The sequence below is a fragment of the Candidatus Methylomicrobium oryzae genome, assembly GCF_016745425.1.
Classification (GTDB): domain Bacteria; phylum Pseudomonadota; class Gammaproteobacteria; order Methylococcales; family Methylomonadaceae; genus Methylomicrobium; species Methylomicrobium oryzae.
Genome location: NZ_JAERVK010000005.1, coordinates 57672 through 115342 on the forward strand (window position 1 = coordinate 57672; position 57671 = coordinate 115342).

Below are 57671 nucleotides of genomic sequence, written 5' to 3' on the forward strand. Positions count from 1 at the left end.
GTTAATAAAAACAGTGACATAACTGATGCTGCCGCCTGAATAATTATGCACAGGTACTTAGGTGAAAGACATGGGGCTAACCTACGCAAAACTCAAATTAACCAATTTGTTCAACCATAAACGGGTCGAGGTGGACGCGCGGGTCGATACCGGAGCGACGTTCATGTGCGTAACCGAAGAGATTGCGCTGCAACTGGGGTTCGATATTACCGAAGTCAATCAGCAAGTCGTGACGCTCGCCGACGGCCACCAGCGCAAAGTGCCGAAAATTGCGCCGATCGAAATAGCCTTCGAGAACCGTACCTATGTGACCGAAGCGGTGGTGCTGGGTAACGAACCGCTGATGGGCGTCATTCCGCTGGAAGCGATGGATTTGGTTGTCGACCCTCGCAAGCAGGAATTGGTCGTCAACCCGCAGCATCCGAATTATCCGGTCGCTTTGGCCAAATAGCAATGAAACAATTGAGTTAGGGCTAGGTCAATAATGATTTTCGCTTATGGCTCCCACGCTCTGCGTGGGAACGATAAAAAAGCCGAGTTAACGCGGCTTGGAAAGAAAATCGTCGATCGTGCAAGCGATGCCGGGAAAAGCGCCGATGACTTTTTTGTCGGCGGTAATCAACGGAATGCCAAGCATCTTGGCTAGGGCGACGAACTCGCAGTCGTAAGCCGAACAGGCGCTGGATTGAACCAATTGCATGACGGGAACCGAGGACACATCGTGTTCATTGCCGAGCATTAGGCTTTCGGCTTGTCTGAGAATCAGCAGCACGTCTTCGATCGAAAGGATGGCTTTGCGCAGATAGAGCGCTAGGACATTGCGAAATTCGCTTTTCCAAAGGCGTGGCGCGATCCATTTCGGTTCGAGCGTCAGCAGCCGTTCGGCTTGCGCAGACTTGTCGCTGCTTAAATAGAGATAGGCCAGGGTGTTCGTATCGACTACGATCATGGCCTGCCATCCCGCTTGGCTGTATCGATTTCTTCGTCGGTTAATTTATAATGAGCCGTTTTTTCCCGGATCAGCCTGGCTTCCTCCAGGCGTTCGGCAACATCAATAGGGCGGGGGCGGAGCGTGCGTTCGAGGCAATACAAAATCTCGCCATTGAGGCTTCGATGATGCAGGCGGGCGGACTCTTTCAGTTGATGGTACAAATCGTCCGGTATGTTTTTGAGAGTAAGGTTAGTCATTTCTGCCATCTCCAAGGTACAACCAAATCGGTTCCATTATGGTTTTGCCGGTTTTAAAAAGCAAGGGCCGATGCGAATATAGAATGAGAAATAATTTTTCCGATGCAAATCCAAAAAGCCCTGCAGAAACTGCTCGATAAACAGAGCCTGACGCACGATGAGATGCGCGCGGTGATGCTTCAGATCATGAGCGGCAATGCGACCGATGCGCAGATCGGCGGTTTCTTGATCGCGTTGCGCTGCAAAGGCGAAACGGTCGACGAAATCGCCGCGGCGGCCGAAGTGATGCGCGTGCTGGCGAGCAAGGTGCCGGTTACCGGTGAGCATCTGATCGATACCTGCGGCACCGGCGGCGACGGCGCGAACACGTTCAATATCTCGACTACCTGCGCGTTTGTGGTTGCGGCGGCGGGCGCGAAGGTGGCCAAGCATGGCAACCGTTCGGTGTCGAGCCGTTCCGGCAGTGCGGATGTGCTGGAGGCGGCCGGCGTAAATCTGGATTTAAGCCCCGAACAGGTCGCCGAGTGCGTGGATCAGGTCGGCGTCGGCTTTTTATTTGCGCAAAAACTGCACGGCGCGATGAAGCACACCAGCGGGCCGCGCCGCGAAATGGGAGTTCGGACCCTGTTCAACCTGCTCGGTCCGTTGTCCAATCCCGCCGGCGCGCCTAACCAGTTGATCGGCGTATTCGCGAAGGAGTGGGTCGAGCCCTTGGCCCAGGTCTTGAAGAAACTCGGCAGCCGGCACGTGCTGGTCGTGAACGCGGACGACGGACTCGATGAAATCAGCATCGCCGCAGCTACGAATGTGGCCGAGCTGAAAGACGGCGCCGTCGCGACCTATACGGTAACGCCCGAACAATTCGGCTTGCAGCGCGCAAGTTTGGCGGAACTGGCGATCGACGACGCCGAATCGAGCCTTGCGATGCTGAAGACCGTGCTCGATAACCGGCCCGGCCCCGCGCGCGATATTGTTGTTCTGAACGCCGGCGCTGCAATCTATGCGGCGAATCTTACCCCTTCGTTCGAAGCCGGCATCGCCAGAGCCGATACACTGATCGCCAGCGGCGCCGCGCGCGCGAAGCTGGACGCCCTGATTGCTTATTCAAACTCTATGAACACTCCATTGACGCTATGACCGATACGCCCGACATCCTGAAAAAAATCCTCGACACCAAAGCCGAAGAAGTCAGCCGCCGCAAGGCGCGCACGCCGATCGTCGACCTTGAAAGTTTCGCCGAAAGCGTCGAAAAACCGCGCGGATTCTATCAGGCGCTGCTGGGCCGGGTCATGATGAAAAAACCGGCGATCATCGCCGAAATCAAGAAGGCCTCGCCGAGCAAGGGCGTGATCCGGGAAGACTTCCAACCGGTCATGATCGGCCAGGATTACGCGATGAACGGCGCGACCTGCCTGTCGGTGCTGACCGACAAGGAGTATTTCCAGGGCTCCGAAGTGTACCTGCAACTGGTTCGCGAGCGCTGCCCGTTGCCGGTACTGCGCAAGGATTTCATGATCGATCCGTACCAAGTTTATGAAGCGCGCGCGCTCGGGGCGGACTGCATCCTGCTGATCGCCGCCGCGCTCGAAGACGGCCAGATGCGCGAGCTGGCCGAACTGGCCGCCAAACTGGGCATGGATGTGCTGGTCGAAGTGCACAACGAAGAAGAATTGCACCGTGCCTTGAAACTCGATGCCAAACTGATCGGGATCAACAACCGGAACCTGCGCACCTTCGAGACGACGCTGCAGACAACGCTGGATTTGAAGGCGCAAATTCCCGAAGACCGTCTGGTGATTACCGAAAGCGGCATCCATACGCCCGACGACGTGAAGCTGATGCTCGATAACGGCATCTATGCGTTCCTGGTCGGCGAAGCGTTCATGCGCGCGGACAGTCCGGGCCAGAAAATGCGCGAATTGTTCGGCTTATAGGATCTTGGCGGTTTTGCATTCGAATGCCGATCCGGTCGGCGTCTTCGATTCCGGCGTCGGCGGGCTGTCGGTGCTGAGTGAGATCCGGCGCCAATTACCCGCCGAAAACCTGATTTATGTTGCCGATTCCGGCCATGCGCCGTACGGCGACAAGCCCCGGGCGTTCATCGAAAAGCGGTCGCTCGCGATCACCCGGTTTTTGCTCGACCGCGGCGCGAAAGCGATCGTGGTCGCCTGCAATACCGCGACCGGGGCGGCGGCGGCCTCGCTGAGGACTCGTTTCACGCTGCCGATCGTGGCGATGGAACCGGCAATCAAGCCGGCCGCCGCGCAAACCCGAACCGGCGTGGTCGGCGTACTTGCGACCAGCCGGACACTGGCCAGCCACAATTTCGTCAAGCTGTTCGAGCGTTACGGTTCCGAAGCCGAAATCCTGCCGCAAGCCTGTCCGGGGCTCGTCGAGCAGGTCGAGGCGGGCGAACTGGCCGGTGAAAAGACGCGTAGCCTGCTCGAGCGCTATCTGGCGCCGCTTTTGATCAAAGGGGCTGACACCCTGGTGCTCGGCTGCACCCATTATCCTTTCCTTCGCGCTTTGATTCAGGAAATTGCCGGGCCGAATGTCGCAGTGATCGATTCGTCCGAAGCGGTCGCGCGCCAGCTTTGCCGGCGTCTCGAAGCGCATGGTTTGCTGAATGATGCGAATGAGTCCGGCTCCGAGCGATTTTGGACTAGCGCCGATCCGGCGACCACCGGGCCGGTGATTACGCAGTTATGGTGCCGGAATGCGAGCGTTGAACGTTTGCCTGAAGCCGAGGCTCATAAGGCTCCCGAGTTAACCAGCAGCCCGTGAATCTGCGTCGCGATCCGCTCGTAACCTTGGTCGTTCGGATGAATCATATCGGATTTGAGGTTGTTGTCTCCGAGCACCTCGGGGAGCGTTTCGAGATCGATCGGAACGTCCATCGCTTCGGCAAGCGACTGATAAAAACCGGCGCTGGACAGCCAGAAAATAGTCGGAGCCGGCACACCGAGCATCACCACGCCGATTTGGCGGTTTTTAGCCAGAGTAATCATTTGCTTCAGGTTCTCGGCGGTATGTTCCGGCGGAATCCGGCGCAGCATGTCGTTGCCGCCGTGAATCAGGATCAGGAGGTCAGGCCGGTGCCGGTCGAGCAGGTCGGGCAGGCGCCTGAGGCCCTCGCTGCTGATTTCCCCGGGACGGCCCGCATTGACCACTTGCCGCGTCGTCAGTCTGGCCAAGACGCTCGGATAATCGCGCTGGGGCGAAGCGCCGGTGCCGTAGGTCAGGCTGTCGCCGAAAGCGAGAATTACCCCCTGATCCGGTAATTTGCTTAGCGAGTCCGAGGACTTGCTGCAGGAGGCGAGAGTAATCAGCAAAGGGAGAAATAGCAGAAGGTTTGTCATGGCGGAGCAGAATCGATGCAAAAAAATGTACTTATAACCGGCGCGGCCAAACGGATCGGCGCGGCCTGCGCGCGGCGGCTGCACCGGGAAGGCTGTCATGTGATCGTGCATTATAAGTCGTCGGAACGGGAAGCGCTTGATCTGTGCGGTGAGTTGAACCGGCTGCGGCCGGCTTCGGCCAGCGCGCTGCAGGCCGATCTGCTGGACAAGGATCAGCTGGGAGGGCTCGCCAAAGCGGCGCTGGAAATCGGTGGAGGCATCGACGTCCTGATCAATAATGCCTCGGCATTTTACGCGACGCCTTTCGGCGAGGTTTCCGAAGCGCACTGGGAGGAACTGCTCGGCAGCAACCTGAAAGCGCCGTTTTTTTTAGCCCAGGCCTTGCGGGATACCCTGAAGGCCAAGCAGGGATGCGTTGTGAATATCGTCGACATCCATGCCGAACGCGGCTTGCCCGATTTTTCGGTGTACAGCCTCGCAAAGGCGGGGCTCGCGGCGATGACCCGGATACTGGCCAAGGAAATGGGGCCGGAGGTCCGCGTCAACGGCGTGGCGCCCGGCGCAATCATCTGGCCTGAGCACGATCTGTCAGACCAGCACAAACAGGAAATTCTCCAGCGTGTGGCCCTTAAACGAAGCGGCGAGCCGGACGATATCGCAAAAGCGGTTTCGTTTCTGGTCCGGGATGCCGATTACATGACCGGCCAGATACTGACCGTCGACGGCGGGCGCACCTTATTCTATTGACGACCAGCCCCGGTTGACCCGTTTTTGCGCGAGACCGTCCTTGTCGAAGCGTTCCCACAGATCGCGGTAGCTGATGCCGTTGACCGGATGCCGCAAATCGCCGGCGATTTCGGCGAGCGGTTCCAGAACGAACGCGTAGCGTTCGATTTCGTCGCGCGGAATCTGCAGGCCGTCGTCGTTGATGATCAGGTCGCCGAACAGGATCAGATCCAAATCGAGGGTTCGGGATGAAAATTTTTTACATCCGCGCGTGCGGCCGTGATCCAGCTCTATCTGCCGGAGCTGTTTCGCGATCGTTTTAACGTCCAGGTCGGAGTCGAAACCGACGACCAGGTTATGGAAAGTAGCTCCGTCGAAGCCGACGGGTTCGGTTTCGTATGTGCTCGAAACCACCAATCCGCCAAAAAGCAGGGACAGCTCGCGCAATGCGCTGTGGATGTTTTTTTCCTTCTCGATGTTGCTGCCAATGCTGATATAGCCTCTGGTCACTGTTTGCGATCCCCTCGTTCGATCATGATGCCGACATCGCTGGCGCCGCTGATCGCGCCTTTCTTGTTCAACGTCAGTTTGACCCAAGGTACCTGAAATTCGTTCTGGATGATTTTAACGATTTCCACCGCGAGTTTTTCGACCAGAAAAAACTGGCTCTCCTCGACAAAGCCGATGATCCGCTTGGAGACTTTTTTGTAGTCGAGCGCGTACTGGATGTCGTCGGTTTCGGCGGCTTTTCCGATGTCGAATCCCATTTCGATATCGAGCACCACGCTTTGTTTCGTTTCCCGTTCCCAGTCGTAAATGCCGATGATCGTTTTGATCTCCAGCCCGCCTAAAAAAATGATGTCCATGGTAGTTTTCCGGTTATGATGAGCGCTTTTTTAAAAGCGCTAAGTATCGGGGAATTGCCCTCGGCTTACAAGTTTTGATTGACGAAAGGTGTATATGATTGAGTGGTTGTTTGTTCCTGCGGCCTATCTGATAGGGTCGGTTTCCAGTGCGATTATCATCTGCCGACTGATGGGCCTGCCCGATCCGCGCGAGCAGGGCTCCGGCAATCCGGGAGCGACCAACGTGATGCGGATCGGCGGCAAGAAGGCGGCGGCCGCTACCTTGTCGGGCGATTTGCTGAAGGGGTTGATTCCGGTTTACGCCGCCCATCTGCTCGGTGTGCCGGCCGGATTGCTCGCCGCAACCGGCCTTGCGGCTTTCATCGGGCATCTTTACCCGATCTTTTTCGGCTTTAAAGGCGGCAAGGGCGTTGCGACGACAATCGGCGTGCTGCTCGGCTTTTCCTGGGTGCTGGGCATCGCTTTCGTCGCGACGTGGCTGCTGATGTACAAGGTCGGCAAAATTTCGTCCCTGTCCGCGCTGACGGCGGCGGTGCTGGCGCCGGCCTATGCCTGGTTCATCGTCGGCAATCCGGTGCTGGTCGTAGCGGTGGCGCTGATGACCGCAGTGCTGCTGTGGCGGCATAAAAGCAACATTCAGCGGCTCCTGGCCGGCGAGGAAAAGACGATCAAGTCTTGACGGCCTATCGATTTGACAGTTTCTGCAATTGTAGCCAGGCCTGCGCATCGAAGGGAATTCGTCCAACGAGCCGTGCCTGTGCGGGGCCGGGCAGGTCGGAAGCGTGGCCGACCAGCACTTTTTCGACCGAGACGCCGGCGATGCGGTAGCCGTGTTTGCCGAGTTCCGCTTGAACCGGCTTCAGCAGGTCCCGGTTATAAAGCAGGCGGCCGGTATAGGCGTTGATTTCCGCCTTAACCGGCCGGCCTGTTTTCCTGTTCCAACGCTTATCTCGAGAGGCGGCTTCGGCCAGATAATGCGATAGCCAGGGGTAATCGATCAGCCGGCCGAGCGATAAGGACGTGTATCCGCCCTGCAGTGCGGGCGGTTCGGTTTTGGCGAACGCCGCGTCGAGAAGCGCCAGGATCGTTTGCTGGCCGATATTGCAGGGCCGATAACGCGGATGGTGCGCACGCAGACGCAGGGCATGCCATTCCTCGTCCACTTCGAGGCTGAACGTGCATTCTCCGGTTGGCACGGACACGACCGTCGCCTCCCGGCATGATCCTCCGGCAGGAAGCCACGCCAACAGCCAGCAGGCGATAACAAGGAGGCATTTATGCATGGTTCTGCGACTCCTTTTCCTAAAAATTGATTGTATGTCCTTTTCCGATAGGGATAAAGCCGGTGAACGGCAATTATCTACCGAACAGCAGGGTGCGGGTGCGATCGCCGCAGTTTGCCCGAACCGCCTTGCTTCGAATGAAGATGCGCTTTTATCGGTAAACTGAAAAAGCCGGTGTTTTGCGGGGTAGCCGGTGGAAATTTGGCTGGGCGTCGGGGCTTTAAATCATATGGCACGCTTGGGTATGTCAGAAGGTTGCGGAGGCGATAAAGCGGCTTAGTTTAGGCGATAGTTCTTTATGAATCTCTGTTTATGCAAAAAAGATTATTTTATCTAAGTAGTGCTAATTAACTGATAAAGTTAGTATTAATCATCAGAAAACCGTAATATTCAGAAGACTTTAAAATTTTTTGATTAAAAAATCAAAGCATAGATAGAAAAAAAACTTCCGCTGCTCTTCATAAATATTGTAAGTATTTTATATGTTAAATTGTCCTGAAGAATTTGTTGAAGCGTGCCGGCAAACTTGACAAGACAGGTTGCCCATCTAGAGTGTCGAACCCTTGCTTCCGGCCTTACACAGCCGTTGGATGTTAACCTTATTCTTGCTGACGGGTTTTAGAGTCCAAGCCGGGGAGATTAGCGTCTATGGTCCCGAACAATTCACCCGCAGTACAGGCAATCCGGTCACGGTACAAAAAACCATTACCGTCACTAATCCTTCCGCCTCATATCGCCTGTTTATCGTCAATGGCGGTCTGCAAGACAGGCCCTGAATCGATAAATTGGTCGGCTCCGGCGCCATCTACTGGAACGGTAATCTGGTCGCAGGGCCTTCCCTCTTCAACCCGCAAACACCCACGCTGACGCTGCCGGTTACGGCACAAGCCGTCAATACCTTGATGGTAGAACTGCGCGGTAAACCCGGCGGCAGTATCACGGTGCAACTGTTGCGCAGCAATCAAGCTGCCATCGCCCATGCCGGTGCCGATCAGACATTGTACATGGGTGATCTGGCGGTGCTCGACGGCAGCGCATCGACAGACAGCGACGGTGACCCGTTAAGTTACCGCTGGCGGATTACCGGGGCACCCATCCACAGTTCCGCCCAACTCAGCGATAACACCGCTCTACGCCCTGCGTTTCCGGTTGATGTCCCTGGCCGTTATCAAGTTGAACTCATCGTGAACGATGGTTTTCTCGACAGCGCTCCCGATCAGGTTGTCATCGATACCCGTAATTCCGCACCCGTCGCCAATGCCGGCGCAGACCAGAGCGCCTTTGTCGGCGGCATGGTCTTCCTGGATGGCGGCGCTTCGCATGATGCCGATGGCCAGGTGTTGAGCTACCGCTGGAGCTTAACCGAGAAACCCGCCGCCAGCAGCGCCGTCCTCGTCGACGACCGCTTACAGCAATGCCGTATCGCCATTGATAAACCAGGCCATTACGTCGCCCGGTTGGTCGTGAATGACGGCGAACTGGACAGCGAACCGGATTTTGTCGCCATTGATACGCAAAATACCCGGCCCAGGGCCAATGCCGGCCCGGACCAGACCGATAAAACCGTGGGCGAAACAGTGGAGTTGGACGGTAGCTTATCTGTCGATGCCGAGGGCGATGCATTGACCTATGACTGGTCCCTGCTGCATCAGCCGGCGGGCAGCCAGGCTGTCGTCCTGCACGCCGACCGGGCAAAAGCCGCTTTCACTCCCGATCGGCCGGGCGATTACATCGGCCAGCTGATCGTCAATGACGGTCAGGCGAACAGCGATCCCGACACGGCACGGGTGACCGTATCCGTTGCCGATCCGGTCAATCAGGCCCCCCGGATCACGGCCCAACCTTTAACGACGGCAACGATAGGGGCTGACTACCGTTATGACGTTGACGCCAGCGATGCGGATGGCGATACGCTGACTTACAGCCTTGCCGTGTATCCCGCCAGCATGACCATCGATGCACAGAGCGGCCTGATAGCCTGGACGCCGGCGGCCGGTCAAGCCGGCGTCCAGTCGGTGAATGTGGCCGTGGCCGATGCGAAAGGCGGCAGCGACAGTCAAAGTTACATGCTAACGGTGGCGCCGACGGATTTCATCAGCGTTCCGAATCTGGTCAACTTGAGCCGCACTGCCGCAGAGGCCGCCATTGCCCAGGCCAGATTAAGCGTCGGTACGCTCGATTTTAGCCATAATCCGGCCAGCCCCGGCAGCGTGATAGCGCAAAATCCAGGCCCTGGGGCTTCGGCGGCGGAAGGGGCGGCCGTCTCGCTGACCCTATCGCTCGGTTCCGATCAGGCCTTGCCCCCTGATCCGGCCGTTGTCGCGCCTAAAACCGATGCGACCGTGGCGACGCCGGTTTCCGCCGCGGCCGAGTTTCTCTATTCGGGCAGTCATCCGATCCAGACCGGGGTGGCTTCCGAAGTTCTGGACGCCAAGCGTGTGGCTGTCATGCGGGGTAAAGTGCTCGACAAGCAAAATCATCCGCTGCCCGGCGTGACCGTCACCATCAACCAGCATCCGGAATTGGGCCAGACTTTGAGCCGGGCGGACGGCGCCTTCGATATGGCCGTAAACGGCGGCGGCTTGTTGACGGTGAATTATGCGAAAACCGGCTACCTCAACTCCCAGCGGCAGGTGAATCCGGGTTGGCAAGTCTACCAAGACGTGGAAGACGTGGTGCTGATCGCCAGGGATGCAATCGTCACCACGGTGGATTTGACCGCCGCAACGCCGATGCAAATCGCGCAAGGCAGCAGCCAGACTGACGCAGACGGCACGCGGCAGGCCACTGTGTTAATTCCGCAAGGTACCCAGGCGCAAATCTACCGGCCGGACGGCACAACCATGCCGGTATCCACCCTCAATCTGCGGCTTACCGAATATACCGTCGGCGACAACGGCCCGAAAGCCATGCCGGGGCCTTTGCCGCCCGCCGTCGGCTATACCTATGCGGTGGAAATCGGCGCCGACGAAGCCAACGTCAGCGTTGCCGGCAAAGAAGTACTGTTTAGCCGGCCGGTGTCCTTTTATGTGGACAACTTTCTCGGATTTCCCACCGGAATTCAAGTGCCGGTCGGTTACTACGATAAAGACAAAAGCGCCTGGATACCTGCCCCCGATGGCCGTATCGTCAAGATTGTCGGCATTGCCGGCGGCCTTGCCGACCTGGATACCGACGGCGACAGCGTGGCCGATAACAATCCGGCCCTGGGTGTCACCCAGGTGGAGCGCGCCCAACTCGCCGCCATTTATGCGGTAGGAAAAAGCTTGCAAAGGGTGCCGGTGGATCACTTTTCAACCTACGACCTCAATTATGGCACCAGCCCGGCGCCGGGCTCGCCGCCGCCCCAGCAGAAGCCGCCCAAACCCGATAAGCTGGACGCCCCTTGCCTGGCGGACGGCTCGATCATCGAATGCGAAAACCAGACGCTGGGCGAGACATTGGGCATCACCGGAACGCCTTTCAGCTTGAATTACCGCAGCGACCGGGTGTTGGGCAGAAAGGGAAGCAATACGATACAGATTCCGTTGAGCGGCGCGACAGTGTCCAGCACCCTGCAACGCATCGATCTTGAATTAAGCATCGCGGGCCGGATTATTAACCAGAGCTTCCCGGCTGCGCCCAACCAAAGCCATACCTTTACCTGGGACGGTCTGGACGTTTATGGCCGCACAGTTTCGGGAGAGCAGGCTTTACAGATTCGCATCGGCTATGTCTATCCGGCGTTTTACAATCTGCCGCCGAATCTGGCCGCAAGCTTTGGCACTGTCAGCGGGCAACGCATCCCGGGCGATATTGCCGCCCGTCAGCCAGTCATACTTTGGCAGACATATATAAGCCGTGTCAGTCAACATGATGCTCGTCAGTCTGCGCAAGCGGGATGGGAGATCAGTGTTCATCACCGCTATGATCATCCGCTCAGCCAAATACTTTATCAAGGTGATGGCAGTCAACGTAGCATCGGTACGAGTATCAAAAATGTCATCAACACTGTGGCTGGTGAAAAATACGGATTCAAGGGGGACGGAGGGCCTGCTACGCAAGCTTGGCTTAGAAATCCCTGGGGTATCGCCGTTGCAGCCGAGGGCAGTCTGTATATCAGTGAGTTTAGTAATCAAAGAATTCGCCGGGTGGACCCTAATGGCATTATTACCACGGTAGCGGGCAATGGCACAGGAGGATTTAGCGGCGATGGCGGGCCAGCGACACAGGCACAGCTTAAAAATCCCTGGGGTATCGCCGTTGCAGCCGATGGCAGTTTGTATATCAGCGATTCTGATAACAATAGAATTCGCCGGGTGGACCCTAATGGCATTATCACTACACTGGCGGGTAATGGAACATATGGATTCGGCGGCGATGGCGGGCCAGCTACGCAAGTTTCATTGGACTATGTTTCGGATATCGCAGTTGGAGCCGATGAGCGCTTGTATATCAGCGATGGTAATTATAGAATTCGCCGTGCTTCTCCCGCATTAGCCGGTTTTAACTTGAATGAAGTTCTAATCCCGTCCAAAGACGGCATAGACCTCTACCGCTTCGATCACCAAGGCCGCCACCTCGCCACCCTAAATGCCTTCACCGGCACCACTTTATTAACTTTTACCTACGTTCACAGAGCCGCCTCAGCCGTATTACCGACGCCGACGGTCTGACCACCCGCATTGAGCGGGACGCCCTGGGCAATCCCAGCGCCATCGTCGCGCCTTTCGGCCAGCGCACCACACTGGCAGTGGACAGCAATGGCTACCTCTCCAAGGTTACCAATCCCGCAGGAGAAAGCCATGAAATGGCTTACACCGCCGACGGCTTGCTGACTTCGTTCAAAGATCCGCGCGGCTATGCTTCCACCTTTACTTATGACGCCTCGGGACGGCTGTGGACCGATACCCATGCCGCCAACGGCAGTTCCACGCTAACCCGCACCGAACTGGCTGATGGTCATGCGGTTTCGCTTGCCAGCGCGCTCGATCGGGTCACCACCCATGCGACACGCCATCTCGGTGCCGGCGACCGGGAACGGACGCATACCCGGCCCGACAATACAAGCTCGACAACCTTGGAAAAAACCGACGGCACAGTGGTGACCACAGCGGCCGACGGCACGGTAATTACGTCGGTGCAGGGCCCCGATCCGCGTTTTTCCATGTTGTCGCCGATTACCCGAAGCCTGCAAATCAGCACCGGCGGCCTGACCGCTAACCGGACCGGCCAGCGCACAGCTGTTCTTTCCGGCAATACGTTGAGCCTTGTCACGCTGACGGAGACCGAGACCCTAAACGGCCGCACCCATACCACCGTATACGATGCCGCGAGCAAGACCTTTACCGCCACCAGTCCGGCCGCCCGGCAAACCCGGACCGTCATCGACAGCCAGGGCCGCATCACTGAGACTCAGATGGCCGGCCTCCTGCCCGTCAACCGCACTTACGATCCGCAGGGGCGTTTGGAAACCCTCGTCCAAGGCAGCGGCGCGGATGAGCGGCTCGTCCGCTTCACCTACAATCCGCAAGGCTATCTCGACAGCGTCACCGATCCGCTCGGGCGGCAAGTCAAGTATGAATACGACCTGGCCGGCCGGGTGACCCGGCAAATCCTGCCGGACCACCGCGAGATCCTGTTCGACTACGATGCCGGCGGCAACCGGGTTTCCCTCCTGCCGCCGGGCCGGCCCGAGCACCGCTTTACCTATACGCCGCTCAACCAGGCCGAATCCAGCGTACCGCCGGAGGTCGCCGCCGGGGCCAACAGTACCCTGTATCAGTACGATCCGGACAAACAGTTGACGCAAATCCAGCGCCCGGACGGCCTGACCCTGGACATGGCCTACGACAGCGCCGGCCGCCTCGATAGTCTCACCGTGCCCGAAGGCCGCTACACCTATGCTTACGATCCCGCGACCGGTAAGCTCGCCGGCATCACCACCCCGGACGGGCTGACGCTGAGTGAGACCTACAACGGTGCTTTGCCGTCCCTGGCCGCCTGGTCGGGCGCCGTGAGCGGCAACGTCGGCACAACCTACGACAACGACTTCCGCGTCAACCGCCTCAGCGTCAACGGCGCCGATGCCATCGCCTACGGCTACGATGCCGACAGCCTGTTGATCCAGGCCGGTACCCTCCGCCTCGACCGCGACGCCCAGAACGGCCGGCTCACCGGCACGGTACTGGGCAGCCTGACCGACAGTTACACCTACAACGGTTTCGGCGAAGTCATCGGGTATCGGGCCCGCGCGGCCGGATCGGACCTGTACCAGGCCGGTTTCACCCGCGACCCGCTGGGACGAATCACACAGAAAACCGAAACCTTAGGCGGTAGTACCAAAACCTTCGATTACGCTTACGATGCGGCCGGTCGGCTGGCCGAAGTCAAATTGAACGGTACCGTACAGGTTAGCTACGGCTACGACGATAACGGCAACCGTACCGAGATCAACGGCCAGACTGTCGCCCATTACGATGCCCAGGACCGGCTGCTCGACGATCCCCATGCCGTCTATGCCTACACCGATAACGGCGAGCTGAAAAGCAAGACCGCCGGCACGGCGGCGACCGCCTACCGCTATGACGTACTGGTACTGGGCAACCTGCGCCATGTTGAGTTGCCCGAGGGCACCGCCATCGATTACCTCATCGACGGCCGCAACCGGCGCATCGGCAAGCAAGTGAACGGCGTGTTGACCCAGCCCAGTAGGTCGGGCAACCGCTTTATCGTTGCCCGACGTCCATGGGCGATCCTGCTTCGGAGTATTGCGCGGGTCTGAAACCCTGTCACCTTTTAAGACCTTGTAAATGTCGGGCACAAAAAGCGCGTGCCCGACCTACACGACTCCGCGTAATCTACAGTATAATGAACGGTTTATTTCAGTTCATTGAATTCATTAACATTCCCAAAGGCACCCATGAAGCATTACAAAATCGCCGTCTTGGCCGGTGACGGTATCGGCCCCGAAATTACCCAGGAAGCTCTCAAAGTTCTCAAAGTCGTCGAAGAACGCAACGACGTCACCTTCGAACTGATGCCGGCACTGTTCGGCGCTTGTGCCTATTTCGCGACCGGCGATGCGTTCCCCCAGGCAACGATCGACATTTGCGACCAAGCCGACGCGATTTTGAAAGGCCCGATCGGACTGAGCCACGAGGAATCGAAAAAAATTCCGGTCGACAAGCAGCCCGAACGCGGCGCGCTCTTGCCGCTGCGCCGCCGTTACAATACCTATGCGAACTTCCGTCCGGTATCGCTGCCGAAGGCGCTGGCTCACTTTTCCCCGCTGAAGCCCGAAGTGATCGGCGAAGGGATTGATCTGATCATGGTGCGCGAATTGGTCGGCGGTCTGTATTTCGGCGAAAAAGAAATGGGTGTCAACGAGCAGGGCCTGCGTTATGTGCGCGAAACGCTCGAATACGACGAAGAGCAGATCCGCCGGATCATGCATCAGGCATTCAAGCTGGCGATGAAGCGCCGGAAGCTCTTGCACAACATCCACAAGAGCAACGTGCTGAAATCGAGCGTGCTCTGGAACGAAGTGATGGAAGAAGTCGCGAAGGAATATCCGGAAGTGAAAGTCGTCAATTATCTGGTCGATGCGGCCGCGACCGCGCTGTGCCTGAACCCGGCCCAGTTCGACGTGATGGTGATGGAAAACATGTTCGGCGACATCCTGAGCGACCAGGGCGGCGGCATCCTCGGCTCGTTGGGTCTGATGCCTTCGGCCTGCCTGGGCGACGACAAGGCCTATTATGAGCCCTCGCACGGTTCCGCTCCCGACATCGCCGGCAAGAACATCGCGAACCCGTACTCGATGATCGGCTCGGTCGCAATGATGTTGGAAAACAGCTTCGACATGGCCGACGAGGCGAAGAATGTCTGGGCGGCGATGCAGGGCGTGTTCGCGGACGGCTTCTCGACCGCCGACCTGTCCAAGCCGGGCAGCGGTGTCAAGATGATCAGTACCGTCGAATTCGGCGACAAGGTCGTCGAAAAGCTGCGTGCGATGCCGAAAGTATAAAGATTGCATTGCATGAACTGTGTGAGACGGGGTTCGTCACTCCGTCTCTACCGTTTCACTGATCTCATTCAATCGAAAACCTCTGGCGAGACTGTGCTTGTAGGGCCGTAGGGTACGTACCAATACCGTTAAGTTAAGCCGTCATTCCGGCATCGATTCATGCCAGGCTTTCCGGCCTGGCCCCCTTCGGGTCATGCAAATCTGTTCCAGACAGATGTGTGCCGAGATCCACGACTGCATGGATGCCGCCACGAAAGGGTGGTCTATGGACAGAGGTACGCGCCCAAGGAAGGGCGAGGTAGATCGCGTCGGGAACACGCGATCGACGACCCCACGGATGGGGGAGGTAGATCGCGTCGGGAACACGCGATCGAGGGCAATGCAGGAGCAATTGCCGACGACTGCACGGATGCAGGAGGTAGAGCAATGCAGGAGCAATTGCCGAGGTTACAGGGATGTATCCGAAGTTTGCCATCCCTGGCAGCTGGATTCCGACATTCCCTGCCGGAATGACGTAGTTTTTCTTAACTTAACGCATTGAGGTACGCACCGTGTACCTGGCTCCCGCCAAAAACAGTGGAACACTATGAAAAGGTACGCGGTGCGTACCCTACATCCAGCGATATTTTTCCGAATTTTAACCTTCGAAAGGCTAACCGACTTCTCTCCAATGAACTCGATCTTTGAATTCGCCGAAGCCTGCCTTTACCGGAACGACATCGACGAAAAACTGGCGCTGACGCACCGGGCGATGCAACTCTTGCGGGAAAACCGTTTGCAGTCGGCTTCATCCGGGCAGGTGTTGCCGATCGAGGGTGTCCGGTTTCCAGAGCGGCCGATGCTGTTGCCTCCGCGCGAAATGCCGAGCCGGAAGCTGAACACGCCCGAAGGCGTCGCAGCGTTTTTCCATGCGATCGCGCATGTCGAGTTCGTCGCGATTTACCTGGCCTGGGACTTGCTCTACCGCTTCCGGGGCCTGCCGGAGCAGTTTTATGCGGACTGGCTGCGTGTAGCTGACGAGGAAGCCCAGCATTTCTCATTGATTCGCGAGCATCTGAGGTCGATGGGTGTCGATTACGGCGATCTGCCCGCGCACGGCGGCCTCTGGGAGCATGCGACCGATACGGCGGGGCTCTTGCCGGCACGCCTGGCACTGGTGCCGCGCTGCATGGAGGCGCGGGGACTGGACGTGACCCCGGCGCTGATCGAGAAGTTCCGGCAGGCCGGCGATCAACAAAGCGTCGCGATCCTGACCCGAATCCTGACCGACGAGATCGGTCATGTCGAGCTCGGATCTTACTGGTTTAAGTTCGTTTGCCGGGAAGAGGGGCTGGAACCCGAAGCCGAATACCGCCGCCTCATCGGCGAGTATTACAAAGGCGGACGGCCAAAAGGGCCTTTCAACCGGACATTGCGGATTCAGGCGGGGTTCTCGGATGCCGAGCTGGACTGGCTGGAGGCAGACGGTTAATCCGGCGCGAGTCCGTTTTTAAACGAGGGGCGTAGGGCGGATAAGCGAAGCGCCATCCGCCACTGAAACTCAATCGGCTCTTTCGCCGGCATCAGGACCGGGCAAGGCGGGGTTTATAACCCCGCCTCTACCGTTTCAACATCATTCTCTCGAAATTTCCGTAAAACTCTGCGGGCGGGGCAACATGCCCCATCCAGCGGAGGGCTCTCAAAATCGTGAACCGGTCAGTGTCACATCGGCATCGCGCCATACCTCGGTGAACTGTTTTTTCACGGCTTCCGCTTCTTTCATTTTGCCCTGCTCGAACAGGCTCAACACCAGCCCGTACAGCGACCAGCCGTTCTGCGGATGGCAGCGCAAATCCTGCCGGTAGGCTCGTTCGGCTTCCCGTGCTTTTCCGGCTTCCAATAAAACCGCGCCAAGCACCTGCCGGGGCGGCAGATACCATTCTTTCGGCTCGATGTAGTTGAGTCCGTCTTCGATCTCGACCGCGCGTCGCAAGTGCGCAATTGCCTTCGCGTAATCTTTGCGCAGCGCCGTAATCTCTCCCTCCAGCATTTCGGCGGCAATCTGCAGGATTTTGGTTACCGGATTCTTGTCGGAAAGGGTCATCTTAAGGATAGCCGGGTTATCGAGGATTTGTTCGAGATGCGCGAGCTCCTGCTGCGCCGTTTTGACGTCATCCTTTCTCAGGAGAGCCATCCCGCGCGCATAGTGCCAGACAGCCGTCAGATACAACAGGTCGGGTGGCGGCGCAGGCTCATCGATGATCGCGTCCCACTCGCCGAACAGCGCTTTCGTATACAGCGGGATCGATAGAAAATGCTGTAGCGTGCCGGTGAGTGCGGGTTCGCGCAACAGGTCCTGGCTGACATGGGTGGCGGTGTCGGCGGCGGCCTGCTCGGCCAGCCGTTTCTGGCCGGTCTTGGTCGCGGCGGACCACAAAAAATGGTAATTGTGCGGCACATAGGCCAACTTGTAGATCCCTTCGACTTGATGCGCGTGACTCAGGTAATCCTTGTCGACCTTGACCGCCTGCTGATTGGCCAGGATCGCATCGCGGTAATGCCCGATCCGAATATAGATATGCGCGGGCATGTGTACCAAATGTCCCGAACCCGGCACCAGCGACGGCAGGCGCCGGGCGCTGGGCAGGGCTTTCGAGGTATTCGGCGAAGCCTCCAGCGCATGGATATAGAGATGGTTTGCGAGCGGATTATCCGAGTCGATCGCCAGCGCGTGCTCCAGTGCTGAGACGATTTCCGGCGTCCACGGACGGGCTTCGCCGCGCTTGGTCCAGAAATTCCACGGGTGAAGATCCATCAGGGATTCGGCGAACAAGGCCGCGATATCGGCATCGTCGGGAAAGCGCGCGGCGACTTCGCGCATCGCCTTCGCGTAGGCTTCGTCGAGCGGTTTGCGGTTTTCCGTGGCGCTTTGGCTGTAGCGCTTCGCCAAAGCCGAGATCAGTGCCTGTTCTTTTGGAGTGACGTTTTGGGCAAGCGCCTTTGCCTGCTCCAGCGAGCGGTAGGCGGCGGGTACATCGGCAGGCGACATCGGCGCGTTGATGTTGGGGCCGAGTACCAGCGACTCGCCCCAGTAGCACAGTGCGCAATCAGGGTCGAGGCGGTACGCTTCGCGAAATGAGCGGGCGGCTTCCTGATGGTTGAAGCCATAGGCCAGAATCAGCCCCTGGTCGAAGTAGCGCTGTGCTTCGGAAATGTGGGTCGTTACCGGATAACGGTGCGTGCCGAGGCCGGCAAACAGCGGCTGTCCGGGTTTCAAGGCAGCGGTTTGAACCGATGGGCCGGCACAGCCGGCGAGCGCCGAGATGCAAAAGGCGGCCAAAAATACCAAAGGATGTAATTTTAGCCGGGGATAAAAGGCTTCGGTTAGCATATCCCCCACCTCCTGTTAATGGGTTTTCCCGCGACGTTGTCCGGACGGAGCGGTGCGCGGCTGATGAGGTTGTCCGGCAAAGAGCGGGCATGCCGGGGTTCTATGGGATAGTATTGCGCGGCAGTCCCGCCGTCAACCCTTGCCGACAACCCGGTGCTCGATGATGTTCTGCACGACCGAAGGGTCGGCCAGTGTCGAGGTATCGCCGAGATTGTCCAGTTCGCCCGCCGCGACCTTGCGCAGAATCCGGCGCATGATCTTGCCCGAACGCGTTTTCGGCAGCGAGGGCGCCCATTGGATGATGTCCGGGTGCGCGATCGGGCCGATTTCCTTCCGGACCAGTTCGTCCAGCTCTTTTCTGAGCTGCTCGCTCGGTTCGACGCCCGCGTTCAGCGTCACATAGGCATAGATGCCCTGGCCCTTGATGTTGTGGGGATAGCCGACCACCGCCGCTTCCGCGACCGACTCGTGCAGCACCAGCGCGCTTTCGATCTCGGCCGTGCCTAATCGGTGGCCCGACACGTTCAATACGTCGTCGATCCGGCCGGTGATCCAGTAATAGCCGTCGGCATCGCGTTTGGCGCCGTCGCCGCTGTAATAAAAACCGGGGGCCTTGCTGAAATAGGTGTCGATGTAGAGCTTATGGTCGCCGTAGATCGTCCGCGCCTGTCCCGGCCAGGAGCGCGCGATCACCAGGCTGCCTTCAGCGGCGCCTTCGAGGATTCGGCCGTTCGTGTCGAGAATCTCCGGCTTAATCCCGAAAAACGGCAGCGTAGCCGAGCCGGGTTTCAGGCCGGTCGCGCCCGGCAGCGGGGTAATCATGATCCCGCCGGTTTCGGTCTGCCACCAGGTATCCATGATCGGGCGCGTACCGCCGCCGACCACGTGATAGTACCATTCCCAGGCTTCCGGATTGATCGGCTCGCCGACGCTGCCGAGGATTCGGAGGCTCTGTCGGGAGGTTTGATTGACGTAATGATCGCCTTGCGCCATCAATGCGCGGATCGCGGTCGGGGCGGTGTAAAAAATATTGACCTTGTGCTTGTCGACCACCTGCCAGAAGCGGTCCGGTCCCGGATAAGTCGGCACGCCCTCGAACATCAGCGTCGTCGCACCGTTGCAGAGCGGGCCGTAGATCACGTAGGAATGGCCGGTCACCCAGCCGATGTCGGCGGTGCACCAATAAATGTCGCCGTCGTGATAATCGAACACGTACTTGTGGGTTATTGCAGCATACAGGAGATAGCCGCCGGTCGTATGCAGCATCCCTTTCGGCTTGCCGGTCGAGCCGGAGGTATAAAGGATGAACAGCGGGTCTTCGGCATCCATCGGCTCCGGCGGGCACTCGGCGGAGGCGGTGACCATCGCTTCGTGATACCAGAGGTCGCGGCCTTCTAGCCAGTCGATTTTGCCGCCGGTATTCTTGATCACGATGATCTTTTCCAGCATCGGGCAATGGATGGCGGCTTCGTCCACGTTCGCCTTCAGCGGCACGATTTTACCGCCCCGGTAGCCTTCGTCCGCGCAGACTACGAATTTGCTGCCGCAATCCAGAATCCGGTCTTTCAAGGCCTCGGCCGAAAAGCCTCCGAACACGACCGAATGTACCGCGCCGATTCGCGCGCAGGCGAGCATCACCGCCGCCGCCTCGGCGATCATCGGCAGATAGATGCAGACCCGGTCGCCTTTTTTAACGCCCTGGGCTTTCAGTACGTTCGCAAAGCGGCAGACCTCTTCGAAGAGTTCTCGGTAAGTGATTTTCCGGTCGTGCGCCGGATTATCGCCTTCCCAGATGATCGCGACCTGATCGCCGCGCTTGTCCAGATGGCGGTCCAGGCAGTTCACGCTGACGTTCAGCTTGCCGCCGTCGAACCAGCGGATATGCGCCGATTTGAAATCATAATCCGAAACGGTACGCCAACGCTCGTCCCAGTCCAGAAACCGCTCCGCCTGCTCGGCCCAGAATGTCTCGGGTTCGGCGAGCGAGCGTTGATAGAGGGCATGGTAGGCCTCGCGATTGATATGCGCCTGGGCGGCGGTTTCGGGCTTTACCGGATAGACACGATCCTCAGACATGAAACGAATCCTTTTATATTTGAATGCGACGGATTAAGGGGGTATTGACACAAAAACGCATCTTATCAAACTGTCGGTTGTTTCCAGTAAAAAATTCCGTCGGAAAAGGCTGGAGGAGGATCGAGGAGCGTTATATATGAGGCCGGCGTGAGAGGAAAGGAAAGCGCTGAGTCCGGTTGTTCGAACGGATCATTCGCCGCAACGATGACGAGCCCAAAATGTTTTTATTTGTTGCCCATCCGATTTTAGTGGATACGCTTTTTACGGGATAAGTTAAGCTTAACAATAAGTTATTGTTTTTTTGTTTGTTTTTTCATTAATGTCAGGAAGACGATAAAGATTGACATCAATGCTTATTAAGCGCCTACTGGCCTTTTAGCGGTTTAGGAAAAATTCAAAAACTGGCTAATTCAAATGATTTCCTACTAACCGCGCCCCGGGGCTTTATCCTGGGAATGGAGAGATAATGATGACTATATCGCAAAGAATAAGGCAGGACATTGCCTCTCCTTTTCTGGACATAGACGTGTTGAATGTCGTCGTTCATCGTCGAGCTGTCATCTATGATGAAGCGCGCTTGCCCGGTTATCTTTTCAGGAGCGGCGATTACTTTGTGACCGATGGTTCCGGGAGTTGCGTTTATCGGGCAGTCAATGCTGACTTTGAAAGAGTGTGGGCGGGCGGCGAATGGGCTGGTGAGAAAAAGCCTAATAGTTAAGGTTGTACCGATGGAATAAAATAGGCAATGGCTGAATCGATCTTTGCAGAGCTTTGAGTGGTTAGGCCAGCCCAACCCGCATTTCCGTTCCCACGCCGGCGCATGGGAACGAGGAGAAGAAGGCTTGATTAAGACGCCGCCAGTCCGGCGATGTTGTAGCCGCAATCGACGTAAGTCACTTCGCCGGTGACGCCGGAGGCGAGGTCCGAGCACAGGAACGCAGCGACATTGCCGACCTCTTCGATCGTGACGTTGCGCTTCAGCGGAGCGGTATCGGCGGCCTTGCTCAGCATTGCCTTGAAGTTGTTGATCCCGGAAGCGGCCAGGGTCCGGATCGGGCCGGCCGAAATCGCGTTCACGCGCGTGCCTTCCGCGCCCAGCGCGACCGCCATGTAGCGCACGTTCGCTTCCAGGCTCGCTTTCGCGACGCCCATCACGTTGTAGTTCGGAATTGCGCGTTCGGCGCCGAGGTAGGTCAGGGTCAAGAGCGAGCCGTTGCGGCCCGCCATCATGTTCCGGCCGGCCTTCGCCAGCGCGGTAAAACTGTATGAACTGATGTCGTGCGCAATCCGGAAATTGTCGCGGGTCGTCGCGTTCACGTAATCGCCTTCCAGCGCATCGCGCGGCGCGAACGCGACCGAGTGCACGATCCCGTCGAGCCCGTCCCAATGCTGGCCCAGCACCTTGAAGACATTCTCGATGTGGTCGTCGTTGCTCACGTCGCATTCGACGGTGATGTTGGAACCGCATTCGGCAGCCATTTCCTCGACCCGGCTCTGCAGCTTGTCGTTTTGAAAGGTGAACGCCAATTCGGCGCCTTCCCGGTGCATCGCCTTCGCGATTCCCCAGGCAATCGAGCGATTGCTCGCCAGACCGACAATCAAGACACGTTTGCCCTGCATGAATCCCATTCTGATCTCCCCTTATTATTGTTGATATATTGTTTTCCGCCGTGCCTGCTTCGCGAGCGAAAAATCCGGCATCGTCCTGCAAACACGATAAAATAGACCGCAAAGTATCCACGACCACTCCTGCGATGTCCAGTCTTTTGTCATCCAAATTTCGGCCTGCCGGCGTTTTGCCTTTCGTGCTGTTTTGCCTGGCGGTTGCGCTGATTCCGGCCGGTTGTACCGGCGCGCTCTGGAACGATCCTTACCCGCCCGAGGACGACAAGCAGGCGGTCCTGTACCAATCATTCGCGGAACGGCCGAAGCACTTGGATCCGGCAGTCGCCTACAGCGAGAACGAATATGCGTTCATCGCGCAGATTTACGAGCCGCCGCTGCAATACCATTATCTGAAGCGGCCTTATCAACTGGTGCCGCTGACGGTCACGCGCCTGCCCGAGATTACCTACTACGATCGGCAGGGGCAAAAGCTGGCCCCGGATGCGAATCCGCAAGGCATCGCTTACAGCGACTACCTGCTCGAAATCAAGCCCGGCATCCGCTTCCAGCCGCACCCCGCTTTCGCGCAGGATCAGGGTGGGCAATACCGCTATCACCAACTCGATAGCGGCAAAATAGATTCACTCTCGACCCTGAGCGATTTTGCCGAAACCGGCACGCGCGAATTGACCGCCGACGATTATGTCTACCAGATCAAGCGGCTGGCCTATCCCAAAACGCAGTCGCCGATCGCGGAAATCATGAAGGGCTATATCGTCGGTTTCGACGAGTTCGCCAGACAAAGCGCGGACAAGCCCAGGACGGCGCTAAGGACGCTGCCGATGAGCGGTGTCGAAGTGTTGGGCCGCTACCGTTACAAGATCCGGATCAAGGGCAAATATCCGCAGTTCAGCTACTGGCTGGCCATGCCGTTTTTCGCGCCGATGCCGTGGGAGGCCGATGCGTTCTACGGCCAGCCGGGGCTCGATGACAAGAACGTCACGCTGGACTGGTATCCGGTCGGCAGCGGGCCTTATTATCTGGCCGAAAACAATCCGAACCGGCGGATGCTGCTGCTGAAAAACCCGAATTTTCATCCGGAAAGTTATCCGGTCGAAGGCGAGCCGGGCGATGCCGAGAAGGGGCTTTTAAAAGATGCGGGCAAGCCGTTGCCGTTCATCGACAAGGTAGTCTTCACGCTCGAGAAAGAAACGATTCCGAGCTGGAGCAAGTTTCTGCAGGGCTATTACGATGCCTCGGGCATCGCCTCCGACAGTTTCGACCAGGCGGTCCAGTTTACCGGCGGCGGGATCACGTTGACCGACAGCCTGAAAGAGAAGGGCATCCGCCTGCAGACTTCGGTCGAAACCTCGATCTTCTACATGGGCTTCAACATGCTCGATGCGACGGTCGGCGGCGACAGCGAGATGAGCCGGAAACTGCGTCAGGCGATCGCGATCGCGGTCGATTACGAGGAGTTCATCGCAATCTTCCGGAACGAGCGCGGGGTTCCCGCCCAGGGCGCGATTCCGCCCGGCATTTTCGGCAACGAATCGGGCGAGGCTGGCGTCAACCGCTACGTCTACGATTGGAACAACGGCAAACCGCAGCGTAAGTCGATCGAAGCGGCCCGCCGGCTGATCGCGGAAGCCGGCTATCCGAACGGCATCGATCCGAAGACCAAAGCCCCGCTGATTCTGTACTTCGACACCGTCGCGACCAATGCCGACGACAAGCCGCTGATGAACTGGTACCGCAAGCAGTTCCAGAAGCTCGGCATTCAGCTGGTGATCCGCGCGACCGATTACAACCGCTTTCAGCAGAAAATGAGTTCCGGCAATGCGCAGATTTTTACCTGGGGCTGGAACGCCGATTACCCGGACCCGGAAAATTTCTTTTCACTGCTGTACGGGCCGAACGGCAAGGTCAAGCAAAGCGGCGAGAATGCCGGCAACTACCGGAATCCCGAATTCGACCATTTGTTCGAACAGATGCGCAATATGGAGAACGGCCGGCTGCGCCTCGAAATCATCCGGCAGATGCAGGAGATCATCCGCCGCGATGCGCCGTGGGTATTCGGTTTTCACCCGAAGACCTTTTCGCTGTACCATGGCTGGACGAGTAACCTAAAGCCGAACCTGATGGCGAACAACCGGACCAAATATATCCGGATCGATCCGGTACAGCGCGCCGAGCTCCGCAAACAATGGAATCGGCCGGTGCTCTGGCCTCTTGCTATCGGCGGCGCGGTTTTGATCCTGCTGCTCATGCCCGCGGTCAGCGCCTACCGACGCCGCACCCACCGGCCCGTCTCCGACGCATTGAAGATTCAAACGGAAGCTACCCGATGATCTACTACATTATCCGCCGCCTGTTGTATGCGGTTCCAATCCTGCTCGGGATCAATGTTCTGACCTTCGTGCTGTTCTTCGTCGTGAACAGCCCCAACGACATGGCCCGGATGCAGCTCGGCCTGAAGCATGTAACCCCGCAGGCGATCCAGAACTGGAAACAGCAGCACGGCTACGACAAGCCGCTGCTCTGGAACGAAAAGGCCAAGGGCGGCGACAAGCTCACCGAGACGATTTTTTACCGGAAGACGGTCGGCCTGTTTCTGTTCCGTTTCGGCGTGTCCGACAGCGGCCGCAACATCGGCGCGGACATCCGGCAGCGCATGTGGCCGAGTCTAGCGCTTGCGCTGCCGACGCTGGCGGTGGGCCTGTTGGTCAACATCGGCTTCGCGCTGCTGATGGTGTTGTTCCGAGGCAGCTATCTCGAATTCGGCGGGCTGGTGCTGTGCGTGATCCTGATGTCGATCTCGTCCTTGTTTTACATCATCGGCGGCCAGTTCGCGATCGGCAAGCTGATGAAACTGGTCCCGATTTCCGGCTATGACGAAGGTTTCGGCGCGTTCAAGTTTCTGATCCTGCCGGTCGTGATCGGGGTGGTTTCGGGCATCGGCTCGGGCGTGCGCTGGTACCGGACCCTGTTCCTCGAAGAAGTCGGCAAGGACTACGTCCGCACCGCTCGCGCCAAAGGTCTGACCGAAACCCAGGCCCTGTTCCGGCACGTACTGCCGAACGCGATGATCCCGATCCTGACCGGCGTGGTGGTGGTATTGCCGCTCCTGTTCATGGGCAGCCTGATCATGGAGTCGTTCTTCGGTATCCCAGGGCTAGGCAGCTACACGATCGACGCGATCAACAGCCAGGATTTCGCGATGGTGCGGGCGATGGTGTTTCTGGGGTCGATTCTGTATGTGCTGGGGCTGTTGTTGACGGATGTTTCTTATACGCTGGTGGATCCGCGAGTGAGGTTGTCTTAGACGATGTGAGAAAGGACCGTAGGATGTGCTGAACGAAGTGAAGCGCATCGCTCGCATCGTTCGTGATTGATGCGCCTCCTGACGTCGGCACATCCTACGCCTTTTTAACGGCTTCATGGAGATAGGTTACTTGCTTCGATAACCGAACAAATGGAGACAAAATGACCGAATACCGCCGCGCCTACGTCCCCGGCGCGTCATGGTTTTTCACTGTGAATCTGGCCGAGGACCGTAGGATGTGCTGAACGAAGTGAAGCGCATCGCTCTCATCGTTCGCATTGCTCGCGATTGATGCGCCTCCTGCGTCGGCACATCCTACACCTATACTGTTTGACTGAAGGAAATAAAAATGACCGAATACCGCCGCGCCTACGTTCCCGGTGCATCGTGGTTTTTTACGGTGAATCTGGCCGAACGTAAAGGTAACCATTTATTGACGGATAAAATCGATTTGCTGCGAGAGGCATTTGAATACACCAAGTCGCGTCATCCTTTCCGTATGGATGCGGTGGTGGTTATGCCCGACCATTTGCACTGCATCTGGACATTGCCTCCCAATGATGCTGATTTCCCGTTGCGTTGGAGTATGTTGAAAGGCTATTTTTCGCGAAACATCGAAAACCGCGAACGAATTTCCGCCAGCCGAAAATCCCGTAGGGAAAGAGGAATATGGCAGCGCCGTTTCTGGGAGCATCTTTTGCGCGATCAAACGGACTTCAACCGCCATGCCGATTATATCCATTGGAACCCGGTCAAACACGGCTGGGTAGAGCGGGTTCGGGATTGGCCTTATTCGAGTTTCCATCGTTATGTGGAGCAAGGGATTTATCCGGAGAATTGGGGAAATGACGAACGTCTGGATATTATTGATGGGATCGAATATCTTGAATGAGGTTTTCAAGCGATGCGCCTCCTTATGTCGGCACATCCTACGATCCTGTTAGGACCGTAGGATGTGCTGAACGAAGTGAAGCGCATCGCTCGCGATTGATGCGCCTCCTGACGTCGGCACATCCTACGATCCTGTTTGGGAAAGATAACGCGGTATAATAGGCATTTTAACTCTCCGCACCGCTCATGAATCTGCAATGGAAAACCTTTCTGCTCTCTGAGCAGGCTGCGATCGACGGTGCTGATCGTGTCGTTTTTGCCGACTCCCAAACCGGTCAGCCTCGCATCTATCCTGTTTCTCACTTGGGCATTCTGTCCGCCTCCGGCAAGGACGCGGCCAAGCTGCTGCAAGGCCAGGCTACCTGCAACGTGTTCGAAGTAAGCGCAAACCAGGCCCGGATCGGCGCGTTCTGCAATCCGAAAGGCCGCGCGATCGCGACGTTTCTGCTTGCGAAACACGCGGACGATTACCTGCTCGTGCTGCCGCTGGAGCAGCTCGAAGCGATCAGGAAACACCTGCAGAAATACGTGCTGCGCGCGGACGTGAAATTGGCCGACCGTTCCGACGATTTCTGCCTACTGGGGTTGAGCCGGAACGAGGCAAGTGCCGGGCAGTTGTTTGCGGCTCGCGCTGACGACGGCGCGGTTTGGATTGAACTGGCTCCGGCCCGCACGCTGGTAATTGCCGAGCCGGAGCAGGCGATCAAGCTCTGGGCCGACTATCGGAATCAGCGAGGCTTTGCGCCCGGCAGTTCGGAAGACTGGCGCCTGCTCGACCTGCTCGGCGGCATTCCCTGGCTCTCCCCGGCGACTGCCGAGGAACACGTCCCGCAGATGCTGAACCTGGATAAACTGGACGGGATCAGCTTTACCAAAGGCTGTTACACCGGCCAGGAAATCGTCGCGCGGACCCATTACCTCGGCAAGTCCAAACGCGCGCTGTTTCTGGCCGAGTGCGCGCTCGAGCAAGCGCCCGAGCCGAATGCGGCGATCGTCGACCGGGACGGCGGCGAGCAGAGCCGCGGCCAAGTGCTGACAGCACTCAGCCGTGACGGCATCTGCCATCTGCTCGCGGTGCTGCTGGTCAACGAAAGCGGCGACTACGATCCGGTCTTGAAGGACCGCCCCGACATCTTCCTCCGTTTGTTACCTTTACCCAACGCATGAACGATCAAGCCATTCTGAACTTCCGCCGCCTGGGCCTTCTGACCATTTTGGCGGTATATCTGGTGATCCTGGCCGGCGGCATCGTCCGGGCCTCCGGCGCGGGCATGGGCTGCCCGGACTGGCCGACCTGCTTCGGCCAATGGGTGCCGCCGACCGACGAATCGCAGCTGCCGGCCAACTACCATGAAATCTACGCGCAGCGCGGTTACGAAAATACCCAGTTCAACCCGGTCAAGACCTGGACCGAATATTCGAACCGGCTGGTCGGCGCAACCACCGGCATTCTGGTGCTGTTGACCGCCTGGGCGTCGCGGATTTTTCTACGCCGCGACAAGACAATCTTCTATCTGTCGCTGACCAACCTGTTCCTGATCGGCTTTCAGGGCTGGCTCGGCTCGTCGGTCGTCGCGAGCAACCTGAAACCGTACATGATCACGCTGCACATGCTGATGGCGTTGTTGATCGTGGCGCTGGTGATCTACACGATCGCCCGCTCGCAGCGGGAGACGTTTGCGAATATCGACAGCAGCGCCTTGCCGCCGCGTTTCAAAACGGTGCTGGCGGCCGCGATGGGGATGACCCTGCTGCAGGTCGCGATGGGCACGCAGGTGCGCGAGACGGTCGATTTCCTTTCGCACTCGGCCAACTCCATCGACCGGCAGTTCTGGCGCGAGGGTTTTCCGATCATTTTCTACGTGCACCGGTCGTTCTCGTCGATCATCCTGCTCACCAACCTTTGGCTGTTCTGGAAGCTGCGCCGGACGCTGTCCCGGCAAAGCCTTTTGGTCCGAACCGGTTACGTGCTGCTCGGCCTGATCGTGACCGCCATTCTCGCCGGCGTTTCGCTGGACCGTCTCGGCATGCCGCCGGTTGCGCAGCCGATTCATCTCTTGATGGCGAACCTGATCTTCGGAGTGCAGTTTTTCCTGTTTATTGCGCTGCGTTATTCGTCGGGTACCGGTAAACAAGCAAGCGCCGGGGAGATATTGCAGAATAATTAAAACCGTTTCCACGCGTTGCGCTCATCGTTATACACATACGGAGTTTGATCCGATCAACGGACCGGCAGGCGTCCAAGGCTGGCTTTGGACCATTCCTAAATACGACGTTCAAAGCAAGCTTTTCAAAGCAAGCTTTGAACTCCACGGCGCCAGTGAGGCGTTATGCGATCGCGTTTAGCGGGCGGCGTTATTTCGGCGGTCCGTTCCTGTTGGACAACCTAATCGGTGCGGACCGGGTCTAAAAATAAAGCGATCCGGCCCTGCTTAGGATCTGGCCGATATTAACTTCCCGGTAGGGGTGGTAGACCCGCCAAGTTTTTAAAACCTGGCAGGTCTTGGGTCGGGAAATTATTTGGAGCCAAATCCTTAAGGGATGCCGATTGAAATGGGGAGCGATTCCGTTTACATTGGCCGAATGCTGCCGGCAGCCGGACAACAACTTTACCGACTTTAAAGGAGGATTCCATGTTTCCGATTCGCGATGAAAATCCCACCATCCGTACCCCTGTTGCCACGCTCGGACTGATCGGCTTGAATCTTCTGATCTGGATTTTTGTGCAGGGCGCCGGCAGCGAAGTGCCGCTGGTCAAATCGCTGTGCCTGTACAGCCTGATTCCGGGCGAGCTGTTGAATTCCGCGCCGGTCGGCACGCGCCTGCAGTTGACGGATGACCTGGTCTGCGTGCTCGACGGCAAGGAAAGCCTTTCTACCCTGATTACGCATGCGTTCCTGCACGGCAGCTGGTTCCATATCATCAGCAACCTTTGGTTCCTGTGGATTTTCGGCGACAACGTCGAGGATGCGATGGGACCTTTCCGTTTTCTCGGCTTCTATGCGATATGCATTCTGGCCGCCGCGGGGGCACAGATCATGGCCGACCCGGGCGCAATCACCCCGATGGTCGGCGCATCCGGCGCGATCGGCGGAGTCATGGGCGCCTACGCCCGGCTTTACCCGCGGGCCTATGTGCACACGCTGATCCCGCTGGGGTTCTTCATCACGACTGCCGCGATTCCGGCCGTTTATATGCTGGGCTACTGGTTTTTCCTCCAGTTGATCAGCGCGGTCCCGGCCATCGGAGGTCCTGCGCAGATCGCCTTCTGGGCGCATGCGGGCGGATTTGTTGCCGGCCTCTTGCTGATCAAGCCGATCAGCCGGCAGGATTACCTCGACGAACATAACCGGTTGACGCCGAATCAGAGCGCGAAGTACCGGCTTTAATTCCCTCATAGGTACGCTGCGCGTGCCGCTTTTGAAAACGTGTAGATAATCGTAGCCAATGACTGCAGGTTTGATGATGGCTGTGCGCTAGACGCAGCCATATCGAACGAAATGACAGTGGTTCGCGCAACGTACCCGGCTGCCCATACCCTCCATTCCGTCACAGTCCTACCGCCACAAGAAGCGGAGGTTAAGGCACGGAACAGATTATGAGGCGCGCCGCGCCAAATCGGGGGATCGATCTCCCGGCCCCATTTTCTGCTCCAGTAACATCGAGCGAAGGCGCATGAGATGGGCCTCGTTTTCCTCGGCGTTTTTTTCGTAAATCTGTTTCATGTGCGGATTGTTTTCCTTGTGCGCCAGATTTTTCTGCAGATTCTGGCGTTCTTCGAACATCCTCAATGCGATCCACAGCGTTTCCTCGATCTTTTCCCGCTGATCGTCCAATAGCGTTGCGGAGGTAAACGTATGCCCGGTATAACAACGATATCTCCTTTGCTCGTCCGGATTTTCCATTTCCCAGAGCATGCCGCCGCAGCTGGGGCACGTGTAAGGCGTCTGATTTCCCAGCGAGCCCATTTCTTCGATGCCGGCAACGACGCGCTCGGAAATCTCCGCCTCGATCCGTATATCTTCCGGGATTACCGCGCTCGTCCGGGGGATTTCCCGAACGAGCTTTTCCAGCAGCGGCCCCATGTCGGCCACCGGCACGCAATAATCGACATGGCCGGTATTGAGTGCGCTTTGGGGCATGTCCGGATAGGGGGCGTCGTCCGGATCCTGGACGACAGTCACGCCGCCGCAGCGGTGAACCGCAATTAATCCGGAAGTCCCGTCGTCGAGCATGCCGGTCAGGATCACTCCGATGACGCGTGGGCCGTGCGCAACCGCCGCCGAACGGAACAACGGGTCCACCGCCGGTCGGTAGCGGTTTTCCGGCGCTCCCCGGCGAAGAAGAAGAGAATTCTCCTTCACCAGAAGATGGGTATCGGGCGGCGCCAGATAAATCTTCCGCTGCTCAAACACCTCGCCGTCTTTGGCCAGTTTGCACTCGAACGCTTGATATTGCCCCAGTTTTTGCAGCAGCCCGAGGGGCGTGAGTTCGGGATGCAGATGCTGAACGATGAAAATCGCCGCCGGCAATCCGTCGGGCAGCCCGCCGATCAGCCGATCAAGTGTTTCCATGCCACCGGCCGAAGTGCCGATCACAACAATGTCGCGGCCTTGTGTTGACATGCCTGCTCCTCATTTTCCGCAATGAACTCTTGTAAAGCCATAAATTTTCGATGCGGTAGCTGCCGATTCGGTTCAAGCGCATTAAAGAGATTTTCTTTCTCCAGACCGTTTGAGGGTTATTGCACAGCAAAGGTGCGCCCTATGACCGAAATTGCACCATAGATGAGCGTTTATCCCTATTGGCGTGCAGCCGGAAAAACAATCCCTGCCTGGACAGGTTGCTCTAATTCATTGTTTTATCTATGACCTTCGGTTCGGCGTGAATCATGCAGAAAGCCATTTCCGATGTGGCATTCATTCTGCATAGACGTTGCATGCAACAAGGTATGCAAATGGTTTTTATTCATTCTTGAGGTCACTATGAAAGTTGCTGAGGCATGGCTGTGTTCTTTTTTTCGGCGCGGAAGGCAGGAATGGCTGGCGTTCCTGTTCATCTCGTTCGCGATGGCCGCGCCGCTGCATGCGGAGGAGGCCGTGGTCGGATTCCTCTATGTCGGCTCCAAGGCCGATTACGGCTATAACCAGGCCCATGCGCAGGGCGCGGCGGCGGTTAAGGCGATGCCCGGCGTCAAGGTGATCGAGGAGGAAAACGTGCCGGAAACGATCGCGGTGCAGAATTCGATGGAAAGCATGATCAACCTGGACGGCGCCAAACTGATCTTTCCGACCTCGTTCGGCTATTACGATCCGCACGTCTTAACCGTGGCGCCCCAATATCCGGGGACGACTTTCTTGCATGCCGGCGGCCTTTATCAGGAAGGCAAGCACCCGGCCAACGCCGGCAGTTATTTCGGTTATATCGATGAAGCGCAGTATATCGCCGGGATCGTCGCGGGCGGTACCTCGAAAACCGGCAAGCTCGGCTTCATCGCCGCCAAGCCGATCCCGCAGGTGCTGCGCAACATCAACTCCTTTACGTTGGGCGCGCAAAGCGTGAACCCCAAGATTACTACGCAGGTGATTTTCACCGGCGACTGGGCGCTGCCGGTCAAAGAAGCCGAAGCGGCCAACAGCCTGATCGACCAGGGCATCGATGTGATCACCATGCACGTGGACAGCCCGAAAGTGATCATCGAGATCTGCGAGCGCCGCGGCATTTATTCGAGCGGCTATCACGCCGACCAGTCCGAACTGGCGCCGAAGGGGTATCTGACCGGCGCGGAATGGAACTGGCCGAAGGTGTACACCGATTTCGTCAAGCTGCTGCAGGAAGGCAAGCCGTTCCCGCATCTGCTTCGGGGCGGCCTGAAGGAAGGCATCGTCAAGAATTCGAAATACGGCCCTGCGGTCAGCGCCAAGACGATCGAGCTGGCCGAGGCCGCAAAGGCCAAGTTCATGGCCGGCGAGATGGTCATCTATAAAGGCGAGCTGAAGGACAACAAGGGCAAGGTGGTGATTCCGGCCGGCCAGTCGCTGCCGCAGACCGACATCAAGCTGGAGTCGATGGACTATCTGGTCGCCGGCGTGATCGGCAGCACCGGTTCGTGACGATGAACGTACGGGTGCCGGCGCAGGTACTGGAAAGCCTGTTGATTCCGGTAAGCGCGTTGCTGGCGGCGCTGCTGTTGTTCGGGATTTTCCTGGCATGCCTGGGCAACGATCCTTTGGCGGTCTTCCACTCCATGGTCCGGGGCGGCTTCGGCAGCGCATTCGCCTGGCGCAATACGCTGGAACGGGCGGCGCCGCTGATGCTGACGGCCTTATGCACGGCCTTGCCTGCGCAGTTGGGGCTGATCGTGATCGGCGGCGAAGGGGCATTGGTTGTCGGCGGAGTCAGCGCGGCGCTGGCCGGCGGTCTGGCCTTTGAGGATCAAACTCCCTGGCTGGCGATCGCGGCGATGTTGATTGCCGGTACGGCGGCGGGAGGCGCCTGGATCGGCCTGGTCGGCTGGCTGAAGCATTACCGGGGCATCAACGAAACCATCACCAGCCTGCTGTTCAACTATATTGCGATCGCGCTGATGAATCATCTGGTGACCGGCCCCTGGCGCGATCCCGCGAGTTTGAACAAGCCGTCGACCCGGCCGGTCGGCAGCGCTCACATGCTGGGCGACATGCCGGGCCTCGGCGTGCATTGGGGATTGGCTTTGGCGCTGGCGTTGTGCCTCGTTTGTTATACCGTGTTTCGTCAGACGACGTTCGGATTTGCGGTGCGCATTGCCGGCGGTAATCCGCGCGCCGCCCGGCTTGCCGGTCTTCCGGTCGGGCTGTTGACGCTGATCACCTGTTTTTGGGCCGGCGCTGCGGCCGGGCTGGCCGGCAGCATTGAGGTGGCGGCGATTCAAGGCGCCGCAAATGCGTCGCTGGCCGCGGGCTACGGCTACGCGGGGATTCTGGCCGCTTTTCTGGCGCGGCAGAATCCGCTGGCGGTGATTCCGGTCGCGCTGATCCTGGGCGGCATTTCCGCCAGCGCCGGCCTTTTGCAGCGCAGCCATCATCTGCCCGATGCGGCGGTGCTGATGCTGCAAGGCATTATTTTCATCACGATCCTGTCCAGCGAAACTTGTTACGGACGGCTGCAACCCTGGCTGGACAGCCGGAGGCGGGCATGAACGGGGAAGCTTTGGGCTGGTGGGGCGTGCCGCTGGCCATTCTGGGCGGAGCGATTCGCGCCGGCACGCCGTATTTGTTCGTCAGCCTCGGCGAGTGCTTGACCGAGAAAAGCGGCCGGATCAATCTCGGGCTCGAAGGCAATCTGGTGCTCGGCGCGATGTCGGCTTACGCCGTATCTTATCTGAGCGGTTCGCCCTGGCTCGGCGTATTGGCGGCGGGCGGCACCGGCATGCTGCTGGGGCTTCTGCATGCCTGGCTGTGCAGCTTTCCGAAAGTCAACGATATCGCGGTCGGGATTGCGTTGATGCTGTTCGGGATCGGCGTCGCGTTCTTCTTCGGCAAGCCTTACATCCAGCCGGCCGCGCCGCACCTGCCGGCGCTCGGTTTCGGCGATTGGAGCGCCAGCGCCCAGGTCCGCGCTGCGCTGGAAATTAACGTGCTGTTTCTGATCGGCCTCGGCACTGCGCCGCTGTTGGGCTGGTTTCTGGCCAACACCCGCTGGGGGCTGATGGTGCGGACCGTCGGCGACAGCCGCAATGCCGCCGAGGCGCTCGGCTTTCCGGTCAACCGGGTACGGGCCGCGGCGACCGTGGCCGGCGGCTTTCTGGCCGGCGTCGGCGGAGCATTCCTGTCGCTGTATTATCCCGGCAGCTGGAACGAAGGGCTGTCCAGCGGCCAGGGGTTGATCGCGGTCGCCCTGGTCGTGTTCGCGCGCTGGCAGCCGATGCGCTGCCTGTATGCCTCGCTGCTGTTCGGCGGCGCCGGCGCGCTCGGCCCCGCGCTGCAATCGGTCGGCATCACCGGCGGCTATTACCTGTTCAATGCGGCGCCCTATGTGTTGACGCTGCTGCTGATGGCGGCGACCTGCTCGCCCGAACGCACCCTGTCCGGCATTCCGGGCGAACTTTCCGTTACCAAATGAGAACACGCCATGCCTCGATTCGTTAAAAGCGATCCTTATCCCTATCCTTATAACGGCGACCTCAGGCCGGAGAACACCTGCCTGATCGTGATCGACATGCAGACCGATTTTTGCGGCGAAGGCGGCTACGTCGACAAGATGGGTTACGACCTGTCGCTGACGCGCGCGCCGATCGAGCCGATCAGGCGCGTGCTGAACGTGTGCCGGGAAAAGGGTTTCCACATCATCCATACCCGCGAAGGCCACCGTCCCGATCTTTCCGATCTGCCGGAAAACAAGCGCTGGCGCAGCCGGCAGATCGGCGCCGGCATCGGCGACCAGGGCCCGTGCGGAAGGATCCTGGTGCGCGGCGAGCCGGGCTGGGAAATCATTCCGGAACTGGCGCCCCTGGCCGGCGAACCGGTCATCGACAAGCCGGGCAAAGGGTCTTTTTACGCGACCGACCTGGACCTTTTGCTGAGGCGGCGCGGCATCGACAATCTGATCCTGACCGGCATCACCACCGACGTCTGTGTGCATACCACGATGCGCGACGCGAACGATCGCGGTTACGAATGCCTCTTGCTCAGCGACTGCTGCGGGGCGACCGATTACGGCAACCATCTGGCGGCCCTGAAGATGATCCAGATGCAGGGCGGCGTATTCGGCGCGGTGTCGTCGTCGGCCAATCTGGTCGAGGCGCTGGCATGAACGATCTGGCCGGCTGCGGCTATCCCGGCCATGCTGCCGAGGTATCCCATGCCCGTCCGGCGCTGGAAGCGATCGGGTTGTGCAAACGCTTCGGGCCGCTCCAGGTGCTCGACGAGGTCTCGTTCAAATTGGGGCAGGGCGCCTTCCATGCGCTGCTCGGCGGCAACGGGGCCGGTAAGAGCACGCTGGTCAAATGCGTGATGGGCTACCATGCGGCCGACCGGGGAACGGTGCTGGTCGAAAACCGCGAATGCGCGATCGGGAATCCCCGCGATGCCCATCGGTATGGCCTGGGCATGGTGTACCAGCACTTTACGCTGGTGCCGGAGATGACCGTGCTCGAGAATCTGGTACTGTCGCGTTTGCCGATTCCGGCGATGATCCGGTGGCGGGAGGAAAAACAGCGCCTCGCCGCGTTGATGGAGGAGATGCCGTTCAGTGTGCCGCTCGACAGGAAAGCCGGCGAACTGGCGGCCGGCGAAAAGCAGAAAGTCGAATTGCTCAAGCAGCTCTTCTTGCAGCCCAGGATTTTGATCCTGGACGAGCCGACCTCGGTGTTGACCCCGCAAGAAGCCGACAGTCTTCTCGGCATGCTCAAGAAACGTACCCGGAGCCACAGACTGACCGTACTGATCATTACCCATAAATTCCGCGAAGTGATGGATTTCGCCGATGCGGTTTCGGTGCTGCGCCGGGGCAAACTGGTCTACAGCGGTCCGCTGGCGGGCCAAACGCCGGCCAGGCTGGCCGAGCTGATGACGGGGAGCGAGGAGATCGCCAGGACGGTAACGCGGGAGAAGGTCGAAGAAAAGCCGGTTAGGCTCGAAATCGACCGGTTGGATGTGGCATCCGACCACGGCGCGAGGGCGGTGAAGGAACTGAGCATCAGACTGCGGGGCGGGGAGATCTTCGGAATTGCCGGCGTCTCCGGCAACGGCCAGCAGGAGCTGGTGCAAGCGTTGTCGGGCCAGCGTCGCCCGGACCGGGGCGCAATCCGGATAGACGGTTCGCCTTATGCCGGCACGCGCCGGGAGATGGCGCGCTTCCGTCTCCGCTGCCTGCCCGAGGAGCCCTTGCGAAATGCCTGCGTGCCGAGGATGAGCCTGGCCGAAAATCTGGCGCTGCGCACTTTCGACCGGCCCGGCTTTACCCGCTGGCGCTGGTTCGTCGATGCGAAGGCGCAGAAAACGCAAGCCCGGGAGTTGATCGAGCGCTACCGCGTCCATCCGCCCGAGCCGGAACGTCGGCTCGATACTTTGTCCGGCGGTAACGTTCAGCGGTTGGTGCTGGCGCGGGAGCTGTCGGGCCAGGTCGAGCTGCTGATTGCGGCCAACCCTTGTTTCGGCCTCGATTTCGCCGCCACCGCCGAGGTGCGCCGCCAACTGATGCAGGCCCGCAACCGCGGCGCCGCCGTGCTGCTGGTCAGCGAAGACCTCGACGAATTGCTCGAACTCAGCGACCGGATCGCTGTGATGTTCGAAGGCCGGCTGACTTACGAGTCCTGGACCGCCGAAGCCGATCTCGACACGATCGGGTTGAGGATGGCGGGACATTAGGGACGTTCCGAAAAAGTTTCTTTACCCGCCAGGTATGGTAATCTACACAAGTGGCCCCCGTTGAGGGAGAAGGGTGCCTATCATCCACCGGCCGCGCTTCATCGGCTATGAAAATGGAAGTCGGTTGTTGCAGCAATTTGCGGTTGGGCCGGCGAAGCCAACCCAACACGCTTTCCCCTTTGAAAAAGGAGGGCCAACATACTTCCCCCTTTGAAAAAGAGGGATCGAGGGGGATTTATTTAAAGAATTTATTTGAAAAATCTCCCCTAACCCCTCTTTTTCAAAGAGGGGACTGTAATTATTAGGCAGCCGGCATTGTTGAGCTGCCAAACGGCAGGCAACTCCATCTACGCGGCTGCGGCATAGCCTGAACGCGTAATGAAGCTGAACTTTCGTGTTAATCAGACGCATCTTAATTGTTGGAGGAAAAATTTTGAATTGTGAGCCTGATTTGCTGCTGTCCGGGCTATGCCCGCGGCCGTCGCTTTCTTTCCGCAACGCAGGGCCGGCCTACCCGGCGCGTTGGGCAACGCTAATGCCAATGCAACACAGCGAGGTGCGCCTATGACCGTCCTTCCAAACCGGCCGGACGCTTTTATCCTGTTCGTGAACGGCACGCTGATGCGGGGCCTGGCATTGCACGCCAATCTCGACGGCGCGGCTTTCATCGCCGAAGCTTACACGGCGCCCTGCTACCGCCTGTTTTCGATCGATGACGTGCATCCGGGCATGTACGAAGTGCCCGAAGGCGGCGTTTCGGTGTCAGGCGAACTTTACGAGGTGCCGTGGGATGTGTGGCAACGGGTCGAGGCGGGCGAGCCGCCCCATCTGTACCGCGGCCGGGTGAAGCTGAGCGACGGCAGCGAAGCGTGGGGCATCCTGTTTCCGCAGGCGTCGGTTTTACCCCGCCACCGCGACATTTCCGGCTACGCCGACTGGCGCGCCTATCTAGCCGGCAAGGCATGAGACGGAGGAGACTGCTGCTGGCCGCCGGCCGTCTGCGCTACCCCGAGACCCAAGACCCAAGACCGATTGCGCCCTCGATGATATTAACGACCCAGGACCCATGAATCATTCGCTGCCGAAAACCCCTTTCTCGCTCCCGCCCGAAATATTGCATGACACGCCCGACGGCTGGCTGCCGCTGCGCGACGGCGTCCGTTTCCGCCTGCTGTACCAGGATCCCGGCACCGGGTATAAGGCCGCTCTCGTGCGTTATGAGCCGGGCGCTTCGGTGCCCCGGCACCGCCATGCCGGCGACGAGCATATCTACGTCCTGGCCGGTTCCCAGCAGGACGAGCGGGGACTGTACACGGCAGGAAGCTACCTGTTCAATCCCGAAGGCTCGGAGCATAGCATCATCAGCCAAGAAGGCTGTTTGGTGCTGGCGCATTGGCTGAAGCCGGTGCAGTTTATGGACGAATAAAGATGCTGCGCCAGCGCTGCTATCCGTAAAAATCCGAATTTTATCCGGCATGATCCTCTCGTAGGATGTGCCGACGTCAGGAGGCGCATCAATCGGGAACGATACCCGGCGATGCGCTTGGTTTTTCAGCTTATCCTATGTTCCTTCGGCAGAGCTGTTATTGCTGTTATCCGTAAAAATCCGGATTCGGCCTTAGGTGATTGGAAATGGGTTTGAAATTTCTCTTACAACTACAGGAGGGATATTGTCTCCCCTCACATACGTGCGATTACGCTACGCTAATCGGCACCTACGGTCCTGAGGTACGAAGCCCATCTATCGCGAATGATGGGCTTCCTTCGTCAGCCTATCCTATGGACCTGGGTTTCCGCGAAGCTCCAACCCAGCCTACGGGCTGTATAAAATCGTTAAATTTTAAGAAGCGGTGGAAAAAATAATCTGATGTTTCATGCTATTTTTACACAGCCTGGTCGTTTTCGGTTGTTGATGAACCTTTAAAAAAACCAGTCGGTTAGCTTTTCCTGATGGTCAGAATTAAACCGGAACTTGACGCCGTCATAGAACTCAAAAAAGGGCGGAATCTCAGAGTTACATGAATGGTGAAAGGAGGGCTTATGGAAGCGCAAAATGATCTCAAAAACGCCCTGATTTCCGGAACAATTGTCGGTATTGCCACGGCGATAACCGGTGCCTTATGTGCAGTGGTCGGCCATAGAAATCCCATCACGCCGATGAATGCCGTCAGCCATATCGTCTGGGGTAAAAAAGCGCTATGGCAAGATAAAATCAGTCTTAAATATTCCGGTACGGGCGCGTTGCTTCATTATTTCTCGGCAATTTGGTGGGCTTACATTTACGAGCACTGGCTTGGAAAAGAAGCGGAGAAGCGAGGCATTGCAAAAGGACTGCAAAACGGAGCGGCCGTTTCCGCTATCGCTTATGTCACGGATTATCACTTAATTCCCAAAAGGCTCAGTCCGGGCATCGAAACCCGTCTCCCCAAATATTCGCTTTGGGTAATTTTTGGCACGATCGCATTAACGCTGCCTTTGCGAGGATTGATCGAAAAATATCGACATAAATAAAGAAGGGAGGGCTTTCAATGATTCGATTTATAGAAAAGCGGTGCAGCATAGGCTTCACGGCCTGAGGAAGTAGCGCATTTGGCGCCAGTACCCCTTGATAACGCGATGCCGATGCTTGCGGAGTGGCGGTATCAGTACAGCGAGCGTATCCAAAAACTCCCAGGGAGAAGATAACGAACCGTTTGCCCATCGGGCCGAGGATTAAGCTTAACTCGGACTAATTATCGGAACCGGAAGAGCAAGTCCGGATTCCCACCCATCATCCCCGACGCCTGAAACATCGCCTGACCGCGGCTAACGCCCCTAGCCGGGGGCGGCCTGCCTAAGCCGATTTGGCGTCTTTCTTGAAAAGAAAACCGCGGTTTTTGTGCATGCCGAGATTGATCATCGTCAGCCGCTTGGTGAATTCCTCGCTTTTTTTGATGTGCTCCGTCATGGCGCTTTTGGCGGCTTCCACATCGCGCCGGAGCAGGGACTCGAGAATTTTGTAATGCTCCTCAAAAGTTTTGCAGATCCGGTCCCGGTCGGTGAAATCCAGGCGCCTGACGATGCGTATCCGGTTGTTGATGCCGCCCAGCATTTTCACCAGCATGCGGTTGCCTCCGCCTTCCGCCAGCCGGATGTGAAAGGCTTCGTCGAGATTGGCGATCCGTTCGGCGTCGTCGGGGCTTCCGGTCGCCGGCGCGTTTTTCCAGACCGCGCATAACTGCTCCAGCGCTTCATTCGGCATCTGGCGGCAGGCGGTTTCCAGCGACAGCATTTCCAGATGGATGCGGATCTGGTAATAATCGTTGAGCTCGTCGAAATCCATACCGCGCACGAAACAGCCCTGCTTCGGGCGTATGCTAATCAGTTCTTCGGTTTCCAGGCGCTGCAAGGCTTCCCGGATCGGCGTCCGGCTGACCTTGAAATAGGTCGCCAGTTCGGTTTCGGTCAGCCGGGTGTTCGGCTGGATTTCGAAATTCAGGATCATGCTGCGGAGCTTGATGTAGATGCTCTGCGCCGTTTCACTCTTTACAGTCGTCATTGGAGTTTAAAAGGGCCTGGCAGGCGAAAAACATTTTCCGGCAAGCGGGGGAGGGCCGGCCGGATTCGAAAATTCAAATATGCTCCGAATAAGCCGACCGCTTCCTCGGGCTTGGGAATAAGCGGATTGGTCGGAGCTTTTCCAAATGCCATTATCCGGCAAACCATCCCCGAAAGGTAGGATAACCTCAAAAAACGGCGGGGAAAGCCGGCCTGGGGCTGCCGGCGGAAATTGCGCCGGATTGATGCGGTTTGCACCAGCATTGGTCGGGATTTCCTCAATTTGGCGCAAAGCCTAAAGGAAATGCGCCCATCCTTTTCTAAAGAATAGTTTAAATACAAAGACATAGGTATAGCCGGCAGTATGTCGGGTAATGGCATGTCATTTGCTATTGTTGTATACATGGATGCATTCTTGATGATATCCGCAAATTTTACAAGTTAAATCAGCCATGTCTACCCTTGTCATCGCCGCCGAACCGGAACCCATTATGATTGAGACGGAGAAAACCGCCGTGGTCATCATCGACATGCAGCGCGATTTTCTCGAGCCCGGCGGCTTCGGCGCATCCCTGGGCAACGATGTAGCGCTGTTGTCCCGGGCCGTCGAGCCTTGCAAGAGGCTGTTGGACGCGGTAAGGGCGCAGGGCATGCTGGTCATCCATACGCGCGAAGGCCATCTTCCCGATTTGTCGGACGCTCCTAGAGCCAAGGTCGAGCGGGGCGCGCCGAGCCTGCGCATCGGTCAGCCGGGGCCGATGGGACGCATCCTGATCCGGGGCGAACCGGGTCACGACATCATTCCGGACCTGTATCCCAAGGCCGATGAGCCGGTTATAGACAAGCCCGGCAAGGGCGCATTTTACGCAACCGAACTCCATTCCCTGCTGCAGCGCCATGCGATCGAAAATCTGGTCGTTTGCGGCGTCACCACCGAAGTGTGCGTCCATACGACGGTGCGCGAGGCGAACGACCGCGGCTACCGCTGTCTCGTGCCCGGGGACTGCTGCGGCTCCTACATTCCGGCGTTTCATGACGCGGGCCTCGGGATGATCAAGGCGCAAGGCGGCATTTTCGGCTGGGTCACCGATTCCGCGGCGATCCTGTCGGGCTTGCATAGATAGAGGAAAAAATCGATTCGTTTATCAAATTAACACTAGGAGGCCTTATGAATGCTACCGCCAAAGTTAAGATTTGGACTGCCGGAGACTGGAATGCCTTCTTCGGCTTCGGCACCAATATCCTGGTCAACCTGCTGGTGTTGACCGGGTTGCTGCGTTTCGTACTGAAGATGCCGGACGAGATCGTGTTCGGCAGGATATTGCCGGCCACAGGACTCATGCTGTTCCTGAGCACGGTCTATTATGCCTGGCTGGCCTGGAAGCTGGCGCTCAAGACCGGCCGGAACGATGTCTGCGCGCTGCCGTCGGGCGTCAGCGTGCCGCACATGTTCGTCGTGGTGTTCGTGATCATGCTGCCGATTTCGCTTCGCACCGGCGACCCGGTCAAAGGCTGGGAAGCGGGCCTGACCTGGGTGTTCGTTCAGAGTTTCGTGCTGATGTTAGGCGGTTTTATCGCGCCCTATATCCGTAAGGTGACCCCGCGCGCCGCTCTGCTGGGTACGCTCGCCGGGGTTTCGGTCGCGTTCATTTCGCTCCGGCCGGCGCTCGAAATGTTCATCACGCCGGTGCTGGGCGTGGTGTGCTTTGCGATCATTTTGGCCGGCTGGTTTGGCGGGGTCCGTTATTTCAAAGGCATTCCGGCCGGATTGATCGCGATCGCGGTAGGCACGGCGGTGGCCTGGACTTCAACCGGGATGGGCTTGAATTATGGCGGCATGAGCCTCGGCAATGTCGCTGGCGCGCTGGCTAATTTCGGTTTCTCGCTGCCGCTGCCGGCCTTCGGCCATGTATTTTCCGGCTTCGAGTTTCTGGGCGTGATCCTGGTGACCGCGATCCCGTTCGGCATTTACGACCTGGTCGAGGCAATGGACAATGTCGAAAGCGCGGCAGCGGGCGGAGACCATTATCCGACCACGCGCGTGTTGACCGCCGACGGCGTGATCAGCCTGGTCGGCTGCATGATGGGCAATCCGTTCATCAACGCGGTGTACATCGGCCATCCCGGCTGGAAATCGATGGGCGGACGCATCGGCTACTCGGCCGCGACCGGCGTGACCGTGCTGGTTTTGTCCTGGCTCGGGATTATTGCGCTGATCGCGTCGCTGATCCCGGTCGTCGCCATTTCGCCGATCCTGCTCTACATCGGCATGCTGATCGGCGCGCAGGCCTTTCAGGAGACGCCCAAAAGCCATGCGCCGGCGATCGTGCTGGCGCTGATGCCGCACCTGGCCGCCTGGGGCAAGCTGCAGATCGACAACGCGCTGGCGGCGGCCGGCACCAGCGCCGCGGCGGTCGGGCTGGACAAGCTCGGCGACGCCGGGGTGCTCTATCACGGGCTGGAAGTGCTCGGCGGCGGCGCCATTCTGGGCGGTTTGATTCTGGGCGCCACCGCTTCTTTCATTATCGAGCGGGATCTGCCGAAGGCGGCCGCGTTCGCGCTGGTGGGCGCGATGTGCAGTTTTGTCGGCCTGATCCACGGAGAGGCGATCGGGTTCGGCAAATCGATGCCGGTCGCCTTCAGCTATCTTGCCGTGGCGGGCATCCTGCTGATTTCGGCGAAATACGCCAAATGCGCCGACGAAGAAGAACCGGAGAAGGAAGTAGCCTTGATCGGCGAAGCGGTTGTTTCGTAGTGTGTCTTCATATTGTATGCGGGAGGCGAATTCGTCCGTTCCGGGTGCATTGAGAGCGAGTGAATTCGTCCGATTTCGGCGAGCCGGAGAAAACTCGGTTAGGATATGGCTAAAAATAACTTCCCGATATGCCGCCTGATCGATTCCACGCGCGGTGCGTGGTATGAGAGCCCCCCTCGTAGGGCGATAACAGTGTAAGGACGTTCTTTAAATACAACCACCAGTTGTCCTTAACGGCCATAAAAATCGGCGTTTACGCCGTCATATAAAAATGTATTTTCATGTTAGAACGATGCGTAGGGAAGATAAGCGGCAGCGCATCCACCAATTCAGGAGCCTATCTCCAAACCGTCCCCGCTAGTACACCGTAGGATGTGCCGACGCAGGAGGCGCATCAAGGAATGCCTAGGGGGGCGGTCTCGCCTGGTTTTGATGCGCTTCACTGCGTTCAGCACATCCTACGTTCCTCCGCTTGGAACCCTTCCGTTATTTCTTCAGCACCATCGCCACCGCCGCCGCGCGCGTCGCGACGCCGAGCTTCTCGAAAATATGCTCGAGATGCTTGTTGATCGTGCGGGGGCTGCTGTTCAGGATCAGGCCCACCTCCTTATTGGTTTTGCCGCGCGAAATCCACATCAGGATTTCGGCTTCGCGCGGGGTCAGCTTCATGCTCGCGCGCAACGCTTCCAGATCCCAGGTCGGGGACGCCTTTTGCAGCAGAAATAGATACTCGTCCGGCTGGTGGCAGAGCACCATCCGGGCGGAATGGCCGTGTTCCGACTCAAACGGCGCCGCGTTTTCGGGAGTCTCCCGGAGCGGTCCGGTCAGGATGTGAACGAACCACTCGTAAAGCGGGGACGGAATACGGGATCCGGTCGCGGCGGAGGCATCGGAAGAGGCCGGCGTCGCCATCGCGTTCAGCCACTCCTGGGCAGGCGGCGTCAGCCATTGGATCACGCCGGCACTGTCGGCGGTCAGCGCGGAAAACCGGCCGTGCTGCAGGGCATGCCGGGCGCGCTGGATGGTGCGGGTCTGCGCGAGGTGCACTTCGATTCGGGCCAGCACTTCCGGCGGACGGATGGGCTTGACGATATAATCCAGCGCGCCTTCGCCGAAACCGCGCAGCAGAAAATCCAGTTCGCCGAGGCCGGTCATGAACAAGATCGGAATGTCGGCCGTATCGGGATTCGCTTTGATTTGCCGGCAGGTCGCGAAGCCGTCGATGCCCGGCATCAGCACATCCAGCAGAATGATGTCCGGCAACAGGTACTGCATTTGCTCCAACGCCGAATAGCCGTCGGTTGCGACCAGTACCCGGTAGTTGGCTTCCGACAGCGTATCGGAGAGCAGCGCCAGGTTGCCGGGCGTATCATCCACGATCATCACCGTGCCGTTACTCGGCAGATTGCCTAGCGTCATTGAGGCCTACTCGCAGGAAAGAAGTACAAAAGCTGAAGTGTCGGCATGGTCATCTCAGGGCAGCGGCGGATGATCGGGCAACGGCGTCTGCAGCAGTTTCTTGATTTCGGCAATCCGGAATTCGCCGGCCAGCTGTTTGACTTTGGCAAAAAACGCCTGGTATTCGGGATATTCCCGGTCGAGCTGTTTGAGCTGCCGGGTCAAGCCAAGCAAATCGCCGATCCGGACGGAGCCCGTCAGCAAATCGATGATCTCCGCCGGCGGGCGGGCGACGGCAGCCGCAGAAGCCGGCGCGCCGCCCGGGTTCCATTCCTTCACGATCCAGGTCAGGTTCAGATGCAGTTTCAGTTTGTAATAAAGTTCCTTGACTTGAATCGGCTTGGCCAGAAAGTCGTTGCAGCCGGCATTGAGCGCGGCGAGGCGGTCGTCGGGATAGGCATTCGCGCTGAGCACGACGATCGGGTGGGGATAGCCCTGCCGCCTGAGGCGTACGGCCGTTTCGGCGCCGCCGATGCCGGGCATCGACAAATCCAGCAGGATCAGGTCGGGGCTGTCCTCGCCGGCTTTGAGTAGACATTCTTCGCCGGAATCGGCTTCGGTTAGATAAAAGCCCAGCGGCTCCAGCAGCACCATCAACAGTTGCCGGTGGTCGATCTGGTCGTCGACGATCAACAATTTGAGCCGGCGGCCATGATAACCTGTGATATCGGTTTCGAGTAGGTCGGCCGGCGCGCTGAGGCTCGGCAGCCACAGCCGCACCGAAAATTGCGAGCCTTGCCCCGGCGTACTTTTGACGGTCAGTTCGCCGCCCATGATTTCGGCCAGAATCTTGCTGATCGTCAGTCCCAGCCCGCTGCCGGACGAGACCTTGCCGCCCGGCGCGTTCAAACGCGTAAACGGTTCGAAAATATTCTGCAGATGCGCTTCCTCGATGCCGATCCCGGTATCGGTGATGTGAAAGGTCGCGACGCCGCCGCTGTAGCCGATTTTGAAGATGATTTCCCCTTCTTCGGTAAACTTGACCGCGTTGCTCAAAAGATTGATCAAAATTTGGCCGATGCGCCGTTCGTCACCGCGGATGCAGTGGGGCAGGGTGTTGGCGATATGGCAGCGGAAAGTCAGGCCTTTGTCGGTTGCCTGTTCGCGGAAAATCTGTACCAGATGATCGATGAAGACCGGAAAATTGACCGGGCGGTATTTGAGCTCGAACTTGCGCGCCTCGATGCGGGCGATGTCGAGAATGTCTTCGATCAGGGCCGATAAGTGTTCGCTGCTGCGTTTCAGCGTTTTGACCGCCTGCTGCCGGTGCTCGGGGATCGAGGGGTCGTTTTCGAGGATATGCGCATAGCCGATGATGCTGTTCAGAGGGGTACGGATTTCGTGGCTCATGTTGCTCAGGAAGCGGCTTTTCGCGATGTTCGCCGAATCGGCCAGGGACAGGGCCTGCTGAAGTTTGGCATCGGTTTGTTTGTGTTTTTCGATTTCGGTCAGCAGGGTTTGCGTCTGTTTCGCGGTTTCCTCATGCGCGATGCGCCGGCTTTCGTCGTTCAGAATCAGCCACCAGGTACAAAGGCCGATAAACACCAGCAGTGCCGTATAGGTTTTGACGAAATTTTCGAGCAGCAGCCGGAAGGTCGCGACGTGATGCGCGGCCGCCATCAGGTCCTGGTAATAAATGATGCCGATGAAAATGCCGCTCAGCGCGGAGAGCAACAGAAACGGCAGCGCAAAGCGCAGGAGGCGCAGCCGCATTTCGATCGGCCAGCGGGCCGGCAGCAACCGCCGCGCGAGCCAATGCAGGTAGTCTTCGAGCGTGGCGCCCGGCTTGCAGGCGTCGAAGCAGCGCGCATCGAGCGTGCAGCAGAGCGAACAAATGCTGCCCGCGTAGGCCGGGCAGTAGGCAATGTCTTCATGCTCGAATTCGTTGGCGCAGATCGAGCATGTATTGTGCAGTTTCCGATTCCGGATCAAGCGGTCGCGGGCGAGGTAACGTTTGGAACCGTACAGCCAGGCAATTGCCGGTACCAGCACGAAGGTCAGCGCCAGCGCGATGAATGCGGAAAACGCCTGCGGCAATTCCCCGAACAGCCCCACATAGGCCAGGATCGAAATCGCCGATGCCGCCAGCGTCGAGACGATCCCGACCGGATTCAGGTCGGGCAGGTAAGCGCGCTTGAACTCGATGGCCTTCGGGCTCAGCCCCAGCGGCTTGTTGATCATCAGCTCGGCCGCGACCGCGCTGATCCAGGCGATCGACATATGCGAGAACAGGCCGAGGATTTTTTCGAGCGCGCCGAACACGCCGAATTCCATCAACAGCAGCGCGATCATCACGTTGAACAGCAGCCAGATCACCCGGCCGGGGTGCGTATGGGTGAGCCGGGAAAAAAAGTTCGACCAGGCCAAAGAGCCCGCATAAGCGTTGGTCACGTTGATCTTGATCTGGCTCAGCGCCACGAACAAGGTGGTGACGGCCAGCGCGAGGCGGGGATCGCCGATCATTTCCCGGTAGGCGATCAGGTACATTTGCGTGGGTTCGTGGGCATGTTCGGGCGCAATGCCGTGCCGGACCGCCAGGTGCGCGAGCAAAGCCCCGGCCAGCTGTCTGGCCATCCCGAACACCATCCAGCCGGGGCCGGCCGTAATCGTTGCGATCCACCAGCGGACCCGGTTGTCTTTTTTCTTCTCGGGCATGAAGCGCAGAAAATCGACCTGTTCGCCGATTTGCGCGATCATCGAAAACGCGATCGTGGTCGCCGCCCCGTAGGCCAGCCAGTCGAAGCCTTCGAAACTGCCGGCGATGCCGAAATAAGCGGTCAGCGTCAATACCGCCTCCGGCTCGTGCCGGAGCAGGCCGATGTAGGGCGCGATCAACAGCAGCAGCCAGACCGGCTGCGTCCACAGCTGCAGCCGGCTGATCGTGGTGATCCCGAAGGTGACCAAAGGAATCACGATCACCGCGCTGATCACATGGGCCAGGGCCAGCGGAATCTCCAGATACAGCTGTAGGGCCTGCGACATGATCGAGGCTTCGAGCGCGAACAGGGTAAAGGTAAACGAGGCATAGATCAGCGAAGTCAGGGTCGATCCGATGTAGCCGAAGCCGGCGCTGCGCGTCAAAAGATCGATGTCGATGTTGTAGCGGGCGGCGTAATAGCTGATCGGAAAGCTGATCATGAAAATGATCGCCGCGACCGAGACGATCGCCCAGCAGGCATTGGTAAAGCCGAAATTGATCGCCAAAAAGCCGCCGATGGCCTCTAGCACCAGGAATGAGGTCGAACCGAAGGCGGTATTGGCGACCTGCCATTCCGACCATTTCCGGAACGACCGGGGCGCGAAGCGCAAGGCGTAATCTTCCAGCGTTTCGTTCGCGACCCAGGCATTGTAGTCGCGGCGAATCTTGGAGATGTTTTGGTAGATGACGCTGGCCATAGTGATTGCGGATCCCGGCAAAAAACCGAAGCATAACGTTTAATCGGCGTTTGATAAAGCGGCCCGGCGTATTGCCGGAGCCGTAGGGTACGCTGCGCGTACCGATGCGGAAGCAAGTGCCGGGGTTAACCTTCAATGCCATTAAGTTAAGCCGTCATTCCGGCAATCCCTGCCGAGATGACGGCTTAACTTAATGGCATTGAATTAACCTTTCAAGGTACGCGCAGCGTACCCTACGACTCGAAGCATAAAGCGTTTAGCGGTGTCCGGAACGCGGCCGATTCCGTAGGCCGGTTAGGCGTCGCGTACCGTTGCCCCCGAGCCGACCGGCGGACAGGGGGGATTATCTAGCCTGTTGACGGAGAGCCGGCGCCGCTTACAAGCGTTCGTGGCCGAATTTCAGAATGACCGGCGTGCCCTGGTTGTGGATGATCACTTTTTTCCGCGTTTCCTCGCTGTTTTTGAAATTGCCCGGGGACTCGCCGGTACTGTTTTTGGGCGACGCAGGTTCGTTTTTGATTTCTACGCGGATGTTCGGCATCCACCGCGGCCGTTTAACGGAAACGGAACCGTCCGGAGCGGGAGCGTCCGCTTCGTCCAGCGCCAGGTTTTCCAAAAGCTCGTAACAGGCCCCGCTGATGTATTCGGCCAGCGTGCCGGCGATTTTGTTTTTGTCCTTCATCGATCGGAGAGCGTTCGCGCTGAACTCCACCGCCTCTTTGGCGGTTTCCTTCGGGTTCCGCTTTGCGGTCAAGGTACACTCGATCGTGATGACGTCGGCTTTTTGAAAATCCTCCGCGCGCGGGTCGGAGTTTCCGATGCTGAAAGAAAATCCGGCCGGCGTATCCTGGTGTTCGATTCGGCTGAGATGCGCATGGAGGGTATGGCTGAAGGTTTTTTCGGCCGCCTTATGTACCGGAAAATCGGCGTCGGCCAGATTTTTCGCGATTTGCGCGGCGATTGACGATGGGCTCAAGCCAACGCCGAACTGATCCAGGTTGTCGTCATCGAGCGTGAATTCGATATTGCGTACCGAGGCCTTGTCGATCTTCGCCGTCTCGCCCGCCGAAGCGCATTGGGCACCGGCCAGCCAATACCCCGCCAATAAAAAAAGGATCTGCCAGAGGCAGGGTCGAACGCGATTCTTCATAAGTTGAATGCCTGTTGCCGTTTCCGTCACTATAGAAAAAGCCCCCGAAATCCGCCATACGTCATTTGACTGATCAGTCAGATGACGCATTGTGCAAAAAGTGCGTGCGCCGAATAATCGCCCCCAGCCTGATCCAACGGCTGCATCCGCAGTTCCTGATGCGCAAGTCACATTCAAGCTTTTTCATTTCTGGGGGATTTAAACATGAGCGATTCTAGCAAAAAATCGGCAGGCAGGCGGCGCGTTGCCGTCTGGTCGGCGTTTGGGCTGGCCATGGCGGCGGCTGCCGGCCATGTGCCGGCGGCGCTGGCCGGGGCGACTTTCAAAATCGACGATACCAAATGGGTCAGCGTCGGTGCGGGTCTCAGAACCAGCTTCGGGGCCTCGGAAGATACCGCGGGCAGGCCGGGCGGCGAAAAATGGGCGACCGACTTCAACCTGAACAACCTGCGTCTCTACATGAACGCGCAGCTGCACAAGTACATCAAGCTCGAATTCAACACCGAATGCGCGAACTGCTTCGAAGGCGGCGGCGAGATGCGCATCCTGGACGGCATCGCCAAGTTCGAGTTCAACGACTATGCCAACGTCTGGGCCGGCCGCCAGTTGGTGCCGGAAGGCCGCATCGAGATGAACGGGCCTTTCTACAGCGCGACTTTCGAGCCGTTCAAGACGCCGTTCGAACCCTCCGACTCTTCGATTGCCCATTACTTGCCGGGTCCGGACGCCGGCACCTTCGGCCGCGACGAGGGCGTCAACATCTGGGGGGCGGCATTCGACGGCCACTTGAAATACGTTTTCGGCGCCTTTGAAGGGCTGAATCACGGTTCCGGTACGGCGAATGCGGACGGCAACCTGCTTTACGCGACCCGTATCGCCTACAACATCCTGAATGTGGAAAAGGCGCCCGGCTATTACACCGGCGGCACCGCTTACGGGGCCGACGGCGACGTGTTGACGGTGGCCGGCTTCGGCCAATATCAGGAGGACGGCACCGGCAGTTTCGAGCATCCCGGTAATGTCCTGCTGGTGGGGGGCGATGCGAAGTTCGAAAAGGTGTTCGGCAATGGCGGCGTTCTGACCGCGAACGGCGAATACAAGCATTTCGGAATCAGCTATTCAAACGGCACGCCGCTTCCCGGGGATACCAATAACTTTACCGTCGGCGGCGGCGCCGGCGGCCTTGCGCGGGGCTTCGAGGGCGATGCCGTCACCGGCAACCTGCTGTACCTGATTCCGGCCAAAATAGGGATCGGCCAGTTCCAGCCTTATGTGATGTATACCGAGGTCATGTCCGAAGGCGGCATGGATCAAAGCGAGTACGAAGGCGGCGTCAACTACATCATCGACGGCCACAACGCCCGCATTTCGCTGCTCTGGCAAGGCGGCGACCTGTCCGGCGGAGGCGGCATCTGGAACCCCACCGCCAACGGCAATTTCGTGAACGCGATCAAGCTCGGCGTTCAGCTCCAAATTTAACTCAGCATCCACACCAAGTTAAGGAATTCATGTATGTTTAAGAACATTTCAAAAAAATTCGGCACGAAAAAGCTGTTGGCCTTTACGGCCGCCGCGGCGATGACCTTCGCCTCGGGCGCCCGCGCCGAAGACACGATCAAGGTCGGCATCCTGCACTCGCTGTCCGGCACGATGGCGATCAGCGAAACCACGCTGAAGGATACGATGCAGATGCTGATCGACGAGCAGAACAAGAAGGGCGGCCTGCTCGGCAAGAAGCTGGAAGCGGTGGTCGTCGATCCGGCCTCGAACTGGCCGCTGTTCGCGGAAAAGGCGCGCGAGCTGCTGACCAAGGATAAAGTCGCCGCGATCTTCGGCTGCTGGACCTCGGTATCGCGGAAATCGGTGCTGCCGGTGATCGAAGAGCTGAACGGCATCCTGTTCTATCCGGTGCAGTACGAAGGCGAGGAATCGTCCAAGAACGTATTTTACACCGGCGCGGCGCCGAATCAGCAGGCGATACCGGCGGTCGACTACCTGATGAACGACCTGAAGGTCAAGCGCTGGGTGCTGGCCGGAACCGACTACGTCTATCCGCGCACGACCAACAAGATTCTCGAAGCCTACCTGAAAGCGAAAGGCGTTTCGAAGAAAGACATCATGATCAACTACACCCCATTCGGCCATTCCGACTGGCAGAGCATCGTCGCGGACATCAAGAAATTCGGCTCGGCCGGCAAGAAAACCGCGGTGGTCTCGACGATCAACGGCGATGCGAACGTGCCGTTCTATAAGGAGCTCGGCAACCAGGGGGTTTCGGCCGAGGACATTCCGGTCGTCGCGTTTTCGGTCGGCGAGGAAGAATTGTCCGGTATCGACACCAAGCCGTTGGTCGGCCACTTGGCGGCATGGAACTATTTCATGAGCGTCGATACGACCAAGAACGCGGCATTCATCGACCAATGGAAGAAGTTCATCAAGAACGACAAGCGGGTCACCAACGATCCGATGGAAGCGCACTACATTGGCTTCAACATGTGGGTGAAGGCGGTCGAAAAGGCCGGCACGACCGATCCGGATGCGGTGCAAAAAGCGATCATCGGTGTCGAGTTCCCGAACCTGACCGGCGGTACGGCCAAAATGTTGCCTAACCACCACATCAGCAAACCGGTGCTGATCGGCGAAATTCAGGACAACGGCCAGTTCCTGACCGTCTGGCAGACCAACAAGGTCGTGGATGGGGATGCCTGGTCCGACTATCTGCCCGAAAGCAAGCCGATCATCGCGGACTGGACGCCGCCGATCAGCTGCGGCAATTACAACACCAAGACCAAGAAATGCTCGGGGCAGAATTACAAATAACTTCCCCGCTGATCGTTTCCATGCAGCGGGTCACTTGCCATTAAATTAAGGAAAAGCTCGTCATTCCGGCAGGGATTGCCGGACGACTGCCTGGATGCAGGAGGTAGGGCAACGCAGGGAGTAGTTGCCGAATCCAGTTGCCAAGAATGGCAAGCTTTAAGACATCCCTGTACTCTGGATCCCGGCAATCCCTGCCGGGATGACGGCTTGGCTTAATTGCAGTGACGCAGAGCATGGGAACGATCGAAATTGAATATTTCGGGACACCAGATGATTATCAAAACCTATAGCACGATCATCGGCCTGACGATTGCGCTGCTGTTGCCGATCGGCAGCGCGCGCGCCGAACAGCCGGGCATCCGGGACGCCTATGCCGAAGCGGTCGCGAAAGTCGGCCGGGGCTCCATGGCCGAACGCGAACAAGGCATTGCGGCGCTGGCCGAAGCGGGCAATCCGCGCAGCCTGGACATTTTGCGCGCCTTGCTGGACGGTCGGCTGTATCAGGAAAAATCGACCGGCGCGCTGGTGATCGCGGAAAAAAACGCCGGGCGCTTCAAGATCGAAGAGGCTTCGAACGGCGCCGATCTGGGATTCGCCGAAGCGGAAGCGATCGGCCGGATCAATATCACGAACAGGATTCGCGGCGAACTGCGCAAGCTGATCGGCCAGTTGGGCCTTGGCGCAGAAGACGCTTCGGCGCGTCTGGCGGCGGTTCGCGAAATGACGAAGGATCCGGATCAGAAAACGCTGGAGCTTCTGCAGAAACGCAGCGCCGTCGAAACCGACCAGCGCGTCAAACGGGCGATCGACCTGATCTTTCTGGTCCGCGACCTCGACAGCGGCGATAAAACGGCTCGCATTCGGGCGCTCAAGGCACTGCAGGATTACGACAGCCAGGAGGTCGTGAACAAATTGAACGCGATGCTGGAGCCCGACGGCGAAGGCGGATACGCGGAAGCCGACGCGGATATCCGCAATCAGGCCAAAATCACCCTGCACGCGATCGATACGCGGATCGGCTTATATCATGCGGCCGAAACGGTGTTCTTCGGCCTGAGCCTCGGCGCGGTGCTGGTGCTCGCGGCGATCGGGCTGGCGATCACCTTCGGGGTGATGGGCGTGATCAACATGGCGCACGGCGAACTGATGATGCTCGGCGCCTATACCACTTATGTGATTCAGCAACTGCTGCCGGACAGCCTGGGCTTGTCGATCTTTCTCGCGATTCCGGCGGCCTTTTTGATTTCCGCGCTGGCAGGGCTGGCGATCGAGCGCGGCCTGATCCGCTTCCTGTACGGACGCCCGCTCGAAACCCTGCTGGCGACTTTCGGGGTTAGCCTGATCCTGCAACAGGGCGTCCGCTCGATCTTCTCGCCCTTGAACCGTAGCGTCGCGACGCCTTCCTGGATGAGCGGCTCCTGGCAGATCAACGATTTCCTGTCGCTGACCTGGAACCGCTTTTATATCCTGATTTTCTGCCTGCTGGTGTTTACGGCCCTGCTGCAGATCCTGAAGCGTACCCGGCTCGGCCTGGAAGTGCGGGCGGTCGCGCAAAACCGCCGGATGGCGAAGGCGATGGGTATCCCGACCGACCGGGTCGATGCGATGACTTTCGCGCTCGGTTCCGGGATCGCCGGAGTTGCCGGGGTCGCCTTGAGCCAGATCACCAATGTCGGACCGAATCTGGGCCAAGCCTATATCGTCGATTCGTTCATGGTCGTGGTGTTCGGCGGCGTCGGCAATCTGTTCGGAACGCTGGTCGCGGGTTTTTCGTTAGGGATCGCGAACAAGTTTCTGGAGCCTTATGCCGGCGCGGTGCTCGCGAAAATCCTGGTGCTGGTGTTCATCATTCTTTTCATTCAAAAGCGCCCGCGCGGACTGTTTCCGCAAAAGGGCCGGGCAGCGGAGGCTTAAACGATGTACCGCATTTTACTCGGCAATGATAAAACGGCCCTGGCCGTATTGGCGGTGCTGGCGGCAGTCACGGTGGCGGTGCCGCTGTGCAGCCTGCTGTTTCCGGCCGGTTCGGCGCTGCATTTCTCGGCCTATACGGTATCGCTGCTCGGCAAATACATGACGTTCGCGCTGCTCGGCCTGTCGCTGGACCTGGTCTGGGGCTACGCGGGCATTCTGGCATTGGGACACGGTGCATTTTTCGCGCTGGGCGGCTACGCGATGGGGATGTACCTGATGCGCCAGATCGGCGAGCGCGGTGTTTACGGCAATCCGCTGCTGCCCGATTTCATGGTGTTTTTGAACTGGGATAAACTGCCCTGGTATTGGCACGGCTTCGACCGGTTCGGGTTTGCGATGGCGATGGTGCTCTTGGCGCCTGGGTTTCTGGCTTTCGTGTTCGGCTGGCTGGCATTCCGGGCGCGGGTGGCCGGCGTTTACCTTTCGATCATGACGCAGGCTTTGACCTATGCGCTGATGCTGGCCTTTTTCCGGAACGAGATGGGCTTTGGCGGCAACAACGGGCTGACCGATTTCAAGGATATCCTCGGCTTTAATATCCAGGCCGAAGGCGTCAGGGCGGCGCTGCTGTTCATTTCCGGCGCCGCGTTGATCGGCGCGCTGCTGGGATGCCGCTGGCTGGTCAACACCAAGCTGGGCCGGGTCGTTACCGCGATCCGCGATCAGGAGTCGCGCGTGCGCTTTATCGGCTACCGGGTCGAGATGTACAAACTCTGGATTTTCGTGTTCGCGGCGATGCTGGCGGGAATCGCCGGCGCCTTGTATGTGCCGCAGGTCGGGATCATCAATCCGAGCGAATTCTCGCCGCTGAACTCGCTGGAAATCGTGGTCTGGGTCGCGCTGGGCGGACGCGGCACGCTGTACGGCGCGATCGTCGGCGCGGTGCTGGTCAATTTCGGCAAAACGGTGTTTACGGGACTCCTGCCCGACGCCTGGCTGTTCGTGCTCGGCGGCGCGTTCATTCTGGTCACGCTGGCGCTGCCCGACGGGATCGCCGGCCTCTTGAACCGCCGGCTGAAGGAGCGTACCGCATGATCGAAATGGCGATGGAAAATCAGACGGTCGACGCGCCGTCTTTTTCGGGCGTGATGTATCAGGAAGGGGTCGTCGATACCCGGCACGGCACGATCCTGTACCTGGAGGATGTGTCGGTCAGTTTCGACGGCTTCCGGGCGCTGAACCGCCTGTCGCTGTATATCGGCGCGGGCGAACTGCGCTGCCTGATCGGCCCCAACGGCGCCGGCAAGACTACGCTGATGGACGTGATCACCGGCAAGACCCGCCCCGACACGGGCAGTGTATTCTTCGGGCAGACGATCGATCTGTTGAAAATGGACGAGGCGGCGATCGCCGAGGCCGGTATCGGCCGGAAATTCCAGAAACCGAGCGTATTCGAGGCGTTGACCGTGTTCGAAAACCTCGAGCTGGCGCTGAAAGCGGACAAACGCACCTGGCCGTCGCTGTTGTTCAGGCTGACCGGCGAACAGCGCGATGCGATCGGGCGGACGCTCGAAACGATCGGCCTGGCCGGTCTGGCCGGGAAGCGCGCGGGGATCCTTTCGCACGGCCAGAAACAATGGCTCGAAATCGGCATGCTTTTGATGCAGGAGCCGATGGTGATGCTGATCGACGAGCCGGTCGCGGGCATGACGCATCAGGAAGTCGAACGCACCGCCGAACTCTTGCTGTCGCTGCAGGGCAAGCGTTCGATCGTGGTGGTGGAGCACGATATGGAGTTTATCCGCTCGATCGCGCACAAAGTGACCGTGCTGCACGAAGGTTCGGTGCTGACCGAGGGCACGATGGACGAGGTGCAGAACGATCCGCGCGTCATACAGGTTTATTTGGGGGACTGATGCTGCAAGTCGAATCGTTGGATCAATACTACGGCGAAAGCCATACGCTTTGGGGGATGAACCTGGATGTTCCGCCCGGTGCCTGTCTGTGCCTGCTCGGGCGGAACGGCGTCGGCAAGACGACCCTGCTCAAGACGGTGATGGGGTTGATCAAGAGCAGCGGCGGCACGATCCGGTTCGACGGCGCCGACATTGCTTCGCTGAAGGCCGAGAAGCGGGCGGCGCTGGGGATCGGCTACGTGCCGCAGGGCCGCGAGATCTTTCCGCTGCTGACCGTCGAAGAAAATCTGAAGACGGGCCTGCGCGTCGCGCCGAAGGCTTTCGGCAACAAAATACCCGACCAGGTGTTCGAGATTTTTCCGGTGCTGAAAACGATGCTGAAACGGCGCGGCGGCGATCTGTCCGGCGGTCAGCAGCAGCAACTGGCGATCGGACGGGCGCTGGTGATCAATCCGCGATTGTTGATACTGGACGAGCCGACCGAGGGTATCCAGCCGAACATCGTCAGCGAAATCGGCGACGTGATCAGCCGGCTGAACCGCGGGCTCGGCAAAACGCCGCCCGCGTCTGTTGCCGGCGAACCGCAGCATGAGATTCATACAGCGGTGTCCCGAATCAACCGGGAGCTCGGGGTGACGGTGCTGCTGGTCGAACAGAAACTGCCGTTCGCGCGCAAAATCGCCGACAGTTTCTGTATCATGGACCGCGGGCGCGGCGTCGCAGCCGGCCCGATCCGGCAATTGAACGATGATTTGGTCAAGCGCTACTTGACCGTATGAAAGGAGAAATGTCATGAAGCACCATCATTTGGAAATTTTTTTTGCAGGGTTGCTGCTATCGCTGTCGATGCCGACGGAAGCCCATACCGGCCACGGCCTTGCCTATGATCTTCAGGCCGGTCTTCGGCATCCGCTGCTTGGCATCGACCATATCCTGGCGATGGTCGGCGTGGGCCTGTGGGCGGGCTTTTTAGGCGGAGCGGCGCGCGGACGGCTGCCGGCCGCTTTTCTCGCTGCGATGGCGGCCGGGGCATCTTTGGCGTTTGCCGGCATGGTGCTGCAGGGGCCGGAAATGTGGGTCGCTGCGTCGGTGTTGGCGATTGGAGTGATTCTACTGGGAATTCCGTCGAAATTATTTTTTTTGGCGAATAACGTAGGGTGGGGTAAAAGGTGGGTTCGGCGTACGGAAAACACTGTAAAATTTGAAGGCCGTAGGCAAAGCGCGCCGGCGGCAACCGCTCCCTGCGTTGCCCTACCTCCTGCATCCATGCAGTCGAACCCATCCTACGTTTCTGCTCGACACGGCTGGGCGAGCGTACTCGCGGCGCTGTTCGCCTTCGGTCACGGCTACGTGCATGCGCTCGAAGCCGGAACGGACAGCCAGGCCTTCAGCTATGCGGCCGGCTTTCTCGTTTCGTCCGCGCTGCTGCTCGGCGTCGGGTTGCTGATCGGACGCGTCTCGGCAGCGCGGAGCTGCTGGATCAAATCCGCATTCGGCGCGATCTGCGCCGGTGCCGGCATGATCCTGCTGCTTGGGGGCTGACCGGATGCTGCTTGATCCGGACGGCGCCGGCCCGCTTCATCCCGGCCATGCCCGACAAAACCAGCGGCCGGGCTGGGAAGCTGAGCTGCATCTGGGTTTTTCGCGCCGGCAGGACAAAACGGTGCTCGTCGAGCGGCGGC

Annotated in this window: 51 protein-coding genes (1 of these 51 only partly in view); 37 read left to right on the forward strand and 14 right to left on the reverse strand. The window is 58.7% G+C overall.

Features of this window, described 5'->3' with window-relative positions; genetic code table 11:
• Positions 1-70: 70 nt before the first annotated feature.
• Entirely contained in the window at positions 71-451 is a 381-nt protein-coding gene (locus tag JJL52_RS06850) for a clan AA aspartic protease (RefSeq protein WP_202051665.1), read from the forward strand.
• A gap of 87 nt (positions 452-538) precedes the next feature.
• On the opposite strand, the gene JJL52_RS06855 is transcribed toward JJL52_RS06850, so the two are convergent.
• Together JJL52_RS06855 and JJL52_RS06860 are read right to left on the reverse strand one after the other, a co-directional pair.
• On the reverse strand, positions 539-949 hold the full coding sequence (locus JJL52_RS06855; RefSeq protein WP_202051666.1) for a type II toxin-antitoxin system VapC family toxin: 411 nt from the start codon (positions 947-949) through the stop codon (positions 539-541).
• Positions 946-1188, reverse strand: a complete 243-nt coding sequence (locus JJL52_RS06860) for a FitA-like ribbon-helix-helix domain-containing protein (protein WP_202051667.1) — start codon at positions 1186-1188, stop codon at positions 946-948. The genes JJL52_RS06855 and JJL52_RS06860 overlap by 4 nt, the downstream gene beginning before the upstream one ends.
• Before the next feature lie 102 nt (positions 1189-1290).
• Between JJL52_RS06860 and trpD the strand changes: the two genes are divergently transcribed.
• The 3 genes from trpD to murI are packed head-to-tail and all read left to right on the forward strand — an operon-like array spanning position 1291 to position 3972.
• Entirely contained in the window at positions 1291-2325 is a 1035-nt protein-coding gene (gene trpD, locus JJL52_RS06865; protein WP_202051668.1) for an anthranilate phosphoribosyltransferase, read from the forward strand.
• Positions 2322-3122 carry an indole-3-glycerol phosphate synthase TrpC gene (trpC, locus tag JJL52_RS06870; protein WP_202051669.1) on the forward strand — a complete coding sequence of 267 codons (801 nt, stop codon included), beginning with the start codon at positions 2322-2324 and terminating at the stop codon, positions 3120-3122. Before trpD ends, trpC begins: the two co-directional genes overlap by 4 nt.
• 4 nt (positions 3123-3126) lie before the next feature.
• Positions 3127-3972, forward strand: a complete 846-nt coding sequence (murI, locus tag JJL52_RS06875; protein WP_436231511.1) for a glutamate racemase — start codon at positions 3127-3129, stop codon at positions 3970-3972.
• Here the strand turns inward: murI and JJL52_RS06880 are convergent.
• Positions 3939-4547, reverse strand: coding sequence for an arylesterase (locus JJL52_RS06880; RefSeq protein WP_202051670.1), 609 nt, complete (start codon positions 4545-4547; stop codon positions 3939-3941). The genes murI and JJL52_RS06880 overlap by 34 nt on opposite strands.
• A 15-nt stretch (positions 4548-4562) precedes the next feature.
• On the opposite strand from JJL52_RS06880, the gene JJL52_RS06885 reads away from it, so the two are divergent.
• Positions 4563-5294, forward strand: coding sequence for a pteridine reductase (locus JJL52_RS06885; protein WP_202051671.1), 732 nt, complete (start codon positions 4563-4565; stop codon positions 5292-5294).
• On the opposite strand, the gene folK is transcribed toward JJL52_RS06885, so the two are convergent.
• The gene (folK, locus tag JJL52_RS06890; protein WP_202051672.1) at positions 5283-5783 is read right to left on the reverse strand and encodes a 2-amino-4-hydroxy-6-hydroxymethyldihydropteridine diphosphokinase; all 501 of its coding nucleotides are present in this window, start codon (positions 5781-5783) and stop codon (positions 5283-5285) included. The genes JJL52_RS06885 and folK overlap by 12 nt on opposite strands.
• Complete coding sequence (folB, locus tag JJL52_RS06895; RefSeq protein ID WP_005374163.1) at positions 5780-6139, reverse strand: dihydroneopterin aldolase; 360 nt, start codon at positions 6137-6139, stop codon at positions 5780-5782. Before folB ends, folK begins: the two co-directional genes overlap by 4 nt.
• A gap of 94 nt (positions 6140-6233) precedes the next feature.
• Here folB and plsY point away from each other — a divergent pair, with 94 nt between their 5' ends.
• The gene (plsY, locus tag JJL52_RS06900) at positions 6234-6818 is read left to right on the forward strand and encodes a glycerol-3-phosphate 1-O-acyltransferase PlsY (protein ID WP_202051673.1); all 585 of its coding nucleotides are present in this window, start codon (positions 6234-6236) and stop codon (positions 6816-6818) included.
• A gap of 4 nt (positions 6819-6822) precedes the next feature.
• Here plsY and JJL52_RS06905 read toward each other — a convergent pair whose 3' ends face one another.
• Complete coding sequence (locus tag JJL52_RS06905; protein WP_202051674.1) at positions 6823-7422, reverse strand: hypothetical protein; 600 nt, start codon at positions 7420-7422, stop codon at positions 6823-6825.
• Here JJL52_RS06905 and JJL52_RS06910 point away from each other — a divergent pair.
• The 6 genes from JJL52_RS06910 to JJL52_RS06935 all read left to right on the forward strand — a co-directional run bounded on the left by JJL52_RS06910 (position 7421) and on the right by JJL52_RS06935 (position 16901).
• The gene (locus tag JJL52_RS06910; RefSeq protein ID WP_202051675.1) at positions 7421-7588 is read left to right on the forward strand and encodes a hypothetical protein; all 168 of its coding nucleotides are present in this window, start codon (positions 7421-7423) and stop codon (positions 7586-7588) included. The genes JJL52_RS06905 and JJL52_RS06910 overlap by 2 nt on opposite strands.
• A gap of 424 nt (positions 7589-8012) precedes the next feature.
• Positions 8013-8198, forward strand: a complete 186-nt coding sequence (locus JJL52_RS06915; protein WP_202051676.1) for a hypothetical protein — start codon at positions 8013-8015, stop codon at positions 8196-8198.
• Between the two features lie 9 nt (positions 8199-8207).
• Complete coding sequence (locus tag JJL52_RS06920) at positions 8208-12077, forward strand: PKD domain-containing protein (protein WP_202051677.1); 3870 nt, start codon at positions 8208-8210, stop codon at positions 12075-12077.
• Between the two features lie 8 nt (positions 12078-12085).
• The gene (locus tag JJL52_RS06925) at positions 12086-14185 is read left to right on the forward strand and encodes a hypothetical protein (protein ID WP_494545878.1); all 2100 of its coding nucleotides are present in this window, start codon (positions 12086-12088) and stop codon (positions 14183-14185) included.
• Between the two features lie 138 nt (positions 14186-14323).
• A complete protein-coding gene (gene leuB / locus JJL52_RS06930) occupies positions 14324-15430 on the forward strand; it encodes a 3-isopropylmalate dehydrogenase (RefSeq protein WP_202051679.1) in 1107 nt (368 codons plus the stop codon).
• A gap of 670 nt (positions 15431-16100) precedes the next feature.
• Complete coding sequence (locus JJL52_RS06935) at positions 16101-16901, forward strand: ferritin-like domain-containing protein (RefSeq protein WP_202051680.1); 801 nt, start codon at positions 16101-16103, stop codon at positions 16899-16901.
• A gap of 207 nt (positions 16902-17108) precedes the next feature.
• Here the strand turns inward: JJL52_RS06935 and JJL52_RS06940 are convergent, their stop codons facing one another.
• Both JJL52_RS06940 and acs read right to left on the reverse strand, forming a co-directional pair.
• The gene (locus JJL52_RS06940; RefSeq protein WP_202051681.1) at positions 17109-18800 is read right to left on the reverse strand and encodes a tetratricopeptide repeat protein; all 1692 of its coding nucleotides are present in this window, start codon (positions 18798-18800) and stop codon (positions 17109-17111) included.
• Between the two features lie 132 nt (positions 18801-18932).
• The gene (acs, locus tag JJL52_RS06945; RefSeq protein ID WP_202051682.1) at positions 18933-20876 is read right to left on the reverse strand and encodes an acetate--CoA ligase; all 1944 of its coding nucleotides are present in this window, start codon (positions 20874-20876) and stop codon (positions 18933-18935) included.
• Between the two features lie 469 nt (positions 20877-21345).
• Here acs and JJL52_RS06950 point away from each other — a divergent pair, with 469 nt between their 5' ends.
• Entirely contained in the window at positions 21346-21594 is a 249-nt protein-coding gene (locus JJL52_RS06950) for a hypothetical protein (protein WP_236994109.1), read from the forward strand.
• Between the two features lie 128 nt (positions 21595-21722).
• Here JJL52_RS06950 and JJL52_RS06955 read toward each other — a convergent pair whose 3' ends face one another.
• Positions 21723-22505 carry an enoyl-ACP reductase FabI gene (locus tag JJL52_RS06955; RefSeq protein ID WP_202051684.1) on the reverse strand — a complete coding sequence of 261 codons (783 nt, stop codon included), beginning with the start codon at positions 22503-22505 and terminating at the stop codon, positions 21723-21725.
• A 125-nt stretch (positions 22506-22630) separates the two neighbouring features.
• Between JJL52_RS06955 and JJL52_RS06960 the strand changes: the two genes are divergently transcribed.
• The 6 genes from JJL52_RS06960 to JJL52_RS06985 all read left to right on the forward strand — a co-directional run bounded on the left by JJL52_RS06960 (position 22631) and on the right by JJL52_RS06985 (position 30086).
• Entirely contained in the window at positions 22631-24832 is a 2202-nt protein-coding gene (locus tag JJL52_RS06960; protein WP_202051851.1) for an ABC transporter substrate-binding protein, read from the forward strand.
• Entirely contained in the window at positions 24829-25806 is a 978-nt protein-coding gene (locus JJL52_RS06965; RefSeq protein WP_202051685.1) for an ABC transporter permease, read from the forward strand. Before JJL52_RS06960 ends, JJL52_RS06965 begins: the two co-directional genes overlap by 4 nt.
• 349 nt (positions 25807-26155) lie before the next feature.
• The gene (locus tag JJL52_RS06970; protein ID WP_202051686.1) at positions 26156-26698 is read left to right on the forward strand and encodes an REP-associated tyrosine transposase; all 543 of its coding nucleotides are present in this window, start codon (positions 26156-26158) and stop codon (positions 26696-26698) included.
• A 185-nt stretch (positions 26699-26883) separates the two neighbouring features.
• Positions 26884-27864, forward strand: a complete 981-nt coding sequence (ygfZ, locus tag JJL52_RS06975) for a CAF17-like 4Fe-4S cluster assembly/insertion protein YgfZ (RefSeq protein WP_202051687.1) — start codon at positions 26884-26886, stop codon at positions 27862-27864.
• Positions 27861-28865 (forward strand): COX15/CtaA family protein, encoded by a 1005-nt coding sequence (locus tag JJL52_RS06980; protein ID WP_202051688.1) that lies wholly within the window; start codon positions 27861-27863, stop codon positions 28863-28865. Before ygfZ ends, JJL52_RS06980 begins: the two co-directional genes overlap by 4 nt.
• Before the next feature lie 465 nt (positions 28866-29330).
• Positions 29331-30086: a rhomboid family intramembrane serine protease gene (locus tag JJL52_RS06985; RefSeq protein ID WP_202051689.1), complete on the forward strand. Its 756-nt coding sequence runs from the start codon at positions 29331-29333 to the stop codon at positions 30084-30086.
• 207 nt (positions 30087-30293) lie between these two features.
• Here the strand turns inward: JJL52_RS06985 and JJL52_RS06990 are convergent, their stop codons facing one another.
• Positions 30294-31322: a chemotaxis protein CheB gene (locus JJL52_RS06990; RefSeq protein ID WP_202051690.1), complete on the reverse strand. Its 1029-nt coding sequence runs from the start codon at positions 31320-31322 to the stop codon at positions 30294-30296.
• A gap of 360 nt (positions 31323-31682) precedes the next feature.
• On the opposite strand from JJL52_RS06990, the gene JJL52_RS06995 reads away from it, so the two are divergent.
• The 8 genes from JJL52_RS06995 (at position 31683) to JJL52_RS07030 (ending at position 39554) form a co-directional block, all read left to right on the forward strand.
• Positions 31683-32810, forward strand: a complete 1128-nt coding sequence (locus JJL52_RS06995; protein WP_236994110.1) for a BMP family ABC transporter substrate-binding protein — start codon at positions 31683-31685, stop codon at positions 32808-32810.
• Between the two features lie 2 nt (positions 32811-32812).
• Entirely contained in the window at positions 32813-33874 is a 1062-nt protein-coding gene (locus JJL52_RS07000) for an ABC transporter permease (RefSeq protein ID WP_202051853.1), read from the forward strand.
• Entirely contained in the window at positions 33871-34797 is a 927-nt protein-coding gene (locus tag JJL52_RS07005; protein ID WP_202051691.1) for an ABC transporter permease, read from the forward strand. Before JJL52_RS07000 ends, JJL52_RS07005 begins: the two co-directional genes overlap by 4 nt.
• Positions 34798-34806: 9 nt before the next feature.
• Positions 34807-35487 (forward strand): biuret amidohydrolase, encoded by a 681-nt coding sequence (biuH, locus tag JJL52_RS07010; RefSeq protein ID WP_202051692.1) that lies wholly within the window; start codon positions 34807-34809, stop codon positions 35485-35487.
• Entirely contained in the window at positions 35484-37043 is a 1560-nt protein-coding gene (locus JJL52_RS07015) for an ABC transporter ATP-binding protein (protein ID WP_202051693.1), read from the forward strand. The genes biuH and JJL52_RS07015 overlap by 4 nt, the downstream gene beginning before the upstream one ends.
• Positions 37044-37607: 564 nt before the next feature.
• A complete protein-coding gene (locus JJL52_RS07020) occupies positions 37608-38009 on the forward strand; it encodes an allophanate hydrolase-related protein (protein WP_202051694.1) in 402 nt (133 codons plus the stop codon).
• Between the two features lie 100 nt (positions 38010-38109).
• Positions 38110-38469: a cupin domain-containing protein gene (locus tag JJL52_RS07025; protein ID WP_202051695.1), complete on the forward strand. Its 360-nt coding sequence runs from the start codon at positions 38110-38112 to the stop codon at positions 38467-38469.
• A gap of 614 nt (positions 38470-39083) precedes the next feature.
• Positions 39084-39554, forward strand: a complete 471-nt coding sequence (locus JJL52_RS07030) for a hypothetical protein (protein ID WP_202051696.1) — start codon at positions 39084-39086, stop codon at positions 39552-39554.
• Positions 39555-39876: 322 nt separating this feature from the next.
• On the opposite strand, the gene JJL52_RS07035 is transcribed toward JJL52_RS07030, so the two are convergent.
• Positions 39877-40581, reverse strand: a complete 705-nt coding sequence (locus JJL52_RS07035) for a GntR family transcriptional regulator (RefSeq protein WP_202051697.1) — start codon at positions 40579-40581, stop codon at positions 39877-39879.
• A 451-nt stretch (positions 40582-41032) separates the two neighbouring features.
• Here JJL52_RS07035 and JJL52_RS07040 point away from each other — a divergent pair, with 451 nt between their 5' ends.
• Both JJL52_RS07040 and JJL52_RS07045 read left to right on the forward strand, forming a co-directional pair.
• The gene (locus JJL52_RS07040) at positions 41033-41704 is read left to right on the forward strand and encodes a cysteine hydrolase family protein (RefSeq protein ID WP_202051698.1); all 672 of its coding nucleotides are present in this window, start codon (positions 41033-41035) and stop codon (positions 41702-41704) included.
• Between the two features lie 44 nt (positions 41705-41748).
• Positions 41749-43335: a regulator gene (locus JJL52_RS07045; protein WP_236994111.1), complete on the forward strand. Its 1587-nt coding sequence runs from the start codon at positions 41749-41751 to the stop codon at positions 43333-43335.
• Between the two features lie 486 nt (positions 43336-43821).
• On the opposite strand, the gene JJL52_RS07050 is transcribed toward JJL52_RS07045, so the two are convergent.
• The 3 genes from JJL52_RS07050 to JJL52_RS07060 form a co-directional block, all read right to left on the reverse strand.
• A complete protein-coding gene (locus tag JJL52_RS07050) occupies positions 43822-44754 on the reverse strand; it encodes a response regulator transcription factor (RefSeq protein ID WP_202051699.1) in 933 nt (310 codons plus the stop codon).
• A 54-nt stretch (positions 44755-44808) separates the two neighbouring features.
• A complete protein-coding gene (locus tag JJL52_RS07055; RefSeq protein ID WP_202051700.1) occupies positions 44809-48189 on the reverse strand; it encodes an ATP-binding protein in 3381 nt (1126 codons plus the stop codon).
• Positions 48190-48565: 376 nt separating this feature from the next.
• Positions 48566-49339, reverse strand: coding sequence for a hypothetical protein (locus JJL52_RS07060; protein WP_202051701.1), 774 nt, complete (start codon positions 49337-49339; stop codon positions 48566-48568).
• Positions 49340-49543: 204 nt separating this feature from the next.
• Here JJL52_RS07060 and JJL52_RS07065 point away from each other — a divergent pair, with 204 nt between their 5' ends.
• The 8 genes from JJL52_RS07065 to JJL52_RS07100 all read left to right on the forward strand — a co-directional run.
• Positions 49544-50818 (forward strand): hypothetical protein, encoded by a 1275-nt coding sequence (locus JJL52_RS07065; protein ID WP_202051702.1) that lies wholly within the window; start codon positions 49544-49546, stop codon positions 50816-50818.
• Between the two features lie 33 nt (positions 50819-50851).
• Positions 50852-52159 carry an urea ABC transporter substrate-binding protein gene (gene urtA / locus JJL52_RS07070; protein WP_202051703.1) on the forward strand — a complete coding sequence of 436 codons (1308 nt, stop codon included), beginning with the start codon at positions 50852-50854 and terminating at the stop codon, positions 52157-52159.
• A 270-nt stretch (positions 52160-52429) separates the two neighbouring features.
• A complete protein-coding gene (urtB, locus tag JJL52_RS07075) occupies positions 52430-54073 on the forward strand; it encodes an urea ABC transporter permease subunit UrtB (protein WP_202051704.1) in 1644 nt (547 codons plus the stop codon).
• A gap of 3 nt (positions 54074-54076) precedes the next feature.
• Positions 54077-55168 (forward strand): urea ABC transporter permease subunit UrtC, encoded by a 1092-nt coding sequence (urtC, locus tag JJL52_RS07080; RefSeq protein ID WP_202051705.1) that lies wholly within the window; start codon positions 54077-54079, stop codon positions 55166-55168.
• Between the two features lie 5 nt (positions 55169-55173).
• Entirely contained in the window at positions 55174-55989 is an 816-nt protein-coding gene (urtD, locus tag JJL52_RS07085) for an urea ABC transporter ATP-binding protein UrtD (RefSeq protein WP_436231512.1), read from the forward strand.
• Positions 55989-56768: an ABC transporter ATP-binding protein gene (locus JJL52_RS07090; RefSeq protein ID WP_202051706.1), complete on the forward strand. Its 780-nt coding sequence runs from the start codon at positions 55989-55991 to the stop codon at positions 56766-56768. The genes urtD and JJL52_RS07090 overlap by 1 nt, the downstream gene beginning before the upstream one ends.
• 13 nt (positions 56769-56781) lie before the next feature.
• Complete coding sequence (locus JJL52_RS07095) at positions 56782-57531, forward strand: HupE/UreJ family protein (RefSeq protein ID WP_202051707.1); 750 nt, start codon at positions 56782-56784, stop codon at positions 57529-57531.
• A 4-nt stretch (positions 57532-57535) separates the two neighbouring features.
• A protein-coding gene (locus JJL52_RS07100; RefSeq protein ID WP_202051708.1) for an urease accessory protein UreD crosses the window boundary here: on the forward strand, positions 57536-57671 show its 5' end (the start). It continues 728 nt past the right edge of the window; the window shows 136 of its 864 coding nt (coding positions 1-136); it begins with the start codon at positions 57536-57538; the stop codon falls past the right edge of the window.

Excerpts from the sequence above, each read along its gene's own strand:
- JJL52_RS06850 (WP_202051665.1), top strand. The coding sequence starts at position 71 with ATGGGGCTAACCTACGCAAAACTCAAATTAACCAATTTGTTCAACCAT.
- JJL52_RS06855 (WP_202051666.1), bottom strand. The coding sequence starts at position 949 with ATGATCGTAGTCGATACGAACACCCTGGCCTATCTCTATTTAAGCAGC.
- JJL52_RS06860 (WP_202051667.1), bottom strand. The coding sequence starts at position 1,188 with ATGACTAACCTTACTCTCAAAAACATACCGGACGATTTGTACCATCAA.
- trpD (WP_202051668.1), top strand. The coding sequence starts at position 1,291 with ATGCAAATCCAAAAAGCCCTGCAGAAACTGCTCGATAAACAGAGCCTG.
- trpC (WP_202051669.1), top strand. The coding sequence starts at position 2,322 with ATGACCGATACGCCCGACATCCTGAAAAAAATCCTCGACACCAAAGCC.
- JJL52_RS06880 (WP_202051670.1), bottom strand. The coding sequence starts at position 4,547 with ATGACAAACCTTCTGCTATTTCTCCCTTTGCTGATTACTCTCGCCTCC.
- JJL52_RS06885 (WP_202051671.1), top strand. The coding sequence starts at position 4,563 with ATGCAAAAAAATGTACTTATAACCGGCGCGGCCAAACGGATCGGCGCG.
- folB (WP_005374163.1), bottom strand. The coding sequence starts at position 6,139 with ATGGACATCATTTTTTTAGGCGGGCTGGAGATCAAAACGATCATCGGC.
- plsY (WP_202051673.1), top strand. The coding sequence starts at position 6,234 with ATGATTGAGTGGTTGTTTGTTCCTGCGGCCTATCTGATAGGGTCGGTT.
- JJL52_RS06910 (WP_202051675.1), top strand. The coding sequence starts at position 7,421 with ATGGTTCTGCGACTCCTTTTCCTAAAAATTGATTGTATGTCCTTTTCC.
- JJL52_RS06905 (WP_202051674.1), bottom strand. The coding sequence starts at position 7,422 with ATGCATAAATGCCTCCTTGTTATCGCCTGCTGGCTGTTGGCGTGGCTT.
- JJL52_RS06915 (WP_202051676.1), top strand. The coding sequence starts at position 8,013 with ATGTTAACCTTATTCTTGCTGACGGGTTTTAGAGTCCAAGCCGGGGAG.
- leuB (WP_202051679.1), top strand. The coding sequence starts at position 14,324 with ATGAAGCATTACAAAATCGCCGTCTTGGCCGGTGACGGTATCGGCCCC.
- JJL52_RS06935 (WP_202051680.1), top strand. The coding sequence starts at position 16,101 with ATGAACTCGATCTTTGAATTCGCCGAAGCCTGCCTTTACCGGAACGAC.
- JJL52_RS06940 (WP_202051681.1), bottom strand. The coding sequence starts at position 18,800 with ATGCTAACCGAAGCCTTTTATCCCCGGCTAAAATTACATCCTTTGGTA.
- acs (WP_202051682.1), bottom strand. The coding sequence starts at position 20,876 with ATGTCTGAGGATCGTGTCTATCCGGTAAAGCCCGAAACCGCCGCCCAG.
- JJL52_RS06950 (WP_236994109.1), top strand. The coding sequence starts at position 21,346 with ATGACTATATCGCAAAGAATAAGGCAGGACATTGCCTCTCCTTTTCTG.
- JJL52_RS06955 (WP_202051684.1), bottom strand. The coding sequence starts at position 22,505 with ATGGGATTCATGCAGGGCAAACGTGTCTTGATTGTCGGTCTGGCGAGC.
- JJL52_RS06960 (WP_202051851.1), top strand. The coding sequence starts at position 22,631 with ATGTCCAGTCTTTTGTCATCCAAATTTCGGCCTGCCGGCGTTTTGCCT.
- JJL52_RS06965 (WP_202051685.1), top strand. The coding sequence starts at position 24,829 with ATGATCTACTACATTATCCGCCGCCTGTTGTATGCGGTTCCAATCCTG.
- JJL52_RS06970 (WP_202051686.1), top strand. The coding sequence starts at position 26,156 with ATGACCGAATACCGCCGCGCCTACGTTCCCGGTGCATCGTGGTTTTTT.
- ygfZ (WP_202051687.1), top strand. The coding sequence starts at position 26,884 with ATGAATCTGCAATGGAAAACCTTTCTGCTCTCTGAGCAGGCTGCGATC.
- JJL52_RS06980 (WP_202051688.1), top strand. The coding sequence starts at position 27,861 with ATGAACGATCAAGCCATTCTGAACTTCCGCCGCCTGGGCCTTCTGACC.
- JJL52_RS06985 (WP_202051689.1), top strand. The coding sequence starts at position 29,331 with ATGTTTCCGATTCGCGATGAAAATCCCACCATCCGTACCCCTGTTGCC.
- JJL52_RS06990 (WP_202051690.1), bottom strand. The coding sequence starts at position 31,322 with ATGTCAACACAAGGCCGCGACATTGTTGTGATCGGCACTTCGGCCGGT.
- JJL52_RS06995 (WP_236994110.1), top strand. The coding sequence starts at position 31,683 with ATGAAAGTTGCTGAGGCATGGCTGTGTTCTTTTTTTCGGCGCGGAAGG.
- JJL52_RS07000 (WP_202051853.1), top strand. The coding sequence starts at position 32,813 with ATGAACGTACGGGTGCCGGCGCAGGTACTGGAAAGCCTGTTGATTCCG.
- JJL52_RS07005 (WP_202051691.1), top strand. The coding sequence starts at position 33,871 with ATGAACGGGGAAGCTTTGGGCTGGTGGGGCGTGCCGCTGGCCATTCTG.
- biuH (WP_202051692.1), top strand. The coding sequence starts at position 34,807 with ATGCCTCGATTCGTTAAAAGCGATCCTTATCCCTATCCTTATAACGGC.
- JJL52_RS07015 (WP_202051693.1), top strand. The coding sequence starts at position 35,484 with ATGAACGATCTGGCCGGCTGCGGCTATCCCGGCCATGCTGCCGAGGTA.
- JJL52_RS07020 (WP_202051694.1), top strand. The coding sequence starts at position 37,608 with ATGACCGTCCTTCCAAACCGGCCGGACGCTTTTATCCTGTTCGTGAAC.
- JJL52_RS07025 (WP_202051695.1), top strand. The coding sequence starts at position 38,110 with ATGAATCATTCGCTGCCGAAAACCCCTTTCTCGCTCCCGCCCGAAATA.
- JJL52_RS07030 (WP_202051696.1), top strand. The coding sequence starts at position 39,084 with ATGGAAGCGCAAAATGATCTCAAAAACGCCCTGATTTCCGGAACAATT.
- JJL52_RS07035 (WP_202051697.1), bottom strand. The coding sequence starts at position 40,581 with ATGACGACTGTAAAGAGTGAAACGGCGCAGAGCATCTACATCAAGCTC.
- JJL52_RS07040 (WP_202051698.1), top strand. The coding sequence starts at position 41,033 with ATGTCTACCCTTGTCATCGCCGCCGAACCGGAACCCATTATGATTGAG.
- JJL52_RS07045 (WP_236994111.1), top strand. The coding sequence starts at position 41,749 with ATGAATGCTACCGCCAAAGTTAAGATTTGGACTGCCGGAGACTGGAAT.
- JJL52_RS07050 (WP_202051699.1), bottom strand. The coding sequence starts at position 44,754 with ATGACGCTAGGCAATCTGCCGAGTAACGGCACGGTGATGATCGTGGAT.
- JJL52_RS07055 (WP_202051700.1), bottom strand. The coding sequence starts at position 48,189 with ATGGCCAGCGTCATCTACCAAAACATCTCCAAGATTCGCCGCGACTAC.
- JJL52_RS07060 (WP_202051701.1), bottom strand. The coding sequence starts at position 49,339 with ATGAAGAATCGCGTTCGACCCTGCCTCTGGCAGATCCTTTTTTTATTG.
- JJL52_RS07065 (WP_202051702.1), top strand. The coding sequence starts at position 49,544 with ATGAGCGATTCTAGCAAAAAATCGGCAGGCAGGCGGCGCGTTGCCGTC.
- urtA (WP_202051703.1), top strand. The coding sequence starts at position 50,852 with ATGTTTAAGAACATTTCAAAAAAATTCGGCACGAAAAAGCTGTTGGCC.
- urtB (WP_202051704.1), top strand. The coding sequence starts at position 52,430 with ATGATTATCAAAACCTATAGCACGATCATCGGCCTGACGATTGCGCTG.
- urtC (WP_202051705.1), top strand. The coding sequence starts at position 54,077 with ATGTACCGCATTTTACTCGGCAATGATAAAACGGCCCTGGCCGTATTG.
- urtD (WP_436231512.1), top strand. The coding sequence starts at position 55,174 with ATGGCGATGGAAAATCAGACGGTCGACGCGCCGTCTTTTTCGGGCGTG.
- JJL52_RS07090 (WP_202051706.1), top strand. The coding sequence starts at position 55,989 with ATGCTGCAAGTCGAATCGTTGGATCAATACTACGGCGAAAGCCATACG.
- JJL52_RS07095 (WP_202051707.1), top strand. The coding sequence starts at position 56,782 with ATGAAGCACCATCATTTGGAAATTTTTTTTGCAGGGTTGCTGCTATCG.